We start from the raw sequence: 56,760 nt of genomic DNA, 5'->3' as shown, positions 1-56,760 counted from the left end.
ACTTCCTCGACGGTGCGCCGTCGGTGCTGGAGCTCAGCGCAGACGGCGCCCGCGAAGCCGGGAGTGCCCAGCCGGCGCGTCAGCTGGCCTTCACGGTCCCCGCGAACGTCGCCACCGGTCTCGGCTCCGTCGCCGCCGGCACGTCCGCGAGCGGCTTCCACGGCTGGCTCGGCGCGCTCGCCGGCTTCCTCATGCGCACGGGCTCGGGCACGGACCTCGTGATCGGGGCCCCGTCGGCGGGGCGCCAGGATGCTGACCTGAGCGACCTGATCGGGTTCTTCGTCAACACGCTGCCCCTCAGGATCCAGCTCGGAGACGACGCCACCCTGGCAGGCGCCGTCGAGGCCGCACGAGCGTCAGCGCTCTTCGGCATCGACCACGAGCAGGTGCCGTTCGAGCGCATCGTCGAGGCCGTCGCGCCGGAACGCGTGCTCGGACGCCACCCCCTGTTCCAGACGATGCTGGCCGTGGAAGAGCAGAGCGATCTGCCGCTTGCGCTCCCCGGCGTCGATGTCTCGCCCGTGGCCCCGGAGAGCACGGGAGGCGCGAAGTTCGACCTGTCCTTCACGCTGCGCCCGGCCGAGGCCGGCTCCGACGTGCCAGGAGTGCTCGAGTACAACTCCGCGCTGTTCAGCGAGGCAGCGGCCAACGGCCTCGTCGAGCGACTCCTCGCCTTCCTCACGGTCGCGACCGAGACCCCGGATGCGCCGCTCGCGTCGATCACCATCCCTGGCACCCCGGAACGGCTGCCGGCCTGGCGGCCTGACGGCGACGTGGCTGCGGACGCGGACCTCCGCTCCGTGCTCGAGGCCTTCGATGCCGCGGCGGAGCGCACCCCGGACGCACCGGCCGTCGTCGCCCCGGACGGTGCGGTCGATTTCCGGACCCTCGCCGAGCGAACCGAGCAGGTGTCCCTGGCGCTGCGTCGCAGCGGCGTGACACGGGGCGGCGTCGTCGCCTACCGCCTGCCACGGTCGATCGACACCGTCGCCGCTCTCCTCGGAATCTGGCGGGCCGGTGCCGTCGCGATGCCCATCGACCCCGAGTACCCGAACGAGCGCGTCGACGGGATGCTCGATGCGGCCCGTCCCGCGCTGGTCATCGACGGAGGACTCGACGAGATCCTCGCCGAAGGCGCCGGCGCCGCCGGCGAGGCGGGCAAGGCCGGCGGCTCCGAGGTGCGCACCGCGCAGCTCGACGCCCCCGCCTACCTCATCTTCACCTCGGGAACGACCGGGGTCCCCAAGGGAGTCCAGGTGCCCCACCGCGCTCTCGCGAGCCTCCTGCGCAGCCACCGCTCGACCCTGCTGCCGGACGCCGCCGAGCGCCGCATCCGCGTCGCGCACACCACCGGCGTCGGCTTCGACGCGGCCATGGACCCCATCCTGTGGCTCGCGAGCGGCCACGAGCTGCACGTCATCGCAGACGACGTGCGCCGCGACCCGGAGGCGCTCGTCCAACTGTTCGCCGACCGGCAGATCAGGGCATGGGAGACGACGCCGAGCTACGTCGAGGCGCTCACCGCGCAGACGGGCCTCGAGCACTGGCTCGACTCCCTCTCAGCCGCGGACAGCTTCACGCTCCTCCTCGGCGGCGAAGCGATCAGCGGCGAGCTCTGGACCTGGCTGCGTCGCCGGACCAGCACCCGTGCCTGGAACCTGTACGGCCCGACCGAGGTCGGCGTCGACTCGATGCTCGCCAGCATCGAGGACACGAAGGAGCCCACGCTCGGATCCACGACTCGGGACGTCGTCGGCCACGTGCTCGATGCCCGCCTCCGACCGGCACCAGCTGGCAGCATCGGCGAGCTCTGGCTCTCCGGGCCCCAGCTCGCCGACGGCTACACGGGCCGCTCAGCAGCCACCGCCGAGCGCTTCGTCGCCGACCCCTTCGCCCGCGACGGCAGCCGCATGTACCGCACCGGCGACCTCGTGGTCGTGCGGGACGCGATGCCTGACGAGCCCAGCCGCGTCGTCTCGCTCGGCCGCACCGATGCGCAGCTCAAGATCCGCGGACACCGCGTGGAACCCGAGGAGCTGACCCGCGTCATCTCCGAGCAGCCCGGCGTCGCCAGTGCCGTGGTCCTTCCCGTCGAGTCGGCCGGACAGACCGTGCTCGGCGCCTGGATCGTGCCGAGCGAGCTGCCCGCCGAGTCGGACGACACGGCGCGGGAACAGCTGGCCGATCAGGTGCTCGCGGCCGTTCGCGGACGGGTGCCCGACTACATGCATCCGGTCGGCATCAGGGTCATCGCGCGCATCCCGCTCACCCCGAACGGCAAGCTCGACCGAGACGCCCTCCCGGAACAGCAGGCGAGCGGAGGCACCGGGCGCGCCCCGAGCACACGCGCTGAGCTGGCCGTGGCAGCGGCCTTCGCCGAGACGCTCGGCGTCGACGACGTCCGCGCCGACGACTCGTTCTTCGCGCTCGGAGGCCACTCGTTCGTCGCGCAGCCGACCATCCGGGCCATCAACGACGCGCTCGGCACCGAGCTGCCCGTGCAAGCCATCTTCCAGGCGCCGTCGGTCGAGGGCCTCGCCGCCCTCGCAAGCGACGGTGGCGGCGACATCGCGGAGAGCCTCCGGATGATCCTGCCGCTGCGCCCAGCGCGCGACGCGGACGGCTCCACCGCCGGCCAGGAGCCGCTCTTCGCGGTCCACCCAGCGAGCGGAATCTCCTGGAAGTTCGCGGGGCTCCTCGCGCACCTCGAGGGCAGCCGGCCGCTCTACGGACTGCAGCTGCCCGGCATCGCGCCCGATGTCGATCACGAATTCGAGCACAGCTCGCTCGAGGAGCTGCTCGACGCGTACGTGAAGGCCATGAAGAGCGTGCAGCCCGAGGGTCCGTATCGGATCGTCGGATGGTCCTTCGGCGGACGCCTGGCGCACCACCTCGCCGCCCACCTCCAGCGCGGCGGCGACGAGGTCGAGCTCCTCGCCATCATCGACGCCTACCCGACGGAGCATTCTTCCGTCGCCGGAGTCGACGGCGGCGACCGCATGTGGCGCGCGTTCCTCGACGCCAACGAGGTGGCGGCCCCGGCAGGCGAGCTCGACGCCGAAGCGGTGCGCGCAGTCCTGGCAGAGGCGGGCAACCCCCTCGCGGACATCCCGGCACGGAGCATCGACCGCATGGTGCGCGGCTTCCTCCGCGTCGGGGCGCTCCTCGACACGACCCCGATCCCCACCTTCGAGGGCGGGCTGCACGTGTTCGAGGCGCGCGTCGACGTGCCGGCAGACCGGCCAGCCCCACAGGCCTGGGCGGCGCACGCCACGGGTCGGGTCACCTCGAGCGGAGTCCAGGCTCGCCACTCGGCGCTGCTCGACGACGCCTCCCTCCGCGTGATCGCCCCAGTGCTCGACACGCTCATGTCCGATTCACATGCACAGCTTGCCAACCGATAGCGAGCCTGCTCCGAAGCACCTGGAGAACCATTCGCGCCACCTCACTCACGAACCCCCGCGTGAACAGAGAAGGGAACATCATGACCAATCCGTTCGATGACATCTCCGCAGAGTTCCGAGTCCTCGTCAACGAGCTGCAGCAGCACTCCCTCTGGCCCGACTTCGCCGACGTGCCCGCAGGCTGGGTCGTCGTCTACGGCCCAGCCCCCAAGCAGGCCTGCCTCGACTACGTGACCGAGAACTGGCGAGACATCACGCCCGTCCGCGAGCGCGACCTGGCGGTCTCGTGATCTCGATCCGCGGGCTCAGGAAGCGCTTCGGCGACTTCACCGCACTCGACGGCGTCGACCTCGAGATCCCAGCAGGCTCCGTCCACGCACTCCTCGGCCCGAACGGGGCGGGCAAGACCACCACCGTCCGAGTCGTCACGACCCTCCTCGACCCGGATGCCGGCGACGTGCAGGTCGCCGGCCACTCCGTCCGGCGCGAGGCTCAGGACGTGCGCCGCAGCATCGGCGTCTCCGGCCAGTACGCGGCCGTCGACGAGAAGCTCACCGGAGTCGAGAACCTGACGATGGTCGGCCAGCTCTACGGCATGCGGCGCCGAGACGCGAAGGCACGCGCGAACGAGCTGCTCCGCGACTTCCGCCTCGACGACCTGCACCCCAAGAAGCGCGCGGGCGACTACTCGGGCGGCATGCGCCGCCGCCTCGACCTTGCCGGCGCCATCGTCGCCAGGCCGCCCGTCGTGATCCTCGACGAGCCGACGACGGGACTCGACCCGCGCGGGCGTCGCGATACCTGGGATGCGATCCAGACGCTCGCGACGGCAGGCACGACGGTGCTCCTGACAACCCAGTACCTGGAGGAGGCCGACCAGCTGGCCGATGCCATCTCGGTCATCGACTCGGGCCGGATCGTGGCAGAGGGCACCGCGTCGGCGCTCAAGGCGCGGGCAGGAGGAGCCGCGATCGATCTTGTTCTCGAGCGGGCGGAGGACGGCCACAGGGCTCTCCAGATCGTCGCCGCGGTCGGACGCGAGGCGTCCCTCGACGACCGCGCCGTGCGCATCACCGCCAAGGCACCGAACGGCAGCCGTGATCTCGCTGCCGTGCTCGCCGGCCTCTCGGAGGCCGGGATCGGCACGATCGAGGCGGCGCTGCGGCAGCCGACCCTCGACGAGGTCTTCCTCCAGATCACGGGGCAGCGACCCGACGATGCGTCCGCCGAGCTGCACACCAACGACGAGCGACAGGCGGTCACCGCATGAGCGCAATCACCGCGGCCTTCCGCGACGGCAGCATCGTCGCCCGCAGGAACGTGCTCAACGTGCAGCGCACGCCTGGCGCCCTCGTGACCGGCATCGCGCAGCCCATCATCTTCGTCCTCATCCTCGCCTTCGTCTTCGGCGGCGCGTTGGGCGGCGCCGACTACCGGCAGTTCCTGATCGGCGGCATTCTCGCCCAGACCCTGACCTTCAACTCCTCGTTCACCGCCGTCTACCTCGCGAAGGACCTGCAGTCCGGCCTCATCGATCGGCTCCGCACGCTCCCCATGTCGCGCGTCGGCGTCATCCTCGGACGGACGAGCTCCGATCTCGTCACGAGCATCATCTCCATCGCCGTGATCCTGACGTGCGGACTCGCGATCGGCTGGCGCGTCGAATCCGGCCCGCTCGAAGTGCTCGCCGCTTTCGCGCTGCTGCTGCTCTTCGCCTTCGCGACCTCCTGGATCGGCGCGACCATCGCGCTCACCGCAAAGAGCGTCGAGGTCGCGCAGAGCCTCGGCCTCCTGTGGCTGTTCCCCGTCTGCTTCATCTCCGGTGCCTTCGTCTCAGCGGACATGCTCCCCGGCCCCCTTCGCGCGTTCGCGGAGTGGAACCCGGTCACGGCGGTCGCAAGCGCCGTCAGGGAGCTCTTCGGCAACGCGGCCCCGAGCGGCTTCACGGCTGCCGGAGGATGGCCCGCCGAGAACGCCGTCCTGTACGCGTTCCTGTGCAGCGTCGCGATCATCGCGATCTTCGCGCCGATCGCCGTGTGGCAGTACCGCCGCATCAGCCGCCGATGATCGCCGTGCTCGCCGCTGGCATCGACGAGGTCCTCGACGCCGCGTCGCAGTGCGCGAGCGCCGACGACCTCGCCGCCGCCGGCGCTCGGAGCACCGAGGAGCTGCGTCGCCGCACGCTGGCGGGGCGCGCCGCCCTCCGGCTGCTGGCGGCGTGGGGCCGCGGGGTCCCGCTCGAGCTGGCCGGCGAGCTCGTCATCGACCGCCGCTGCGCAGACTGCGGCGGGCGCCACGGGCAGCCGACGAGCAGCGACCTCTCGCTCAGCTCCTCGACGACGAACGGCCGGGTGCTCGTCGCGATCGCCGACCCGGCGGACGCGATCGGCGTCGACATCGAGACCGTGCCGACACAGCTGTGGTCCGAGTTCGACGCGTACGCCCTGCACCCAGCAGAGCGGCTGCGGATGCCCGCGTCGACGCAGCGGGTGGGCGTCGCCGCTCGCATCGCCCTCTGGACGGCGAAGGAGGCCGCGCTGAAGGTCTCCGGCCGTGGCCTCCGAGACGAGCCGTCCTCGCTGCTCGTCGAGGAGCATCCGCTCGATGGGCACCCCTCCTGGCGCATCGTCCACGGTGCGCCGAGTCCCGCATCTGGTCCGTCTTCCGTGAGTGTGCGCCAACTCGCGATCGGCGGCAGCGCGGCGGCATCGATCGCCACCACCCGCCCCCAGGAGGTACGGCTGTGGAGCATGCCCGAGCTGCTGACCGAGCTCGGCTGCCTCCCGAACACCGGCTACGACGTGGGCGAGCTCTCGCACCTGACCTGACCGCGGAAGCTCCCCGAGCCCGCCAGATGGGCCGAGCCCACCAGATGGGAAAAGGCTGTGCTTCTCACCCCACACGGGCCGGCATCTTCCCGGATTCCAGGCGTGGAAAGCACAATGTGGCTATGCGGAGAGTCAACGTCATCGTGGCCGGGACTGTCCAGGGTGTCGGCTACCGCTTCACCACAGCGCAGGAGGCGCAGCGGCTGGGTGTGAGCGGCTGGGTCCGCAACCTCCACGACGGCCGGGTCGAAGCCGAGCTCGAAGGAGAGGAGCACCAGGTGGATGCGCTCCTCGCGTGGATGAGCAAAGGGCCCCCGTATGCCGAAGTCACCGCATCTCGCGTCTCCGAGCGGACCCCAAAGGGAACCGAGGGCTTCCGCGTCGTGCGCTGAGCGTCCCGACGTTAGCCTCCCCGCGTTGACCTCCCCCTAGGTCGTGAGCCCACCGAAGAGCACGGAGACCATCATGGCGACGATGACCGAGTTGAACGCGAACGCCAGCACCACGTTGGTCCGGGCGATGCGCCAGCCGCGGCGTGACGTGATCTCAGCCGACGCCGTCGCCGCCATGGTCGACATCAGGACCGCGAGCGTCAGGTAGTCGCCGAAGCGAGGCTCCTCCTCGAACGGGAACACGATCTGCGACCGGCGCGCGGCATCCCGCTCGCGCTCGTCCGCTCCCCCATGTCCCGCCTCAGCATCAGGGACCGCGTCGAGGCGGAGGTACTCCAACGCGAACGCGTAGACCATGAGCGCCCACGAGGCCGCGACCGTGGCGAGCCCGAGCACCACGAAGATGGTCTGGTCGCGGAAGGCGGGTTCCTGCGCGATAGCGACCGTGAGGGCGACCGCGACCATGGCGCCCGCCATCGTCCAGTCCGTCGCTCCCCCGTAGCCGACGAGCCGATGCCACCAGCGGCGCTTCGTGATGCGCTCTCGCCTCGAGGCGACCCGCAGCTGCACCGCGTCCGCGTTGCGATAGGCGAGGTGCGTCCAGACCAGGTACACCGTTCCGAACAGCGGCCAGAACACGATGAAGATGCTCACGAGGTAGCGAACCGTGTCGCCGATCTCGACGCCGAGGCGTCTCGCCACGAACAGGTAGAAGGCCGCTGCGAACGGCACCGCGATGAGCGCGCTCCAGTTGGCCCGTGCAGTGTCGCCCATGATGCGTCTCGCCATGCGGACATCCTCCCGCATCGCGCGGGGAACCGAGCGGCAGCTCGGACGAAAAAGCCCCGGTCAGCTTCAGCTGACCGGGGCTTCGTGGTGGATCTGAGGGGATTCGAACCCCTGACCCCCTGCATGCCATGCAGGTGCGCTACCAGCTGCGCCACAGACCCGCACCCGTTTCCGGGAACTCGAAAATAATAGCTCAGAAGCTGGGACGCACCAAATCGAGGCGGCCAGCGCGTGTCGCTACCGAGCGGTGCGACGGGGCCAGGCATCCACACCCATGCGCACCGCGATCACGACGAGGAAGGCCGCGAAGAGCAGATTCGCGAGCGACGGCGAGATGGCGGCGGCGCTCAAGCCCCCGAGGCTCGTCGTGAGGCAGGCGGCGCCACCGACCGCGAGGCCGGCACCCACATCCACGTTCTTGCGTCGCAGGTTGCTGATCGTGCCGGACAGCGCCGTCGGAATCATCATGAGCAGGGAGCTGCCCTTCGCGAGCAGGTCGCTCGAGCCGAAGAGCACGACCAGCATCGGCACGACCACGACTCCCCCGCCGATGCCGAGCAGGCCGGACAGCACGCCCGTGCAGAGGCCCAGGAACACCAGCAGCGCGCCGCCGAGCAGATCGATGTGCACTGCGGCGTCCCTCGACGGCACGACGAGGAAGAGCGAGACGATGACGACGCCGATGAACGCGATGAACGCCCACTGCAGCGTGCGCTTCGAGATCTTCTCCAGCAGCCATGACCCGAGCGGGGCACCCGCGATCGCGCCGACGGCCAGGAGCCCCGCCAGGAGAAGGTCGACGTTGCCGCCGACCGCGTACGTCACCACCCCGACGATCGCCGACGGCAGGATGGCGAGCAGCGAGGTGCCAGCGGCCAAGCGGGTGTCGAGCCGCACCAGATAGACGAGTGCGGGCACGATGAGGATGCCCCCGCCGACCCCGAAGAGCCCCGAGAGGAAGCCCGCCAGCAAGCCGGTGAGGATGAGCCAGGCCCATCCGCCCTTCGACCTGCGGGGCGTCACGCCGCTCAGCTCTGCTCGGCCTGGTTCGGCTGGTCGGCGGCTGCGTCGCCCTCGCCGAGATCGAGCTTCACGACGGGTGCGTCGTTCCACAGTCGCTCGAGCCCGTAGAACGTGCGCTCCTCCTCGTGGAAGACGTGCACGACGATGTCGTTGAAGTCGAGGAGCACCCAGCGACCCTCGCGACGGCCCTCTCGGCGCAGCGTGCGCTGCCCGATGTCGCGCATCGCGTCTTCGATCTCATCGGCGATGGAGAGCACCATGCGCTCGTTGCGACCGGAGACGAGGAGGAAGATGTCCGTGAGCGGCATGTTGTTCGAGACATCCAGGGCGACGATGTCGAAGCCGAGTCTCTTGTCGGCAGCCTTCGCTGCGATGTCTGCCAGTTCGATTGCTCGCGTACTCGCGGTCATTCGGTCCCTTTCATTGAGAGCCCAGATGAGCTCAACGTGGTGTCCGAGAGGCGATGCGCTCGCCAGCTGATCAGAACCAACCCTGAACAATACCCAGGATCACTGCGACAACGCCAGCCACAGCGACGGCAAGGCCACTCACGACCGCCCAGATCGACAGCCGCACGCCGTGCCCACGGCGGGGTGCGAGCGGCATTCCAGGCTCGCGCACCGCGCGGCTGGCCGCGACCGGACTGTGCTCCTCGACGGCCCTCGAGTGCAGCTGCTCGTCGCCCTCGTCAGCGTGGTCGATCTCCGGCGAGTCGAGCCCCGTCGTCAGCGTGCCGAAGTTGGAGAGCTCGCGGGAGACCTGCATCTTGCCCGTGATCATGAGATCACCCGCGCCGCTGAGGGCGCCGGTGATATCGGGCGAGCTCATCTCCGGCATGACGATCATGCCCGTCGGCGTCTCGTCCGTGGAGTGGCTGGCCATGACGAGGCGTCGGAAGTAGTCGCCGCTCGTGCCGTCCTCCTGAGCCTCCTGCTCGACGGCCGCCGGGCTCCGATTGAACGAGTCGCCGGGCAACTCGGGGGCCTCAGCGACCTCCTCGACCTCAGCGACGTCCGGGGCCTCAGATGCCTCAGTGGCCTCGAGCGTCGCCGTCACGTCGATCGGCGTCGGTGAGCGGCCGTCGATCTGGAGCGGAGCCTCGAGCGCGACGCCGGATGCGAGCTGCGCCAGCTGCGCCGATTCAGCAGGAGGGGCCGGAGCAGCTGGAACGATAGGAGCGGCCGGAGCAGCTTCGTCGAATCCCGCCCCGGCCTCCACGGAGACCGTCGGCGCCATCGTCGGGAGCTCTGGCTGCTCGCCCTTCTCGCGGCGACGTTCGAGCTCGCGAAGCTCGCGGCGAGTCAGTGGGGCGTCACTCATATGGCATCAATCTCTTCTGCCGTGTACAGCCTGTGCTTGGCCATGTACTGCACGACACCGTCTGGCACCAGGTACCAGACCGGCTTCTCCTCGTAGGCCCTCGCCCTGATGTCCGTCGAGGAGATCGCCAGGGCTGGGATCTTGAGCGCCGTCACCTTGTCGGCGGGGATGCCGTCGGTGCGCATCTCGTGCCCCGGTCGCGAGACCGCGACGAACTGGGCGAGTTCGAACAGCTCGAGCGAGTTCTTCCACCCGAGGATCTGCGCGATGGCATCCGCACCCGTGATGAAGTACAGGTCTGCATCCGGGCGGAGTCGCTGGACGTCGCGCAGCGTGTCGATCGTGTACGTGGGGCCGTCGCGGTCGACGTCGACACGACTCACCTTGAACCGGGGGTTCGAGGCCGTCGCGATGACCGTCATCAGGTAGCGGTGCTCGACCGGGGTGACGTGCGACTTGTGCGACGGCTTCCCCGTCGGCACGAAGAGCACCTCATCGAGATCGAAGTGCGCCGCCGCCTCGCTCGCCGCCACGAGGTGCCCGTGGTGGATCGGGTCGAAGGTTCCACCCATGACGCCGACTCTGCGGCGCTCGGGAACGGGGGAAGGCTCGACGGTGTGAGGCATAAGGCGGGCGCGTCTCCGCGCTAGTGCTTCGAGTGCTCCGAGCCGGACTCGATGACGCCAGCGTGGTTGAACGGCTCGTAGGGAACGACCTTGGAGTCGACCGGGTTGCTGTGCCACGTGTTGCGGAACGCGTACGTGACGACGATGAGGGCCACGAAGGCGACGAGCGTGACGACACCGAACATGATCGGGGGCATCACCAGCTCGTTGACGATGTGGTGCCCCTCTTCGGCCAGCACGGATTGGGCCAGCACGGCATCAGCAAGCGCAGCGGGAATCAGCTCGATCATGCGTCCCACCCTACCAATGTTCGCGAGGTCACTCGTCGACCTTCCACACGCCGCCCTCGCGCTCGCGCTCGAGTTCGGCACGCGCCGCGGCCTTGCCGTCCATGCGCTCGTAGTAGCCCTCGCGCCGCTCACGCGTGGTGGTGCGGCTGTTCTCCTCGAGGCGACTGTCCGTGCCACGCGGCGAGACCGTGAGCTCTGCCGCGCTCGTGAGCGTCGGCTCCCAGTCGAAGACGATGCCCTGCGCGCCAGGCCCGATGATGACGGCGGAACCGGCGACTGCACCGGCCTTGAAGAGGGCTTCCTCGACACCGATCTTGTTGAGGCGGTCCGCGAGGTAGCCGATGGCCTCGTCGTTCGCGAAGTCCGTCTGCGCGACCCAACGCTGCGGCTTCTCACCGAGGATCCGGTACGTGTTTCCGTGCGTTCCACCCTCGACGCGGATCTCGAACGGCTTCTCGTCGACGGGGCGCGGACGCAGCACGATGCGCGGCTTGATGGCCAGCTCGGCGAGCTTGGCCTCCCTGTCGCGGTCGATGAGCTCGCCGAGCGCGAAGGAGAGCTCCTTGAGACCCTCGTGGCTCACCGTCGAGATCTCGAAGACACGGTAGCCGCGCTCCTCCAGCTCGGGGCGCACGAATTCGGCGAGCTCACGCCCATCGTGCAGGTCGATCTTGTTGAGCGCGACGAACTGCGGGCGCTCCAGGAGCGGCGTCTGCCCCTCCGGCACCGGGTAGTTGCCGAGCTCCTCGAGGATGACATCGAGGTCGCTGATCGGGTCGCGGCCCGGGTCGAGCGTTCCGCAGTCGAGCACGTGCAGCAGCGCGGAGCACCGCTCGACGTGCCGCAGGAAGTCGAGGCCGAGGCCCTTGCCCTCGCTCGCGCCCTCGATGAGGCCGGGAACGTCGGCGACCGTGTAGCGGTACTGGGCCGCCTGCACGACGCCGAGGTTCGGGTGGAGCGTGGTGAAGGGGTAGTCGGCGATCTTCGGCTTGGCCGCGGACATCGCCGCGATGAGGCTCGACTTGCCAGCGGACGGGTAGCCGACGAAGGCCACATCCGCGACGATCTTGAGCTCGAGCTGCACCTGCAGCTCCTCGCCTGGCGTGCCGAGCAGAGCGAAGCCCGGCGCCTTGCGCTTCGTGTTGGCGAGCGACGCGTTGCCGAGACCGCCCTGTCCGCCTTCGGCAGCGACGTAGCGCATGCCGGGCTCGGAGAGGTCAGCGAGTTCGACGCCGTCCGCGTCGCGGACGACCGTTCCGATGGGAACCGGCAGATCGAGCGGCTGCCCGGTGTACCCGTTGCGCCAATCGCCCATCCCGAAGCCGCCCTTGTCGCTCGAGCGATGCGGCTTGTGGTGGTACGACAGCAGCGTCGTCTCCTGCGGGTCGGCGTAGAACGTGATGCTGCCGCCGTTGCCGCCATCACCGCCGTCGGGGCCGGCGAGTGGCTTGAACTTCTCGCGCTTGACAGAGACGCAGCCGTTGCCACCCTCTCCAGCGCGCAGATACAGCGTCACCTGGTCGACGAAGGTGGCCATGAAGAGCTCCTGTAGAACGATAAGTCGTGAAAATACGGATGAGGGGCGGACCGTGGCCCGCCCCTCATCCTGACACCGCCCTGGATTCAGGGACTGTGCTTGCTGCTATTCGCCAGCGACGATGTTGACCACCTTGCGGCGGCCCTTCGCACCGAACTCGACGATGCCTGCCGAGAGGGCGAACAGCGTGTCGTCGCCACCGCGGCCCACGAGGGCGCCGGGGTGGAAGTGCGTGCCGCGCTGACGGACGAGGATCTCGCCCGCGCTGACGGTCTGGCCCGCGAAACGCTTCACGCCGAGGCGCTGAGCGTTCGAGTCACGGCCGTTGCGAGTCGAGCTCGCTCCCTTTTTGTGTGCCATTGAAGTCTGCTCCTCGACTTACTTGATGTCGGTGATCTTGATGCGCGTGAGCTCCTGACGGTGGCCCTGACGCTTCTTGTAACCGGTCTTGTTCTTGTACTTCTGGATGACGATCTTCGGGCCGCGGAGGTCGTTGAGGACCTCTGCAGTCACCGTGACCTTAGCGAGCTTCTCTGCGTCACTCGTGATGGTCTCACCGTCGACGAGCAGCACAGCCGGAAGCGTGACGTTGCCCTTCTTGTCGGCAACAACACGGTTCGTGGTGAGCACAGTGCCCACCTCTACCTTCTCCTGCCGTCCACCGGCGCGCACAACTGCGAATACCACTTCAGTACCTTTTCTCCGAGCCCGACAAGGTCGGACGCTGTGTCTTCAAACTCTGGAAGCCCTGCTCGCTGCGGCGAGCTGACTCTGCCCTGCAACCGGGCGAGGGAATGCCAGCACGAATGCAAACGTGCAACAGCGAACCACTTTACCCGGCAGGGTCGGTGCGCGCAAGCGCACCCACCCACTCGACGCTTTCGCGTCCGGTCGCCCTACTCTGTCATCTTACTCGGCAGAGAGCGGCGGCGTCGTGATGCGGCGGCGGCGCGGACGCCCCGAAGCACCCTTGGGCGGCTCAACCGTCGCCGGTTGCGCTGCCTTCGGCGCAGACGCCGTCGGCGCTTCCTGAACCTTCTCAGGGGCGGCGGCGGGCGTCGTCACCTCGACCGCGGCGGGGGCCTCGGTCGTTTCGCCCGCTGCCGGCTGCTGCTCACCCTCTGGGGTGACCAGCGCATCCAGCAGCGAGTCGAGTTCACGAAGCGCTGCCGGGTCGGCCTCGCGCTTGGTCTGTGCCGGCTCGGCGCTCTGGGCCGAGTCGAAGTCGAAGAGGTTCTCGCTGGCGCGCGCCTTCCGGTCGTCGCCGTCCGACTGCTGCACCGCATTGCGGTCGAGCGTCACCGGCTCACTCGGCGCCTGCTCCGGAGCCTCCGACGTCGCCGGAGCCTGAGCATCCGTCTTGGCGCGCCTGCGGCCGCGACGCGAACGACGCGACTCACCCTGCTGCCCGGACTGCTCGTCGCCGCCACGCTCGTCGGCGACCGGCGCCTGGGCGCTCGCCTGCACGACGGGCTGCTGCTCTTCCGAAGACTCGCCCTGCTTCTGCCCGGTGAGCGTCGACGCCGCGATCTTCGAGAGAGCGCCCCGCGCCTCCTCGGTGATGCCGTGCGTCGACGTCGCGGCCGGAGCTGCGACGGCACGAGGAGCCTGCTGCTCACGCTGCTGACCACCGCGGCCCTTGCGACTGCTCTTCGCGTTCGCGCTGCTGTCAGGCGCTCCCCCACGGTGCTTGAGCACCGGGTCGTGGAAGACGATGACACCGCGGCCAGCGCAGGACTCGCACGGCTCGCTGAACGTCTCGAGCAGGCCGAGACCGAGCTTCTTGCGGGTCATCTGCACGAGCCCGAGGCTCGTCACCTCTGCGACCTGGTGCTTCGTGCGGTCACGGCTCAGGCATTCGATGAGGCGACGCATGACGAGGTCGCGGTTCGATTCGAGCACCATGTCGATGAAGTCGACGACGATGATGCCGCCGATGTCGCGAAGACGCAGCTGGCGGACGACCTCTTCGGCCGCCTCCAGGTTGTTCTTGGTGACCGTCTCCTCGAGGTTGCCGCCGGAGCCGACGAACTTCCCCGTGTTGACGTCGACGACCGTCATGGCCTCCGTGCGGTCGATCACCAGCGAGCCGCCGGACGGCAGCCAGACCTTCCGGTCCAGCGCCTTCTCGATGTGCTCGGTCGCGCGGTACTCGGCGAAGACGTCGCCGCCCTGGAACGCCTCGACGCGGTCGACGAGGTCAGGGGCGACCTGGTGCAGGTAGTTCGTGATGGTCTCGAGCTCTTCGCTGCCCTGGATCACGATCTTGTGGAAGTCCTCGTTGAAGACGTCGCGGATGATCTTGACGAGGAGGTCGGGCTCGGAGTGCAGGAGCGCCGGAGCGGGTCCCGCCTCGATGCGCGAGGAGATGTCGGCCCACTGCGCGGTGAGTCGGTTGACGTCGAGCTCGAGCTGATCCTGGGTCGCGCCCTCGGCAGCCGTGCGCACGATGACGCCGACGCCTGCCGGCAGCGTCTCCTTGAGGATCTTCTTGAGGCGTGCGCGCTCCGTGTCCGGGAGCTTGCGGGAGATGCCGTTCATGGAGTTCCCCGGCACGTAGACCAGGTAGCGACCAGGCAGCGACACCTGGCTCGTGAGGCGGGCGCCCTTGTGGCCGATCGGGTCCTTCGTGACCTGGACGAGCACGCGGTCGCCCGGCTTGAGGGCGTTCTCGATGCGACGCGACTTGCCGCCGACCTCCGCAGCGGCCCAGTCGACCTCACCGGAGTAGAGCACGGCGTTGCGGCCGCGCCCGATGTCGATGAAGGCGGCCTCCATGCTCGGGAGCACGTTCTGCACGCGACCGAGGTACACGTTGCCGATGAGCGACGACTCCTGCGAACGCGCGACGTAGTGCTCGACGAGCACCTTGTCCTCGAGCACGCCGATCTGGACGCGGTCGTCCTTGGCGCGGACGAGCATCACGCGGTCGACCGCCTCGCGACGAGCGAGGAACTCGGATTCGGTGATGACCTGGCGGCGACGCCCGCTCTCGCGGCCCTCGCGGCGGCGCTGACGCTTCGCCTCGAGACGCGTGGACCCCTTGATCTTCTGCGGCTCCGTGATGAGCACGGGCTCTTCGACCGGCTGCTCCTCGCGGGACTGACGACGACGCGTCGTCGACTGCTGGCGCTCTGCCGGGGCCTGTCGGCGGTCGTCGCGCGACGACTCCCTCGAACGGTCGCCGCGGTCAGCGCGGTCGTTGCGGTCAGCGCGGTCACGCTCGCCACGGTCCGAACGCTCGCCACGCTCGGGGCGGTCGTTGCGATCCTGCCTGTCGTAGCGATCGTTCCGGTCGCCGCGCTCCTGGCGCTCGTACGGCTCGTCGTCCTGACGGCGACCGCGGCCGCGGTCTTCGCGTGGGCTGCGTTCCAGCACCGGGGGCAGATCCGGCTGCAGGAAGAAGAGCGTCGTGGAGGAGATAACGGACGGGACCGACGACGCGGACTCCTCGGTCGACTCGTGCTCCACTGCGCCTACCTCTGCCGCAGTCGCGGACTCCTGGCCCGCCTCTGCGTCGAACTGCTCATCGGTGGTGTTCTGGTCTGATTCGTTTGTGGTCACCATTTCTGGTGTGCTCCTACTCCGGCGTGGCGCAAAGCGTGCGCCCACCCCTCCGGGCGATGAAGATGCCATGCATCCTCATCGAAAATGGTCTCCGCCCGTTCGGCGGAAAGGTTGTACGTGGTGTGCCGCGGTTGCGGCGATCCTGCCTGCGGCCCGTGCGACGGAGCGTTGCTCTGCTCGTGGCTCGTGCCTGAAAAACTTCGGGTGCCGTGGGACTCTGCCCGGTCGACCTTTCCAGTATCGCACGGCCACCGCATCCAGACCCGATTTCGGCTGTGCGCCCACCGTCAGGGCAGGACCCGCCTGTGGTGTGCGATGCCGAGGATGCGCTCGGCGGCCGCGCAGTACCCGGCGAGGAACGCGCTCGCCACGAGCCCGACCGCATCCTCCGTCGGAAGGAAGCGCGGGTGGTGGAGCGTCGGGGCGTAGGCGCCGCCGGGCCCAGGCAGACCTGCCGTCTCGACGCCGGCGAAGCACATGATCGAGGGAACCTCGTCGCAGTAGTACGAGAAGTCGTCGCCGCCGAGCGAGCGCATGGGCTCCGCCCCGTCGACGCCGAGGCGCGCGAGCCAGTCGTCGGCATCGGACGCGAGGTGGGTGTCGTTGATGAGGACGGGCATGTTCTGGTGCATGTGCACGATCGCCTCCGTGCCGTACGCCTCAGCAGTGCGCACCGCGAGGTGCTGCACGGCCGCGAACAGGAGCTCGCGGTCTTTCGGCGCCGTCGTGCGCATCGACGCGAGCAGCCGGGCGCTCGAGGGCAGCACGTTCGCAGCACCCTCGCCTGCGGTGAGCGTCCCGACGCTGATCACGGCGGGATTCATGGGCGAGATCGTGCGACGGACGACCTCGGGGAGTCCGAGCGCGATCTGGGCGACGGCAGCGACAGGGTCGGCCGCCTGGTGCGGGTACGCGCCGTGGCCGCCTCGTCCCTGCAGCGAGATCTCGATCTCGTCGGCAGCCGCGTTGATGTAGCCGCCGCCGATCGCGATCGCCCCTCGAGGGACGCCCGGGTGGACGTGCGCGCCGATGACGTGCTCGACCTGGAAGCGCTCGAGGCCGCCCTCCTGCACGATCTGATGCGCGCCCGAAGGGTAGGTCTCCTCCCGTGGCTGCAGGATCGGCACGAGTCCGACGGGGAGGTCGAGGTGGTCCGCGGCCCGGATGAAGGCGACGAGCGCCGCTTGGTGGACGTCGTGCCCGCAGGCGTGCATCGCGCCGTTCGACGAGGCGAACGGCACCCCGGTGAGCTCGGTCAGCGGCAGCGCATCCAGCTCGGCGCGCACCCCGACGGCACCCCCGGTTGCGGGGCCGAGGCGCCCGATGCGTCCGGAGTCGGCGATGCGGTGCATCGTGACCCGGTCGCCGAGCTCGGCCTCGAGGCGGGCAGCGGTGTCGTTCTCCTCACCGGAGAGCCGGGGGTCGGCGTGGAGCTCCTGACGCAGCCGGACGGCCGCTGGCAGCTCCTCGCGCAGCGCAGCCCGCCACGCCGAGGCCAGCTCGTCGAGCCGCTCGCTGTGCTCCGTCGACGACGATCTCCCAGCCTTCATCTCGCAACTCGCCCCCGAATCAATGTTCTCGCACCTGACGGCCCGCCTACCGCGAAGCCTACGACTCGGCCGAAGCCCGACCGAGTCGTCCACCTCTCGAGTCGGTCAGGCCGCGAACCAGATGCCGAGCTCGCGCTCGGCGGACTCGACGGAGTCGGAGCCGTGCACGATGTTGAGGAGCACGCCGGCATCCCAGTCACGACCGAGGTCGCCTCGGATCGTGCCGGGCGCGGCAGTCGTGGGGTCGGTCGTGCCGGCGAGCGATCGGAAGCCCTCGATGACGCGGTGGCCCGCGACGCGGATCGCGACGGTCGGCCCCGACTGCATGAACTCGAGGAGGCCCTCGTAGAACGGCTTGCCCTCGTGCTCCGCGTAGTGCTCCGAGAGGAGCGCACGGTCTGCGTGGACGAGGCGGAGGTCGACGAGCGAGTAGCCCTTCGTCTCGATGCGGCGAAGCACTTCGCCCGTGAGGCCGCGCTGAACGCCGTCCGGCTTGACGAGGACGAGCGTCTCTTCGATGGTTGCCATGGTTCCTCCATTGGTCGTGGTGGTCGGCCCTGCGAGGGGCCAGGTCGTTCGGTGAATGCGTGCAGGTCAGCTGGTCAGCTGCTCGGTGGGTTGTTCTGCTCCGTGATGGGCATCCCGTCGACGCCGATCTCGCCCGCCGCGAGGCGACGGTTGTACTCGGCGATGATCGGAGCGCGTTGCCGGTCGATCTGGCCGCCCTTCCACATGAAGTACGTCCAGGATGCGAGGAACAGCGCCCCGACCACGAACATACCGGGGTGGAGGAAACCGGCGGCGACGAGCAGGATCTGCACGGCCCACCCGAGCCAGATCCCCCACTCGTACCTGAGCAGCCCGATCGTCACGACGATGAGCACGGCGAAGGTGAGGCCGAGCGCAAACGCCGGAACGGGCTCGAGCACGCGCATCCCGAACACGAGCAGCGTGCCGAGGAAGACGACGAAGAGCTCGAAGCCCAGGAAGATGGAGCCGATGACCTCGCGGATGCTGCGCTGACGGGGCAGCCGCCCGCTGTTGCGCGGACTCACGACTCCTGCGCCCAGCCTTCGTCGCGCGAGAGGGTGAGCGCGGTGCCGATGAGCGTGACGGAGCCCGTGATGAGCACGGCGGCGTTCCTGCCATCATCTGCGCCCTCGGCGAGGAGATCGAGGGCGATCTCGCGGGCGCGCTCGATGGCATCCTCCGCTCGCTCGAGCACCTCGGGCTCGCCGCCGGTGACCTCGCGCACGATGTCGCCGAGCTCCTCGGCGTCGATGGCGCGCACCGAGTCGGACTGGGTGACGACGAAGCGCTCCGCGATGGGCTGCAGGGCGCGGACGATGCCGGCCGCGTCCTTGTCCGCCAGGACTCCGAGCACCACGACGACGCGCGAGAAGTCGAACGACTCGGTCACGGCCCTCGCGAGCGCCTCGGCGCCGTGCGGGTTGTGGGCGGCGTCGATGAGCATGGGCGGGGTGATGCCGATGCGCTCGAGGCGACCCGGCGACTTCACCTCGCCGAACGCCGCCTCGACGAGCTCATCGCGCAGGCTCCGGTTCGCGCCGAAGAACGCCTCGACGGCAGCGAGCGCGACGGCGGCGTTGTGCGCCTGGTACTCGCCGTCCAGCGGCAGGAGGAGGTCCTCGTACGTGCCAGCGACGCCGCGAACCGTCACGAGGCGTCCGCCGACGGCCAGCTGGTTGCTGACGACGGAGAAGTCCTTCGGCTCGGCGTACATGTGCGCCTCGGACATCTCTGCGGCACGTGTGATCTCCGCGAGGACCTCGGGCTGCTGCTCTGCGGTGACGACGCGCGCGGCGGGCTTGATGATGCCGGCCTTGGTGCGCGCGATCTCCGAGAGCGTCCTGCCGAGTCGCTGCGTGTGGTCGAGCGCGATGGGCGTGAAGACGGCGACCTCGCCATCGGCGACGTTCGTGGAGTCCCACTCGCCTCCCATGCCCACCTCGACCACAGCGACATCCACGGGAGCGTCGGCGAAGCACGCGTAGGCGAGCACCGTGAGGGCCTCGAAGAACGTGAGGCGCGGCTCTCCCGCCGCCTCGAGCTCCGCATCGACGATCGAGAGGAAGGGCGTGATGTCCTCCCAGTTCGCGACGAGTCGCTCGTCGCTGATGGGACTTCCGTCGACGGCGATGCGCTCGTTGATGCGCTCGAGGTGCGGACTCGTGAGGAGGCCCGTGCGCAGGCCGTGGGCGCGCAGCACGGTCTCGATGATGCGCGCGGTCGAGCTCTTGCCGTTGGTGCCCGTGATGTGGATGACCGGGTACGCCGTGTGCACGTCTCCGAGGAGCTCGACGGCGCGCCGCGTCGCGTGGAGTCGCGGCTCGGGGGCCGCCTCCCCCACGCGCTCCATGAGCTCGTCGAAGACACGCTCGCCTTCGCTGACCCAGTCGGTGCCCTCGAGGAGCGTTCGCTCGTCTTCCTCGCGCTCCGTCAGGACCTCGTCCTCATCGTCGGAGAGCGCCGGTGTGAACGTCTCGGCGATGTCCCTCGGCTCGAGCTCGAAGTCGCCGGATGCGTCCGAGGCCTCCGATTCGGAGGACTGCTCTTCCCAGTCGCCGGAATCCTGCTGGTCGCGTTCGCTCACGCCACTACCTCCACGTCGATCTCAAGGGCACCATACGTGTCCGCGCTCACCTCGTCGTCAGCCGGCGAAGCGAGTCCGCCGGTGACGTGGAACTCGACCGCGAGGGTCTCCCCCGAGATGAGCTCCCGATGCGCCTCGATGGCGGCGACCGACGCGTCGTCGGCGCGCAGGGCGAGGCGGATGCGGTCGGAGACCTCGAGTCCTGCCTCCTTGCGCGCGTCCTGGACCGCACGCACGACATCGCGAGCGAGGCCCTCCGCGGCGAGCTCCGGACTCACGTTCGTGTCGAGCACGAGGATGCCGCCGCTCGGCAGCAGGGTGATGGCTCGGTCGTCGCTCTCGCCTGCGGTGACGAGCTTGACCTCGTACTCACCCGCCTCGAGCTGCAGTCCGCCAGCCGTGACGACGCCGTCGACCTCGCTCCAGTCTCCGGACTTCGAGGCCTTGATCGCCAGCTGCACCTGCTTGCCGAGGCGCGGGCCGGCGGCGCGCGCGTTGACCTGCAGGACGCGGTCGATGCCGTACTTGGCCTCGGACTCGGCGACGAAGCGCTCGAACTCCACGGACTTCACGTTGAGCTCGTCACGCAGGATGCTCGCGAAGGGCTCGAGCGCGTCCGTGTTCGGCGCGACGACGGTGAGGCTCGCGAGCGGGAGGCGCACGCGGCGCCCGGCCTGCTTGCGCAGGGACAGCGCCGAGCTCGTGACGCGGCGGACCGCATCCATCGAGTCGACGAGCGCCTGATCGCTGGGGAACGCCGACGCGTCCGGCCAGTCGGTGAGGTGCACGCTGCGGCCGCCCGTGAGCCCGCGCCACACCGTCTCGGAGATGAGCGGCGTGAGTGGCGCGGCGACGCGCGTGAGCGTCTCGAGCACGGTGTAGAGCGTGTCGAACGCCTCGGTGCTCGTGGCGTCGTCGGTCACTCCTCGCCAGAAGCGGTCGCGCGAGCGACGCACGTACCAGTTGGTGAGCACGTCCCCGAAGTCGCGGAGGCGCGATGCGGCGGTCGTCGAGTCGAGTGCCTCGAGGTCTGCCTGCACCTCGGAGACGAGCACGCCCAGCTTGGCGAGGATGTACTGATCGAGCACGTCGCTCGAGTCGGTGCGGAACGTCGCCTCGTACGCCTGGGTCGAGCCGACCGCGGTGTTCGCGTAGGTCGTGAAGAAGTAATACGTCGACCACAGCGGCAGGAGGAACTGGCGGACGCCCTCGCGGATCGTCTCCTCGGTCACGATGAGGTTCCCGCCGCGCAGCACGGGGCTCGCCATGAGGAACCAGCGCATGGCATCCGACCCGTCTCGGTCGAACACCTCCTGCACGTCCGGGTAGTTGCGGAGGCTCTTCGACATCTTGCGACCGTCGTTGCCGAGCACGATGCCGTGGCTCACGACCCGCTTGAACGCGGGGCGGTGGAAGAGCGCCGTCGAGAGCACGTGCATGACGTAGAACCAGCCGCGCGTCTGCCCGATGTACTCGACGATGAAGTCGGCGGGCGAGTGCGAGTCGAACCACTCGCGGTTCTCGAACGGGTAGTGCACCTGCGCGTACGGCATGGAGCCGGAATCGAACCACACGTCGAGGACATCGGGGATGCGCCGCATCGTGGATGCACCGCTCGGGTCGTCCGGGTTCGGGCGCGTGAGCTCGTCGATGAACGGGCGGTGGAGGTCGGTCGGGCGCACCCCGAAGTCGCGCTCGATGTCGTCGAGCGAGCCGTATACGTCGATGCGCGGGTAGTCGGGGTTGTCGCTCTTCCACACGGGGATGGGGCTGCCCCAGTACCGGTTGCGGCTGATCGACCAGTCGCGGGCCCCTTCGAGCCACTTGCCGAACTGGCCGTCCTTGACGTTGTCCGGCACCCAGTCGATCTGCTGGTTGAGTTCGACGAGCTCGTCGCGGAACTGCGTGACGCGCACGAACCAGCTTGAGACGGCCTTGTAGATGAGGGGCTTGCGGCAGCGCCAGCAGTGCGGGTAGGAGTGCTCGTAGCTGGCCTGCTTGAACAGGCGGCCGTCGGCCCGCAGGAGCTGGGTGAGCGGCTTGTTGGCGTCGAAGACCTGCAGGCCGGCGACGGGCTCGACGGCGGAGAGGAACTTGCCGCCCTCGTCGACGGAGAGGATCGTTGGGATGCCGGCGGCATCGCTGAGCACCTTGTCGTCCTCACCGTAGGCGGGCGCCTGGTGCACGATGCCGGTGCCGTCGCTCGTGGTGACGTAGTCGCCGAGCAGGAACTGCCACGCATTCTGCGTACCGTAGGTCTCGGTGTCGGCGTAGAAGTCCCACAGGCGCTGGTAGCGGACGCCGGCCAGCTCGGCGCCCGTGAGGCTGCGGCTGGTCGCGTCAACCGCGTCCTCCGCGCTCTCGTAGCCGAGCTCCTTGGCATGGGCCGCGACGCGTGCACTGGCGAGCAGGAAGGAGCCAGCGCCCGTCGCCGTGCCATCTGCCGCGCCGAGCGGGCCAGCTGGCACGACGGCGTAGTCGATGTCCGGGCCGACCGCGAGCGCCAGGTTGGTCGGGAGCGTCCACGGGGTCGTCGTCCAGGCGAGCGCCTTCACGCCGGCGAGGCCGAGCGCATCCGCTCGCTCCCCCTCGAGCGGGAAGGTGACGGTGACGGTCTGGTCCTGACGCATCTGGTAGACGTCGTCGTCCATGCGCAGTTCGTGGTTGGAGAGGGGCGTCTCGTCGTTCCAGCAGTACGGGAGCACGCGGAAGCCCTCGTAGGCGAGCCCGTCGTCGTAGAGCTTCTTGAAGGCCCAGAGCACCGACTCCATGTACGAGATGTCGAGCGTCTTGTAGTCGTTCTCGAAGTCGACCCAGCGGGCCTGGCGGGTGACGTACTCCTGCCACTCGCGCGTGTACTTGAGCACCGACTCGCGGGCGGCGTCGTTGAACGTGTCGATGCCCATGGCCTCGATCTCGGCCTTCGACTGGATGCCGAGCTGGCGCATGGCCTCGAGCTCGGCGGGCAGGCCGTGCGTGTCCCAGCCGAAGCGGCGGTGCACCTGGCGGCCGCGCATCGTGAAGTAGCGGGGGAAGACGTCCTTCGCGTACCCGGTGAGGAGGTGCCCGTAGTGCGGGAGCCCGTTCGCGAAGGGAGGGCCGTCGTAGAAGACCCACTCCTCGGCGCCCTCGCGCTGGTCGATGGAAGCCTGGAAGGTGCCGTCTTCGCGCCAGAAGTCGAGCACGCGCTCTTCGAGGCGCGGGAACGACGGCGAGGCGGCGACGCTGTCTCTTGTCGAGCTGGCGGGATCGGCGGCTGGTCCGAACGAGGCCTTCGGGTAGCTCATGCGGTGGAACTCCTGGCAGTAAGTGGATGTGCTTGGTCTGCTTCAGGGACGCCTTCCGGCGCGGTACCACCCCGATTGCGCGCTCCCCCGGATCTGCCTTCCGTTGAAGGAAGGACGTCCGGCGGCGCTCGCCACTCGTTCCGGGCTGTGACGGGCCCTCCCGACCGGTTCTACTTGGCCTGCGTTCCTCGAGAGGCTCGCTCACCGTTCTTCCGGGGACTCCCCGCTGATGGGCGGATCACAGTCATGCTGCCAACATCGTACGCGCCCGGGCAAGCTGCGCGAAACGGACAGGCCAGGCTCAGGGGAAGGCTGTGTACGCTCGCTTCTTCTGGATTCATCGACGGACGGCACTCAGCGCATGCTCACCTCTCACCTCTCGAAGCTCGCAGCGACCGGCATCTTCGCGACCATCGCGCTCACCGGATGCTCAGCGCTCGGCGGAGGGGAGACTGCGGCTCCGTCTCCCTCGGCTGCGACGACGACCGAGGCCACGACGGCCGAGGGCGGCGGAACCTGCGCGGACGTCCAGGCCGAGATCGATTCGATCAACACGAGCGTCCAGGGCATCCCCGACCAGGTGCCCGGTGACATCCCCGGAGCTGTCGCGACGCTCGAGACCGTAGGCGCCAGCCTCACGACGCTGCAGCAGAGCGTCACGGACCCCGACCTCAAGACGCACGTCGACACGCTCGTCACCGAGGTGACGGAGCTGCAGACCACAGCTGGGGAGCTCACGAACGGCGAGGGTGGCTTCGCGGCCGCCGCGAGCATCCTGACGCAGCTCGGCGAGGTCGAGTCGGCCCTCTCGTCGCTGACGGCTTACTGCGAGCTGCAGACGAGCTAGAGGAACCGGAAGGCCCTCGAGCAGCACTGTCCGGAACCTTGCGAGAACTGCGGCCCCGCGCGACGGTCTCACCTGCAGTCAGCTTCCGTGAAGCGGCTCCCGCAGTGCTGAGCCGCGCAGAGTTCTGCGCCGGAAGAGTCGATACTCCCAGCCCGGTCGGAGGGCTCGCCACCTGCCCGTCCGGTCGCGCACGATTTCGAGCTGGTTCTTGTGGGCCAGGTGATGATGGAAGCTGCAGAGGAGCACTCCCTCGTCGACGTTCGTGACGCCGCCTTCAACCCACGGCGTGGTGTGGTGCGCTTCGCACATGCCAGGCGGCTTCCAGCAGCCCGGCGTGATGCAGCCCCCGTCGCGGGAGGCGAGCGCTCGGCGTTGCGCGCGACTGTACAACCGCTGACGGCGGCCGAGTCTCAACGGTTCTCCGTTGGAACCCAGGAGCGCCACCTGCACGAACCCGTCGCAGAGGGTCTTCGCGACCAGGCTCGGCGGCACTGGCGTTCCGGTGCGCTCGAGGTGCGGCACGTCGAGCGGGCGCTTGGCCTCTCCCTTCAGGCCAGCGTCCGTCGTGGTGATGACCACGGTGGGCGCCTCTCCGCCCGCGCGGGGAGCGTCCGGGGCTTCCGCGAATCGCGCGAAGACCGACTCCACGGCGTCCATGCGCTGCTGGGCTGGCGTGCGTCGGTCGGGGATTTGCTCATCCGGATGCGAGACGTCCACGTCCGCCGCGTCGATTCCCTCGGCACCGCGTCCGTCAGCGCCAGCGCTCCCGATGGGCGGGGCATCTTCGAAGGCAACCTTGCGGCGGGGCGAGGTGACCGTCTCGCACACCTTCCGGAGCAGCTCCCCCTGCTCCGGAGTCGCAACGAATCGCCCCGTGACCGTGCCATCCGAACGCTCCCGCATCCAGAATCCCCGCTTGCGCGCAACGCGCTCCGCGAGCGGTTCCGTGCCGTCGGGGTCGAGGAACGCCACCCACTGCGCGGCCTGGACCCGAAGCAGTTCCGGAGTTGCCGGGGCAAGATCTTCTGGGTTCACGCCCCGCGCCGAGTCGACAAGCTCTGCCTCAGCCGCGTCGAGATGCGCTCGCTCGGCACGGCCGTTCACGGGCTTCAATCCCTGCACGATCGCGGACGCCTGCGCGAGCGAGATCTGCGCGGCTGCAAGCGCGGTCGCAACGGCCGGATGTGCCGGCCCGAGATGCTCGCCCGTCAGACTCATCGGGGCACGGGTGGTCTCCGCGACGCGAACCAGCGACCCGGCCTCGGCGCAGGGGACCCCCAGAAGCTGCTGGAGCATCTCCGCGAGGTTGGCGAAGCCCATGCTCCGGACGAGCTCGTCGCGCGCCGAGCCCTCCTCGTCACGTCGAAGCACCTCCCCCGCAACCTCGACCAACGCCGCGTCCAGCTCGCGCCGACGGCTCGCGAGCTCCGCGATCACCACGGGAATCTCCATCGCCAGCAAAACCAGGGCGTTGCCGGGGGCCACGATGAGCGCGTCGACCGTCGCGGTCTCGGGCGAGGACCGCCTGGAGGCCGCCTCGTTGCGCCCCGTGCCAGCCTGCCCAAGAACCATGATGACCTCCCCCCGGGATCACCTCGAGCCTACCACTTGGAGCGTCACTTGGGTCCTGTTGACCAGGAATTTATCGATGTTCTTCGAAGACAGAATCGAACCTCCAAGCTCCAGATCAGAGGACACCAGGCTGCAGCGGGCGTCTCGAGGCCGAACGCCTTCAGCACCGCAGGCTTACGCGGCCGAGTACGCCAGGAAGATCGGGGCGCTCGCCTCGTCCACGACGCTCGAGAAGCTGCCTCGGGTCGGCCCCTCCTCGATCCAGAACACGGTCGCGGCGATGGTCGCCGAGATGATCGAGCCTGCGCAGACGGTTCGCCGCAACCGGCCCAGCCCAGGCTCTGCTCGGGCGAGGAAGTCCGTGAGCGCCGACTGCTGGGCGAGCGCGCGCTTCGTGCCCGTCGCGGCGAGGTCTGCACTCGTGCCTGCCACACTGCGCAGCGAGCCCGCCCAGCGGACGGTCTCGGGCTGCACCGTGTCGGCGATCTCGAGGAGCACCTTCCGGAGCGTCTCGAGACCGTCTCCCCTCTTCGGAACGCCGCGCGCGACGAGCTCGGTCGCCGCGGCCTCGAGCCGGAGAGGAACCTCGGCGAGGAGCGGGTCGAGACCGACCCACAGCACGTCGGCTTTGGCAGCGAAGTAGTTGAAGAACGAGCTTCTCGCGACGCCGGCACGGCGGGCGATGTCGCTCGCGCTCGTCTGCTCGTAGCCCTGCTCGAGGAACAGCTCGAGGGCGGCCTCTTCGAGCGTCTCGCGACTCGACGCGGAGGGTCGGCCTCGACGCGCGACCCGTTCCTCGTGCTCCGTCATCATCTTCTCATTTCTGCATGGTGTTCAAATAAGCAGTTACACTCTCCGAGTGCCAGCATCAGCCACCCGCCGCGCGGCGAAGCCCATCGCGCTCCTCGCCCTCGCCGCAGCCCTCATCGTGCCACTTGCCGCATGCTCCAGCGAGGCGACCTCGTCGGACCAGCCGCAAACCCTCAGGTACGCCTCAGGAGACGCTGAGCCCACGTGCCTCGACCCGCACGTCGGCGGCAACTGGCCCCAGGCGATCCTCGCGAACCAGTTCCTGGAGTCGCTCTTCTCGAAGAACGACGCAGGGGAGATCATCCCATGGCTGGCAACAGGAGCCGAAGCGTCTGACGACCAGCTGAGCTGGACGATCACCCTCAAAGAAGGCGTGAGCTTCACCGACGGCACCCCGTTCGACGCGGACGCCGTCGTGGCGAACGTCGAACACATCAAGAACCCCGAGACCGCCTCCTCGACGGCCATCCTCGCCCTCGGGAAGGTCTCCGAAGCGGTCGCAGTCGACGCGCGCACCGTGCGCTTCGACCTCAGCGAGCCGGACAGCGCGCTCCTGGAGTCGCTCGCACAGACCTGGCTGGCCATCGAGTCCCCAGCCGGGCTCGAGCGCGGGACCGAGGAGAACTGCCTCGCCCCGATCGGCACCGGCGCCTTCCAGGTCGCGTCGTGGGAGAAGCAGTCCCAGGTCGTGCTGACTCGCAACGAGAACCACACGTCAGCGCCGGAGGACGGCGTGACGAGCGAGGGCCAGCCCGGAGCGACGGTCGGCACCATCGAGTGGAAGTTCATCCCGGACGCCGCCACCCGCCTCGCCGCACTCCAGTCCGACCAGGTCGACATCATCGACTCCGTGCAACCGGATGCGCTCTCGCAGTTCCAGGCGAACGGCACGGAGGAGACGCTCATCGGCGCCCGCCCCGGTGTGACGGCCCGCATCGAGCTCAACACCACGCGTGCACCCTTCGACGACCCCAAGGTGCGCGAGGCGTTCGCCGCCTCCGCCGACATCGACGCTGCGGTCGAGTCGCTCTACTTCGGAACCCTCGACCGGTCGACCTCCGTGCTCTCGAGCGCAACACCCTTCGCGACCTCGCACCCCGACTCCTTCGGGTTCGACGCGGCACGCGCATCCACGCTGCTCGACGAGGCCGGCTGGACCGAGCGCGACGCCGACGGCGTCCGCACGAAGAACGGCGAGCGCCTCGAGGTCGCATTCCCGGTCTCCACGAACCAGTCGATCCCGGCCGAGATCTCCGTACTCGAGCAGATCGGAGCGACGAGCTCCGAGGTGGGCTTCGATGTGCAGCTCGAACTGCTCGACCTCTCGACCTGGTACGAGCGCAGCGGCACGTGGGAGTTCGATGCCATCGTCGCGCCGTACTCGAAGAACTCCGCCGACGTGCTCCGCATCGTCTACTCGACCGACAGCATCACCCCCGCCCCGAGCGGCTACCACGCCAACAACACCGGCCTCTCGCTGCCCGCTCTCGACGAGGCGCTCGACGCGGCCGTGAAGACCAGTGACGACGCCGAGCGCGAGCGGCTCTACGGCGAGGCCCAGCAGCTCATCATCGACAGCGGCACCGTCATCCCGCTCTACGACCAGACGGTGCAGTTCGCCTACGGCGCCAACGTGCACGGCTTCCGCCTCCAGCCGAACGTCAACGTGCCCTCGCTCGTGAACGTCACCATCGAGTAGCTGGGCCACGACTGAGTACGGCGCACGAGACAATCGAGCGATGACGAAGGATGCGCGATCTCGCGCGGCACACCTGCTGCCGCTGATTCCGCGCATCCTCCTGCGTCTCGGCGGCGCGGTGTTCGTGCTGTGGGCCGTCGTCACCGTCACCTTCTTCGCGGTGCGCGCCGTGCCTGGCGACCCCGTGCTCGCGATCCTCGGCGGGCCGGGCTCCAACGCGAGCGCCGAGGCCGTCGCGCAGGCCCGCGCCGAGAACGGGCTCGACCAGCCGCTCTTCCTCCAGTACCTCGCGCAGCTGTGGCGCACGGCGACCGGAGACCTCGGCTTCAGCTACGCCCAGCGCGAGAGCGTCGCATCGCTCATCGGCGAGCAGCTGCCCGGCACGCTCGCCCTCGCCGGCCTCTCCCTCCTCCTCGCCTGGGCGATCGCGCTCACCGTGGCCTGGTGGTCGACCGGGAGGAGCCGAATCGCGTGGGGCATCGCATCGACGCTCGAGGTCGTCGCGGCGGCGGTGCCGCACTTCTGGCTGGCCTCCGTGCTCGTGCTGATCTTCGCCGGAATGCTCGGGCTCCCCGTCGCCGTCTCGGGTCCGGGACTCTCCGGGCTCATCCTGCCGAGCGTCACCCTCGCGCTCCCCCTCGCCGGGTACCTGGGGCAGGTCATGCGCGAGCAGATGCTCGACGCCCTCGAGTCGCCGTTCGTGCTGGCCGCGCGAGCGCGCGGCGAAGGGCCGAGCGGCATCTTCTGGCGGCACGTGCTGCGCCACGCGGCGATCCCCGCAGTCGGCCTCAGCGGCTGGGCTCTCGGCTCCCTCGTGTCCGGCGCAGTGGTCGTCGAGACGATCTTCGCGAGGCCAGGACTCGGCCGCTCTCTGCTCGCCGCGGTCGGTGCGAGGGACGTGCCCTACGTGATCGGCGTCCTCGTCGTCGTCGCGGCCGCCTACATGCTCGTGACCGTCCTCACCGACCTGATCGAGCCGGTCATCGATCCGCGCTCCCGCGACCGAGCGGGCGTGACCGCATGAGTCTCGACGCGGCCGCGGTTCGGGATGCTCGTGCGGGCACGACGGGACAGCGCGACGGCCGCACCCGCACCGGCTCCCGCTCGCGGCGCGGGCTCTGGCTCGGCGTCTGGCTCGCCGTGGCGGCGATCTACCTGCTCGCCGCGGTCTTCCCGCAGCTCCTCGCCCCCGGCGACCCGCTCGCCGTGAACCCCGCCGATGCGTTCTCGCCTCCCGTCCCCGCGCATCCGCTCGGCACGGACGAGTCCGGCAGGGGTGTCTACACCCGCATCGTGCACGGCGCCTCGTCGTCGCTCACGATCGGCGCCCTCGCAACCGTGATCGGGCTCCTCCTCGGCGCCGTGCTCGGCCTCGCCGCGGGCCTCGGACCCCGATGGCTCGACTTCGGCACGACGAGGATCGTCGAGGTCTTCTTCGCCTTCCCAGGCATCCTCCTCGCGCTCCTGCTCATCACGCTCGCGGGCCCTGGCGTCGTCACGACGACCATCGCGGTCGGCCTCTCCACTGCCCCTGGCTACGCGCGCCTCATCCGCTCTCAGGTGCTGCGCGTGCGGGCGAGCGCCTACATGGAGGCGGACCTCGTGCTCGGCAGGTCGCGCTGGCACAGCTTCACGAGGACGCTGCTGCCGAACGTCGCCTGGCCCCTCTTCTCGCTCGCCACGCTCGGCCTCGGCCAGGCCATCGTGTGGGCGGCTGCGCTCAGCTACCTGGGCCTCGGCGAACCGCCACCCAGCCCGGAATGGGGATCGATGCTCTCCGCAGGCCGCCTCTACCTGCCGACCGGCAGCTGGTGGCTCACCATCTTCCCTGGCACCGCGATCGTGGGCGCGGCCGTCACGGCGACGATGCTCGGTCGCATCATGCAGCAGCGCACGAGGCAGGCAGGATGAGCGACGCGTCGCGCCCGGTACCCCAGCGGGAAGCGCTGACCGTGCGGGCAGAAGAGCTGCGTATCTCCTTCGGCGACTTCGAGGCGGTGCGCGGAGTCTCCTTCGACGTGCGGCGCGGCGAGTGCCTCGCGCTCGTCGGCGAGTCGGGCTCCGGCAAGTCGGTGACCGCCCGGGCGCTGCTCGGGCTGAGCGGTGACGGCGCCCGAGTGGACGCCAGCACGCTCAGCCTCGGCGGCGTCGACCTGCCATTGGCGAGTGGCGACGGCGGCTGGAGGTCGATCCGCGGCGGTCGCATCGGGCTCGTGCACCAGGATGCGCTGGTCGCGCTCGACCCGCTCCGCCCCGTCTGGCGCGAGGTCGACGACGCGCTGCGGCTGCACACCGATCTCGGGCGCGAGGCTCGCCGCAGCCGCGTCCTCGAACTGCTCGGGCGGGCCGGTCTCGAGGATCCCGAGTCGATCGCGCGCCGCCGCAGCGGTCAGCTCTCCGGCGGCCAGCGACAGCGTGTGCTCATCGCCGCCGCCCTGGCGGGGGAACCCGAGCTGCTCATCGCCGACGAGCCGACGAGCTCCGTCGACCAGGCCGTGCAGGCGCAGCTGATCGAGCTGTTCGACGCGCTCAAGGCCGACGGTATGACGATGCTCTTCATCACCCACGACCTGGGCGTCGTCCAGCGCCTCGCCGACCGGGTCGCCGTCATGAGCGAAGGACTCATCGTCGAGACGGCGCCGACGGCGCGGCTCTTCACCGCTCCCGAGCACAGGGTCACTCGCCAGCTGCTCGCCGCGCAGCCGAAGGCGGCTCTCGACTCGCTCAGGGCCGCGCCCGAGGTGGATGCGCCTGGGCCGCTCCTGGAGGTGCGCGGCGTCTCGAAGACCTTCCGGGGAGCGGGGAGCGCGCCCATCCAGGCCGTGCGGGAGGCGTCTTTCACACTCTCGCGCGGCGAGACGCTCGGGATCGTCGGCAGCTCGGGCTCCGGCAAGTCGACGCTGGCCCGCATCGCACTCGGTCTGGAGCGGCCGGACGCGGGCACCGTGTCGTTCCTCGGCGATGCCTGGAGCCCCGCCCCCGAGCGCCTGCGCCGCTCCCGCCGAGCCAAGCTCGGCTCCGTACCCCAGGATGCGCTCTCGAGCTTCGACCCCAGGCGCACGGTCGGCGAGATCCTCGCCGACGCGCTCACCGCTGGGCGCTCGACGTCCGTCCGGACGCGGCGAGCCGCCATCGACGCGGCGCTCGAGCGAGTCGGGCTCGACGGCTCGATCGCCGGTCTCCGCCCGCTCCACCTGAGCGGTGGCCAGCGCCAGCGCCTCGCCATCGCCCGCGCACTCGCCCCCGAACCCGAGGTGCTGCTGTGCGACGAGCCCGTCTCATCCCTCGACGTGACCGTGCAGGCGCAGGTGCTCGCGCTCCTCGAACGACTCGTCGACGAGCTGGGCCTGGCCTGCGTGTTCATCTCGCACGACCTCGCCGTCGTCGCGCAGCTCGCCGACCGGGTCGCCGTCATGAGCGACGGCGAGATCGTCGAGACGGCATCCGTGTCCGAGCTGTTCTCCACACCGAAGCACCCGGCCAGCCGCGCGCTCCTCGACGCCCACAAGAGCCTCGAGGTGCGCTGAGCCGACCGGGCGCATCGCCGCCGGTACCGCCTACTCGACCGTCAGGAACCCCGAGCCGACGGACACCGAGAGCGTGTTCTTGGCGGAGTCCGACTGCCGGACATTGACGTTCGCCATCCCCGACTCGTTCAAGCCCGTCTCGAGCTTGTAGGTGCCGTCCGGCAGCGAGACGCTTCCGAAGCCCGACTCGATGGAGATGTCGGTGCTCTTCGGGGCCGCTCCCCCGAAGATGGCATTGAGGGCCCCCGAGCTGGCGGCGAGCGTCACATCCCCCGGCACCTCGGCGTCGATGTTGGAAGCGCCAGACCCCGTCGTGAGGCTCAGGTTGGCAGCCGACCCCTCGAAGTCGCTCGCACCCGAGTTCGTCTCGATGACCAGGTCCCCGAAGTCGCCGTCGATGGTCGCGGCCCCCGAGGTGACGTTGACCTGCGCGTCCAGCTTCCCGTCCTCCAGGCTCTCCGGGAGGGTCAGCGAGAGCTCCTCCTCACCGAACCCGTCGCCGTTCCTGCTGCCGCCCACCCGCTCGACGACGAGCTCGCCGCCCTCGGTCACGAGCTGCCACGCGTCGGCCTTCGTGAACCCCTTCGACTGCACACGCAGCTCGGCCTGCGAGACATCGCCGAACTCGATCTCCAAGCCGACCGAGTCGATGTCGACGCGCAGCGAGGTGACGCCGGCGATCGACTGGCTGATCGTGGTCTCCTCGCGCAGGACGTCGCGGAGGTTGGCGAAAAATCCGCTGGTCACGGTTCCGGCGACGACCATGCCGCCGATGATCGCGACCGTGATGGTGATCCACCCGAATCGCTTCGGGCTGATGCCGTCAGCATCTGGGCGGGTGTCGGGCTCGAGAGTTGGCGTGGTCATCGGAGTTCTCCGTTCGTGGCGCGGGCGGTGAGGCCCTGTCCATCGAGGTGTGTCTGTGGCTGCGGGCGGGGCGCATGCCCCTGCCCGTCGAGGTGGGCGAGCACGGCGAGCACCCTGCGGTTGCCGCCGTCGCCCTGGTCGAGCTCGAGCTTCTGGAAGACTGCCGAGATGTGCTTCTCGACGCTCCCCGAGCTGACGTGGAGCGCCTCGGCGATCGCGTGGTTGGAGCGGCCTTCGGCCATGAGCCCGAGCACCTCGGACTCGCGGGGCGTGAGGCGCTCGAAACGCGCATCCCTGGTCTTCCTGGCGAGCAGCTGGGCGACGACCTCTGGGTCGAGCACCGTGCCGCCGGCCGCGACGCTGTCGACGCCGGCGAGGAACTGCTCGACGTCGGCGACCCGGTCCTTGAGGAGGTAGCCGAGCCCGCCCCTCGAACTCGAGATGAGCTCCGACGCGTACCGCTCCTCCACGTACTGCGAGAGGACCAGCACGGCGAGGCTCGGGTCGGTGGCCCGGAGCCGGAGCGCGGCCCGGATGCCCTCGTCGGTGAACCCTGGCGGCAGGCGGACGTCGAGGATGACGAGCTCCGGGTCGGTCTCGGCGACGAGCCGGTCGAGCCTGCCGTCGTCGGCGAGGATGCCCACCATGGTGTGGCCGGCGTCCTCGAGCAGGCGGGCGATGCCCTCCCGCAGGAGCGCGGAGTCTTCGCAGATCAGGATGCGCATGGCACGCTCACCTCGATCGTCGTCGGGCCTTCCGGCGGGCTCGAGATCATGATCGCGCCGCCTGCCGCTTCGATGCGGTCGGTCACCCCGTCGAGTCCGCCGCCAGGGACGAGACGTGCCCCTCCATGTCCGTCGTCCTGGATGCGAGCCCAGAGCATCGAGCCGCGCATGCGGACCTGCACCGAGATCTCCGACGCACCGGAGTACTTCGCCGCGTTGCCGAGCGACTCGGCGACCGCGAAGTAGACGGCGGCCTCCGCATCCTTCGAGCAGCGTCCGGGGAGCTGCGCGTCGAGCACGACGGGGATGTGCGAGCGGGCAGCGAGCCCCGAGAGCGCGGCGTCGAGGCCACGGTCGGTGAGCACGGCGGGCTGGAACCCACGGGCCAGCTGCCGCAGCTCGGTGACGGCGTCCTTCGTCGAGGCGTGCGCCTCGTCGATGAGCTCGGCAGCCCTGGCGGGATCCGAGTTCAGCTTCTGCTTGGCCATGCCGAGCGTCATGCCGATCGAGACGAGCCTCGGCTGCACGCTGTCGTGCAGGTCACGCTCGATGCGGTCGCGCTCCGTGGCGGCGCCTCGAACAGCGACGGTGCGGCGACGCCCCGCGTCGCGCACCTCCTCCTCGAGCTGCTGCTCCCGGTCACGGGAGAGGAGGCTGATGGACGCCGCACGCTGCACGTAGGCGAACGCGACGATGAGGGCGACGGCGACCAGCAGCATGCCGATGCCGATGAGCAGGCCGATGAACGGGGTGACGGCGAAGTCCATGCCCCAGACGGTCAGGGTCTCCCGGTTCTGCAGCGGCAAGAAGAGCGCGAAGACGCCGGAGACGCCGAGCTGCAGGGCGCCGAGGGAGAGCGTTCCGAGCACCGCGACGATCACGAGGTGCAGCATCGCCTTCCAGTTCGCCCCGTCGGCGAACTGCACGAGCGGCGTGAGCACGAACCGCCAGCCGTCGCGGCGACGCGAGCGGCGCATCCCGGCGTCGTCGAGTGGCCGGTCGTAGAGGGCCGCCACCCGGCGCCGCTCGAAGGCGGAGACGCCGCGGAACGAGAACGCGAGGCCAGCGAGGACGACGACGCCGAAGCCCAGCACGAAGAGCAGTCCGACGCCGAGTCCGAGGAGGCCGAACATGAGCGAGAGGAGGAGCGGCGCGATGACGCCGCCGGCGGCGAGGTGCAGCGAGGTCAGACTCAGCTGCTTGACGTTGTTCTTCATGTCCACAACGCTATGGTCGCGCGCCTCGCCGCGACACGGAGCATCCCTCACACCTCAGCGGGGGTTTTCCCCCAGATGTCCCTCCGCCCGCACAGGGAGGAATCCGGGCGCAGCTGCGAGCATGGACGCATGACTCTGGACGTCGTGATCATCGCCGACACCCACCTCCCGAAGCGCGCTCAGGCACTCCCGGAGGTGCTCTGGCGGGCGATCGAACGCGCGGACGTGGTCTTCCATGCCGGTGACTGGGTCGACAGCGACACGCTCGATGCGCTGCAGGCTCGGGCGCGCAGGATGGTCGGCGTGTGGGGCAACAACGATGGCCCGGAACTGCGAGAGCGCCTGCCGGAGGTCGCCCGCGTCGAACTCGATGGCGTCCGCTTCGCGATGACCCACGAGACCGGGCAGAAGGCGGGGCGGGAGCGCCGCATGGACACGCTCTTCCCCGACACCGACGTGCTGGTCTTCGGGCACAGCCACATCCCGTGGGACACGACCACCCCCACCGGGCTGCGCCTCCTCAATCCCGGCTCCCCCACCGACCGTCGCCGACAGCCGCGGGTCACCTACCTGACCGTGCGGGTGGATGCCGGGCAGCTCACGCGGGTGGAGCTTCGGGACGCGCGCACGGGTGATCTGGTTCCAGGCGCCGACGGCGCTGACTGAGCACCGGGTCCCGACTCCCAGCCCGGCTCCCGGCTACGCGTCGGCGGTCGCCGTGTCCGCGTCGATGTCGTGGCGCTCGAGGAACTCGAACACCTCGCGCTGGTCGACGCCGGGGAAGTCGCCCGTCGGGAGGGGCGAGAACACGTGCGCGTGCACTCGGGCACTCGGCCAGGCCTTCGCCGACCAGCGCTCGCTGAGCTCAGCCCCCGGCGTGCGGCAGCACGCACCGTCGGGGCAGGTCGACGATGCGCGCTGCTTCGTGTCGCGCCCGCGGAACCAGCGGGCCTCGTCGAACGGCACGCCGATCGTGATGGAGAACTCGCCGGCGTCGGCGTGCCCCGTCTGGGTGGAGCACCAGAACGTGCCGGCAGGGGTGTCGGTGTACTGGTAGGTCTCCGTGGTCCGGTTCGTCCGGGCGAGGGCGCTCACGGCCGAGAACTTCCGGCACACGAACTGGCCCTCGACGGAGCCGGTGACGTCCTGCGGGAGCGGGAGGGAGTCGTTCTCGTAGGCCTTCGAGATGGAACCCTTGTCGTCGACGCGCAGGAAGTGCAGCTTGATGTCGAGGTGCGAGGTGAGCAGGTTCGTCATGCGCAGGGCGGCGGCTTCGTGGGTCACGCCGAACGCGTCCCGGAAGTCCTCGACGGCCATGTCGCGGCGCTCCTTCGCGTCGCGGAGGAACGCGACCGAGCGCGCCTCCGGCATGAGGCAGGCCGCCGCGAAGTAATTGATCTCGAGGCGCTGGCGCAGGAAGTCGGCGTAGTCCTCGGGGCGGCGGTGGCCGAGCACCCGGTGCGCCATCGCCTGCAGCGCCATCGCGCGCAGCCCGTGCCCGCCGGGGATGGAGGCTGGCGGCAGGTAGATGCGACCGTTCTCCAGGTCGGTGATGGAGCGCGTGGACCTGGGCAGGTCGTTGACGTAGATGAGCTGGAACCCGAGGTGGTCGGCCATCTTGCCGACCGAGTGGTGCATGAGGGCGCCGCGCGTGTGGTCCACTCTGCTGAGCAGCTCGTCGGCGAGCTTGTCGAGGTCGGGCATGTAGTTGTCGTGGGCGCGCATCGCGAGCCGCAGCTCGGTGTTGGCGCGGCGCGCCTCCTCGGGCGTCGCGCTCGCCTCGGTCCGGCGGCGCACGATCTCGCTGTGCATGCCGGTGAGGGCGCGCAGCACCTCGTCGGAGAGCGACTTCGTCGAGGGGATGCGCGGGAGCCCGAGCTCCTGGTAGACGGTCGAGGTCTGCGCGCGCTCGAGCTCGATCTCGAGGCGGGAGCGATCATCCGGCGGCGTGTTGGCGAGCATCTCGCTCAGGTCGACGTCGAACACCTCGGCGAGCTGCTGCAGCACGGAGAGCTTCGGCTCGCGCTTGCCGTTCTCGATGAGCGAGAGCTGGCTGGCGAGCAGCCCGGTCTTCTCGCCGAGCGCTTCGAGCGTGAGCGAGCGCTCCTTGCGGTAGTAGCGGATGCGCCGCCCGAGCAGGAGGGAATCCACTGCGCCGCCTTTCCCTGTGGTTGCTGTCGATTTTTGCGCAGCGGGGAAAGGACCGAGTCCGCTCATGGGTGCCTCCGGGCATCTGAATTGCTGATGTGTGAAATTTTGCCATTTTTCTCGGCCAATCTCCATCCCGGGGCGTCCGGCGCAGGTCAACACTGGGTGTACGACGCCATGCACGTATGCGAGACGGAGACAGCTCGCATGCAGAACCGTGAAAGCAGCATCGAAATGACTGAACAGGCACATGACCACCTCGACGTCCCGCAGCGGGCAGCGAACCCGGAAGTCAACGACTGGGTCCGCGAGATCGCCGCACTGACGAAGCCGAGCCGCATCGTCTGGTGCGACGGCTCACAGTCCGAGATCGACGCCCTCACCGCCGAGATGGTCGAAGCAGGCACGCTCATCAAGCTCAACGAAGAGCTCCGCCCTGGCTCCTACCTCGCCCGCTCCGACGCCGGCGATGTCGCCCGCGTCGAGAGCCGCACCTACATCTGCTCGGAGAACGAGGAAGACGCGGGCCCCACGAACAACTGGCGTGCGCCCGCCGAGATGAAGGCCGAGCTGAGCGGCCTCTTCGACGGCTCCATGCGCGGCCGCCCCATGTACGTCGTTCCCTTCGCGATGGGCCCGCTCGGCGGGGCGATCACGCAGTACGGCGTCGAGATCACGGACTCCCCGTACGTCGTGCTGTCGATGGCTCTCATGACCCGCTCCGGCGACGGCGCCCTCGAGCACCTCACGCCGGGACGCGACTGGGTGAAGGCCCTGCACACGGTCGGCTTCCCGCTCGAGTTCGAGGACGGCTCGAGCCGCCCCGACGTCGCCTGGCCGCACAACGAGTCGAAGTACATCACCCACTTCCCCGAGACGCGGGAGATCATCTCCTACGGCTCCGGGTACGGCGGCAACGCGCTCCTCGGCAAGAAGTGCTTCGCGCTGCGCATCGCGTCGGCCATGGGGCACGACGAGGGCTGGATGGCCGAGCACATGCTCCTCATCCAGGTCACGAGCCCTGAGGGCAAGACCTACACGCTCACGGGTGCATTCCCCTCCGCGACAGGCAAGACGAACTTCGCGATGATGAAGCCCAAGCTCGATGGCTGGAAGGTCGAGACGCTCGGCGACGACATCGTGTGGATGCGCAAGGCGGCCGACGGTCGACTCAACGCCATCAACCCAGAGTTCGGGTTCTTCGGCGTCGCACCGGGCACGGGCTACGACACCAACCCCGTCGCGATGGAGACCATCACGACGAACACGATCTTCACGAACGTCGCGCTGACCGACGACGGCGACGTCTGGTGGGAGGGCATGACCGACGAGGCGCCCGCGCACCTCATCGACTGGCAGGGCAACGACTGGACTCCCGAGTCCGGAACGAAGGCCGCGCATCCGAACGCCCGCTTCACGGTGCGCGCCTCGCAGTGCCCGACCCTCTCCCCCGCCTGGGAGGCTCCCGACGGCGTGCCCGTCGACGCGATCCTCTTCGGCGGCCGCCGTGCGAGCAACGTCCCGCTGGTCTTCGAGTCGAAGGACTGGCAGCACGGCTGCTTCCTCGGCGCGACGCTCGCCAGCGAGCAGACCGCGGCCGCAGAGGGCCCAGTCGGCATCCTGCGCCGCGACCCCTTCGCCATGCAGCCCTTCGCCGGCTACCACATGGCCGACTACTGGGGACACTGGCTGAACATCGGCGCCGACCTCGGCGACAAGGCACCCCGCATCTTCCAGGTCAACTGGTTCCGCAAGGACCAGGACGGCAAGTTCCTGTGGCCCGGCTTCGGCGAGAACGTGCGCGCCGTGAAGTGGATCGTCGACCGACTCGAGAACCGTGCCGACTCGCTGGAGAGCCCTATCGGCCAGCTGCCCGTGACGAGCGACATCGACATCTCGGGCCTCGAGGGCTTCGAGCCCGCCGCACTCGAGGAGATCTTCACGGTCGACCCCGAGTCGTGGCTCGTGGAGGTCGGCGTGACCCGCGAGTACTTCGACAGCATCGGCGAGAAGGTCCCCGCGGCGCTCTACACCGAGCTCGACGCCGTGCACGGTGCGCTGGACGCGGCTGCCGCATCCACCCAGACCAAGGCCCCCATCGGAGCCTGAAAGACGGCGGCGAGCGGGACTCCGACCACTCGCCGCAAGCTGTGCCCCTCCGCGCGCGCGTGGCGCGGAGGGGCGCACAACTCCTGGCAGCTCGAACCCCTGTGTTCGCAGCTGAGCCCCTCAAGGATGCGCCCCTGAGGGGCTTTTCCTTGCCCTCGCACGCGACCCGCCCGGCAACCCGCGACACCCCTGGAGCCGCTACCCTGGATGGGTTCACAACAGGCACCCCAGACTCGGTGCCGCCAACATCGACACGGAGTGTGCATGTCCAGCTCGCCCTCAGTTCCTTCTTCTTCCTCAACTCAGGGCATTCCTGACAAGCCCGTCCTCGAGGGCCTCGAAGTCAAGTGGGGTGAGCGCTGGGAGGACTCCGGCACCTACCACTTCAACCGCGAAGGCGCGACTCGAGGCGACATCTACTCGATCGACACGCCTCCCCCCACGGCGTCTGGCTCGCTCCACGTCGGCCACGTCTTCTCGTACACGCACACCGACGTCGTCGCGCGCTTCCAGCGCATGAGCGGCAAGCGCGTCTTCTACCCGATGGGCTGGGACGACAACGGCCTCCCCACCGAGCGACGCGTGCAGAACTACTACGGCGTGCGCTGCGACCCGTCGCTCCCCTACGAGGCCGACTTCACGCCGCCGCACGAGGGTGGCGACGGCAAGAGCATCAAGGCCGCCGACCAGCAGCCCATCTCGCGCCGCAACTTCATCGAACTGTGCGAGCAGCTCACCATCGAGGACGAGAAGGCCTTCGAGGAGCTCTGGCGCCAGCTCGGCCTCTCGGTCGACTGGACGCAGAGCTACCGCACGATCGACGACTCCTCGCGCCGCAAGAGCCAGCTCGGGTTCCTCCGCAACCTCGAGCGCGGCGAGGCCTACCAGGACCAGGCGCCGACGCTGTGGGACATCACCTTCCGCACGGCCGTCGCGCAGGCCGAACTCGAAGACCGCGAGCAGCCGGGCGCCTACCACCGCATCGGCTTCGCCCGCGAGGGCGGCGAGCCGATCTTCATCGAGACGACGCGCCCCGAACTCCTCCCGGCGTGTGTGGCCCTGGTCGCGCACCCCGACGACGAGCGCTACCAGCCGCTCTTCGGCACGACCGTCACTACGCCCCTGTTCGGTGTCGAGGTGCCCGTGCTCGCGCATCCGCTCGCCCAGAAGGACAAGGGCAGCGGAATCGCCATGATCTGCACGTTCGGCGACGTCACCGACGTCGTGTGGTGGCGTGAGCTGAAGCTCCCGAACCGCACCGTGCTCGGCAAGGACGGCCGCCTCATCGCGGATGCCCCCGAGGCCATCACGAGCGAGGCGGGCAAGGCCGCGTACGCCGAGCTCGCCGGCAAGACCGTGTTCAGCGCCAAGAAGGCCGTCGTCGAGCTCCTCCAGGCGTCCGGCGACCTGGTCGGCGACCCCAAGCCCATCCAGCACCCCGTGAAGTTCTTCGAGAAGGGCGACCGCCCGCTCGAGATCGTCTCCACCCGCCAGTGGTACGTGAAGAACGGCGCGACCGACGTCGACCTCAAGGCCCGCCTCATCGAGCTCGGCCGCGAGATCTCCTTCTGGCCCGACTTCATGCGCGTGCGCTACGAGAACTGGGTCGAGGGCCTCTCCGGCGACTGGCTGATCTCGCGCCAGCGCTTCTTCGGCGTGCCCATCCCCGTCTGGTACCCCATCGACGCCGACGGCGAGGTGCAGTACGAGTCGCCCATCACCCCGGATGCGTCACAGCTGCCCGTCGACCCGTCCTCCGACGTCCCGAACGGCTACACCGAGGCGCAGCGGGGCGAAGCTGGCGGCTTCCTCGGCGAGGTCGACGTCATGGACACCTGGATGACCTCCTCCCTCACCCCGCAGCTCGCTGGCGGATGGGAGTCCGACGAGGAGCTCTTCGGTCTCGTCTTCCCCTACGACCTGCGCCCGCAGGGCCAGGACATCATCCGCACGTGGCTCTTCTCGACCGTGCTGCGCGCGCAGCTCGAGCACGGCGTCGCCCCCTGGTCGAACGCCACGATCTCCGGCTTCATCGTCGACCCCGACCGCAAGAAGATGTCGAAGTCGAAGGGCAACGTCGTCACGCCCGCCGACATGCTCCAGGCGCACGGCTCCGACGCCGTCCGCTACTGGGCGGCCTCCAGCCGCCTCGGCACCGACGCGGCGTTCGACCCGAAGAACCCGACGCAGATCAAGATCGGCCGCCGCCTCGCGATCAAGGTGCTCAACGCGTCGAAGCTCGTGCTGGGCTACGGCGACCACGTCGGCGAGGTCACGGAGCCGCTCGACCGCTCGATGCTCGCCGAGCTGAACCGCGTCGTCGGCGAGGCGACGAAGGCGTTCTCCGACTACAACCACGCTCGCGCGCTCGAGGTCACCGAGACGTTCTTCTGGACGTTCTGCGACGACTACCTCGAGCTCGTGAAGGAGCGCGCGTACGGCGCCGGCGAGGACGCCGCGGCTCAGGCCTCGGCCGTCACCGCCATGCGCTCGGCAATCGACGTGCTCCAGCGCCTCTTCGCCCCGTTCATCCCCTTCGCGACCGCCGAGTCGTGGTCGTGGTGGCACGACTCCGAGCTGCACACGGCGGCCTGGCCGACGTCGGCGGACCTCGCGGCGGCCGGCGACCAGGACGGCGCGCTCCTCGCACTGACAAGCACGGCCCTCACGAGCATCCGCGGCGCGAAGACCGCGGCGAAGGCTTCCCAGAAGACGCCAGTGGCGAGTGCGGTCATCGCGGCACCCGAGGAGTCGGTGGCGCTGCTTCGCCTCGCTTCCGCGGATCTCCGCCACGTCGGTCGCATCGAGCAGCTCGACTTCGAGGTCGCCGAGGCGCTCGAGGTCCGGGATATCGAGCTGCTCGTCGTCCCGCAGACCGAAGCGTCGTCGTAGGCTGGGGGTTCCCCCCAAGTCTGAGTGCAGCAGCGACGTCAGTGACAGAAGAGGAGTCAGGGCCGGCATGACAGTTCCTGAAAAGGCCAAGCCCCGCAAGCGAACGCGGGACCGCGCCGCGGCGCGTCCCAGCATCGAGGTCAGGGCCATGGGCCCGACCGACTACTTCGTCTGGCAGCCGCTCTTCGCGCAGCACGTGGATGCGCTGGGCGAGAGCTCGAACGACGGGCGCGCGCTCGGCGTGTGGCGCCACGTCGCCAGCAAGACGGGCAACCTCGAGGGCATGATCGCGTTCGTCGAGGGCGAGCCCCGCGGCTACGTGCTGTTCCGTGAGCGCCTCGACATCCGCGGTGCGCGCACCGTGCTGAACATCGAGGCGAAGTACTCGGGCGCCGACTCGAACCGGGCGGCCGTCAACGAGGAGCTCCTCGGCGCGGTGTTCGCCGCGGCCGCGAAGCGCGGATTCGACGCCATCTCGTGGCTGGTCGACGCCGAGGACGAGGTCGGCCTGCAGCAGTCCGCGCGCATGGGCAGCCGCAGCGACGAGGTCCGCTTCGAGATCTCCGTCGACTCCCGCCAGCAGAACGAGGGCTAGACGTGCTCATCGGCGAACGGTGGCGGGCGGGCAGCCGCCCGCCCCGCTCGCTCGAGAAGTACCCGGAGTTCGTCGAGGCCTGCTCCGCGCAGGAGCACGTCCTCTCCCCGACCGTCGACGATGTCTCGAAGCTGTGGTGGACGCTCACCTGGCTCGAGGGGCGGCCCGTCGCCGAGCTCGAACAGGGGCCGCGGGTCGCGCTCCGCGCTGACGGCTCGGTGCATGTGAGCGGCGCCGAGGAACCGGTCGGAGCTGGCGTCGGCGTCGCCGACGGGGACTCCCCCGAGCACGACGTGTTCGACGAAGACGAAGATGACGACGACCTCTTCCCGGAGCCAGCGCCCCGAGCCTGAACGACGTCTCCCCAGCTGCCCGGCCCGGCCCTGCTGCCCGCTCGACCTCTCCGCCCCGCCGGGCCCTGCCTGCTCCGATCCCCTCTCGTCCCCGGTCCGCTCCCTGTCCCGGTCCCCGGCCCCGAAGCTGAGTTGTGGTCGTCTCGATCGCGTGAGAACGACCACAACTGCGCTCTGCGTTTCGCGGACGGGGTCACGACCGGATGCGTCCGCTGAGCGCGGACAGCGGATGCGCGTGCCGTGTCGGTGGTCGCGCCTAGGGTTGGAAGCATGACCCAGACCGTGCAGCTCGACGCCGAGAACCCGTTCGCCAACCCCAGCTCGCTTCCCTTCCAGTTGCCGCCTTTCGGAGAGGTGCGCGAAGAGCACTTCCTCCCGGCGTTCGAAGCTGGCATGGCGCAGCAGCTCGCGGAGGTCCAGGCGATCACGGCGAACCCCGAGCCTGCGACGTTCGCGAACACGGTCGAGGCCCTCGAGCGATCCGGCCAGCTCCTCGAGCGCACGGCCGCCGTCTTCTTCACGCTCAGCTCCGGCGACGCGACCCCGGGCATCGACAAGATCGAGGCGGAGATCGGGCCTCGGTTGACGGCGCACGAAGACTCCATCACGCTGAACCGGGCACTGTTCGCGCGCATCCAGTCGGTGTACGACACCCGCGAGCAGGCAGGGCTCACCGACGAGCAGACGTTCCTGGTCGAGAAGCTGCACCGCAACTCGAGCCTCGCGGGTGCCGGCCTCGACGATGCGTCTTCGGCTCGTCTGCGTGAGCTCAACGGCCGCCTGTCGGAGCTCGAGGTGCAGTTCGACCAGAAGCTGCAGGCCGACAGCAACGCGCTCGCCCTGGTCGTCGACTCCGCGGAAGAGCTCGCGGGGCTCGACGAGAGTGCCATCTCGGCCGCATCCGCTGCCGCGGAGGCTCGCGGGCTCACCGGCAAGTACTTGATCTCGCTGGTGCTCTTCACGGGCCACCCGCTGCTCTCGACGCTGACGAACCGCGAGACGCGACGCAAGCTGTTCGAGGCGTCGTCCGCGCGCGGCAGCCGCGGTGGCGACCACGACACAAGGGCCACGGCGCTCGAGATGGTGCGCGTGCGCGCCGAGCGGGCCCGTCTGCTCGGCTTCGAGAACCACGCTGAGGCCGCCGCGGCGAAGTCGACCGCAGGGAGCGCATACGCGATCCGAGCGCGCCTCGAGCAGCTCTCGACTCCCGCCGCCGCCAACGCGCGCCGTGAGCAGGACGTGCTGCAGGCCACGATCGACGCCGAACAGGCCGCGGCCGGTGAGCCGAGCTTCGCGCTCGAGCCGTGGGACTGGGCGTTCTACACCGAGAAGGTGCGCGCCCGCGACTACGCCGTCGACACGTCGCAGATGCGCCCGTTCTTCGAGGCGAAGGCGGTGCTCGAGAACGGCGTCTTCTACGCCGCGAACCGCCTCTTCGGAGTCACGTTCACCGAGCGGCCCGAGCTGCGCGGTCACCACGCGGACGCGGTCGTGTACGAGGTGGGCAACGAGGACGGCACCGAGGTCGGGCTGTTCTCGCTCGACCTCTACACGCGCGATTCGAAGCGGGGTGGCGCGTGGATGAACTCGGTCATTCAGCAGAACCGCCTGCTCGGCGAGCCGACGGTCGTGCTCAACACGTTGAACGTGCCGAAGCCCGCTGAGGGGTCGCCGACGCTGCTCACGTTCGACGAGGTGGAGACGCTCTTCCACGAGTTCGGGCACGCTCTGCACGGCCTGTTCGCGCTGGTCGGCTACCCGAGCCTCGGTGGCACGAATGTGCCCCGCGACTTCGTCGAGTTCCCGAGCCAGGTGAACGAGATGTGGATGCTGTGGCCCGAGGTGCTGCGCAACTACGCGAAGCATCACGAGACGGGTGAGCAGCTGTCGGAGGAGCTCGTCGAGCGCCTGCTCGACTCGGCGTCATTCAACGAGGGCTTCGGCACCAGCGAGTACCTGGCTGCGTCGGTCATCGACCTCGAATGGCACTCGCTGTCGCCCGAGGAGGCGGCCGGGGTGACCGACGTCGAGGCATTCGAGCAAGCCGTCCTGCGCCGCTACGGGCTCGATCTTCCCGCCGTGCCGCCGCGGTACACGCTCCCCTACTTCCAGCACATCTTCGCCGGCGGCTACAGCGCCGGCTACTACGGCTACATCTGGAGCGAGGTGCTCGACGCGGCGACGGTCGACTGGTTCGCGGAGCAGGCGGAGCTCGACGGCGGCCTGCGAGCTGCGGGCGAGCGCTTCCGTCGCAGCATCCTCGAGCCTGGTGGCTCCCGCGAGGCGATGTCGCTGGTCAGCGACCTCCTCGGCGGCCCGGCCCCCATCGAGCCGCTGCTCAAGCGCCGCGGACTGCAGTAGCGGGGTGGAGGGGCTTCGGCCCCTCCACCCCGCGGCCGCTTCGGCCCGCTTTGAAGGCCTTGGGACGCAGCCGTCCGGAATGACGAGGTGTTCCTCGGCACGACTGATGTCCGGGTACTGTGTCCCGCTCGAACCGGGCTGAGCCGACGTCCAGAAGGGCATGTTCGGCTGGACGGCATGGAGCTCTTCTGGGGAATCGCGTTGATCGTGGTCGGCGGCACGGCAGCGGTCGTCGACAACTGGCGCCACGCGGTCGTGAACCCTGAGCACCGGATCCCGTGGATCGGCCGCCCGCCGGTGCTCCCCCGGGCTTGGTACGTGGCGGTCATGGGGTTCGCCACCGTCTACGGCGTCCTGACAGTCATGAGGGCCACCGAGCTGCCGATGTTCATGGCTGCGGTGCTCGCAGCCGTCGCTGTCCTGCCCGGGTTCTCCGTGGCGGTGGCCCACAACCGGCGGGTCAATCGTCAGCAACTCGAAACTGCCCCGCAGTAGGAATAGACCTGTGCGAGCCCGAGTCGCACTCCCGAAGAGACACAATCAGGATTACTGCATCAGCAACGCTATAACCGGTGCGGCTTCATTCCTCGACCGATACGGTGGATGCATGAGCTCGTCGGTCGTTGTCGTTCCGCGAAGCCACTGGATCAGTGCCTGGTTCCTCCTTCTCTTCGCGGTTCCCGTCGTCCGCGTCGACGACGTCGACCACCCGGCCCGTTGGGGACAGCCGACCGAGGTCACCGTTGAGCCTGGCTCGCACAGAGTCGGCGTCGGTGCGAGGTACCACGGAACCAGAAGCGCGGTCGGCATCGGGGGCGCGGAATCCAGCTTCGTGGTCGCTGAGCAACAGCGACTCCTCTTGGACGCCAGGAACGGCTTCTTCAACCACGACCCCTTCCGAGTGACCGAGCGATCGATCGGAGCACTTCGGTGACCGGTCCGGATGTCCCGGCCATGGGATGCTCGGGAGCCGCGCGCGATGTCGCCGCCCGTCTGCTCCTCGGCCCCCGCGGGCGCAGGCTGTGCCTCGAGTACGCCGTGCACTCCAGCCCAGCGGTCGGCTCAGCCCTGTTCCCACTCGCGCGCCACGTTGACGTCAACCCGGGGGTTCGCTACAGCCTGACCGGACATGCGCCCATGCCCACGGACGATCCGATCCCCACTGCTGAGGAGTTGGCCGCGTGCCTCAGCGGCGTCGACCTGGCAACGGTCGATCCCGAGGGCGTGACGGAAGCCCTGCGCGCGTCACTCAACTCGGCCCGCTACTGGCAGGAACCAGACGGCAACGACGAGGTTGCGGCGTTGCCCGAAGTCCGGGCCGTACTCCACCCGATCGCTGAACTCGTCGCCGCAGCGCTCCCGGGCCTCGCCTCCCCGCGGGGAAAGAAGCAGTGGGCTGTGGACTGGAACCCGGCGGAGAACGCCGCACCGCTCCCCACCGACCCGGCAGCCGCCCTCCGGACGTGGACGCGGGAGCTGGCCGACGAGGAGCAACGGGCAGCGCGAGACCGCCCATTGGATCCGCACGCGCGCTGGTCGGGAACCTGGTGGTCGGTGCCACAGACAATCCTCGAAACCCGAGGAACCGTGGAGGCGGCGCTCGAGCTCATGGAGGACTGCTTCGGCTGGACGGCGGCGACCTTCATTCCGGTCAGCGGCGTTGGGTCCGTGCTGGAGATCGAGTCGGCTGACGACTGGGCGAGGCTCTGCCGCGACTACCCGGCCGAGGTGACGGCGTCGCGGCGCCACGACTGGTTCCGGACGACTGGGCGGAACGGTCGCTGGGTCATTCCGCACTGGGAGCGCGTCGCGCAGGACTGGGACGCCGTGCACCTCACGGCCCTTGGCTACTACTCCTCGGCAACGCAGCTCGTGCGCGTCGATACGGAGTTCGCATCCGTGATCGCAGGGTGGGCGCCCGACTCGACGCTGTGGCTGCGCGACGTCGCTCGCGAAGCTACCGCGGCACGCGAGGAGTGGTCCCGGCCGACTGAACAGGATGAATGGGCACGCAACACCGCCGCGTAGTCACAACGCCTGACCTTCAACCTGTGGGCCGAGCCGGAGTGATGCTCGCTCGTGCGGGACAAGCCGAGCATCTTTCCAGGGCTCTCACGAACAGCGCCGTACGTTGGTGAATCATGATCGAAGACCACGTTCGCGTCGAAGCGGCGTCCGAGCTTGACGTCGCCGCGGTAGCGAATCTCATCGCCCAAGCGCGTGCCTGGTTGGCGTCTCGTGGCATCGACCAGTGGCAGGACGAGGTGCCGATGTCGCTCCTGGAATCCGATGCGGCGGACGGGCGCCTGTTCGTCGTGAGGGACGGGGACCGCACCGTGGCGACGGTCACCCTCTCCGACTCCGACACCGCGATCTGGGGCACCACCGCGCGCACGGCTCTCTACGTGCACCGCTTGGCGGTCGCGCAGACGCACCGGGGCCTCGGTCTCGGCGAGAGCGTCCTCGATTGGGCGCGGTCGCAGGCGACGGCTGGCAGCATTCCGCTCCTTCGCCTCGACTGCGCGACCGAGAACCGCGCGCTGCGGTCGTACTACGCACAGCGAGGGTTTCGGCACGTTCGGGATGCCACCGTCATCTCATCCGACGGTGCACGCGAGCTGGCGTCCAGCCTCTATGAGGCAGAGCTCCCTCGCCTCTGAGAGGTGCTCGTGCCAATCTTCGCCACGAGCGCCAGGACGATGACGCCTGCGGCGACGAAGAGCATCGCTGTGAGGAAGATCATGACCGACACAACAAGACCCTAGACGCATCGCCTCCATGGGCGACCAGGTCCTCGAGTCCCACCGCCGCGGTGAGGCGTCACCCAGAACAACGTGTTCGTGTGGGCCATATGGAACTCTTCTGGGGCATCGTGCTGCTGGCCATCGGATCGGCGGCGTGCGCCGTCGACGTCGTCCGACTGTCCAGGAGCAACCCGGGGCGGAGGATCCCGCTGTTCGGCCGGCTGCCGAAGCTGCCGCGCCTGTGGTTCCTCCCCCGCCTGGTCATGGTCTTCGCCGTCATTGGTGGACTGCAGCTGCTCGGGCGAGCCGCAGACCTGACATTCCTCCTGACCGCCGTCTTGCTGGGAGTGGTCCTGCTCGTGCCGGCTCTCGGGGTCGCAGCGCTGCACAACCGCCGGATCGGCATGCGCGACGCGAGGCGATCCGCTCGGCAGGGCCGCGAATCGCTGCCCTGAGCCACAGCGTCCCGGGCAGACGAGATCTAAGCTCGTGCCATGTCAATGGTGGAATCCGAGCCGGAAAGCGCAGCGGTAAGCGCACGCGCGCCGCGCGGGGAAGCCAGGATCATTGCCCTCGCCGTATCGGGGGTGTTCGTTCTCGGGTTCTTGGCGCTCGCACTCGGCCAAGGGATCACGGAGATGCTCGTCTACGGTGCCGCGATGGAGACTGATCGGGATCCGCGCTCGTCCGCCGCGCTGAACTACGGCGAGGCGAAGTCCATGACCGACCTCACGATCCTCGCCCTCGGCGTCGCCTGGATCGCATACCTCGGGGCCGCCGTCAGTTTCGCCAGCATCGGTCCGCGCGCCTTCGGCCGCACGTTCGGGATGCTCGTCCTGCTCTCGGTCATCGTCATCGTGGTTCCCGTCGGCTGGCCTCTACTCGACCTCGCGGTGCGATGAGCGACGACGTGCCCACCTGGCACACGGCCGAGCATCGCCCAGTTCGCCCCTCGGCCTGGCGCCCGATCCTCGGGTGGAGCATCGCAACCGTCATCATCCTGTTCGCGGCGGCGGCGACGCTCGTCATCGGCGTCTTCCTCGCGCTCAGCGTCGGCGAGGTCCTCCACTACGGCCCCGAAGCCAACGCGAGCGACACCTGGACCACACCCAAGGGACACTACGAGGAGGCCATCCTCACGACGTGGATAGCCGGTGTCGCTCACTTCCTGGTCTGGTTCTTCAGCCTTTCGGCGGCCGCCATCACCGCCGCCTGCACCCACAAGTCAGTGTGGTGGTCGCTCGGCATCATCACGGTCCTCGTCGCGCTCGAGATCAGCGCCGCTGTCGTCATCCAGCACGTCAGGTACGAGGCGGGCGAATACCTGGGGTGAGCGAGCCCCGCGGTGCGCGCCGCTAGATCTGCGCGGCCGCTGCGAGGTCAACGACGCGCATGACCTCGCGCTTGGGCGAGAGCTGCACCACCGTGATCGCGGCCGCGAAGGCTCCGCTGTTCTTCTCGCGAGCAACCTGGATGCGGCGCCGGAACGTCCCCAATTGCACGTCGAGCTTCTCGGCAGCGTCGGCGACCGACATGCCAGGCAGCTCCCCGCGAGGTGTGGCGCCGATCGCCTCGGATGCGATCTTGTTTCGCTGCGCCGCACGCTCGCGCGACTGCCGCGCCCTGGCCTCGCGTTCCTCCGGGGTGCCGCCGAATCTCGTGGTCGCGGTCGCCCCCGTGACGCCGAGCGCCGCTCCGATCTGCGCCCACGTCGAACCGGCGGCGCGAGCGCGCTCGACAGCATCCACGAGGCCGACTTCCTCGAGCCATCTGGCCGCGTCGCGCGTCGCCGTGACGCGCGCAAGCGGATCGCCGTTGCCCGGCGCCAGTCGTTCGAGGGCAGCTTCAAGTGGTTCACGCATGGCATCCATCTGATCGAGCGTACGTCGAGCAACGTCACCCCGTCCGCCGGCCACCTCGAACCGCTCCGACGGCACTCCCTGGCCGCCTCGCGCCTCGGCCCGGTATCCTCGGCGGCATGCTCAGCGACGGCAACCAAGTGCCTGCAGAGTCGGTCCCGGACTGGGAGTTCCGGTTCAGCACAGGCGAGCGTGCGCAGGCGTCGCTGACCGGGGATCAGCGCATCCGCCTGACTCACCTGCAGTCATTTCTCCCGGCGACGGGTCACGCCCCGCCCGCGCAGCGCCGCGAGGAGCTGACGGTGGGGTTGCGAGCGCTCGTCGAGGAAGGGGTCAGCGTCGACCTGCTGGCAGTCGAGCTCCGCCTTCCCCGTGCCTTCGTGGCCAGCATCAACGAGGCCTGAGCCAGGCTCTCGGCTCTCGGTTGATTCGCGATCCGCCCCGCCAGGCGTAGGGTGTTCTCCATCGTGATCCGAAGCCAGGAGGTGACACCCATGAACGCAGGACCAACAGTGGGTGCTCCCCGCAGCTCACGAACTCGCGACTAAGCAGGTCGCGCTGGGAGCGCCCGTCACGCACCGTGTGAAAGGCAACCTCCATGGACCTTCCTTCCTCCTCCGCTCCCCTGCTCGTGCCGTCTGACGCACACAGCCCCCGCCGTGCACTTGTGCTCGGCGGAGGCGGCTCAACCGGCAACGCCTGGCTCATCGGGGTGCTCGCGGGCCTCGACGCGGCGGGCCTCGACGTCGCGTCCGCCGACCTCGTCGTGGGCACCTCGGCGGGGGGCAACCGCCGGTGCTCAGCTCGCCGGGGCGACACCGTCCGACCTGTTCGAGGCGATTCTCGCCGCGCCCGCGCGACCCCTCCCGTCCGGGCCCCGGCACCCGCCCACACCGGGGGCAGTATCCGAACAGGTCGCAGCCCAGCTCGAACAGATGCAACGGCTCATCGCCGGATCCGCGGACGCGACCGACATGCGCCGACGACTCGGCGCATCCGCGCTCGAGCGGCTGGCGGCTGCCGACGGATCGCGGCAGGACCGCTGGCGCAGCATCGTCGCCTCCCGCCTCCCAGTGCTGGACTGGCCTGCGAGGCAGCTGCTGCTCACCGCCGTCGACGCCGCGACCGGCGATCCGGTGACGTTCGACCAGCACAGCGGTGCGGACCTCGTCGACGCCGTCGCAGCGAGCACGTCGAGCGGCCTCCCCTACAGCGTCGGCGATCGGTGGCTCATCGACGGCGGCTTCCGCCGAAACGAGAACGCCGACCTCGCAATGGGCTTCGAACGTGTCCTGGTGCTTGCCCCGTTCTCGGGGAAGAGCCTCACACCGCGCGAGTGGGGCCTGCAGCTGGATGCGCAGCTCGAGGAGCTGCGCACGACCGGCAGCACCGTCGAGACCATCTTCCCGGGTGCTGAGCTCGACCACCTGTTCGGGGCCAACGCCATGGACCTCTCGCTGCGACCATCCGCCGCTCGCGCCGGATTCGCGCGTGGGCAGCGCTGTGCGGAGGAGGTGTCTGCGAGCTGGGTGTAACGATGGGGTGAAATCTTCGCCCAGAGGATTCCCAGAAGAAGTAAGGGTCACCTAAGCTGAGGGAATTCAGTCTTCGGTGCGATCCCCTCGCACCGATCCCGCCCGAAGGGATCCCTCATGACCATCGTCACCGACACCGCGACGACCATCAGCGCGCGCCTGCGCGAGCGCACCTCGCAGGCCCACGAAAGCGCCGAACGCTCGCGCTTCCTCGAGCGCCTCCTGGGCGGCCAGCTCGGCATCGACGCCTGGGCTGCGCTGCTGCAGCAGTACGGCTTCATGTACGAAGCACTCGAGAGCGCGGCGGTCCCCGTGCGCGAGAGCAACAAGCTCGGCGCTATCCCGGCCGTTGAGCTGAACCGTGCCGCTTCGATCGCAGCCGACCTGGAAGCGCTCGCTCCGCGGCTCACGCAGCCGCTCCCCGGTGAGCTCCCGGCCACCCGCGAGTACGCGGAACGCATCACCGCATCCGCCGACGACCCGGCCCGCTACCTCGCACACCACTACACGCGCTACCTCGGCGACCTCTCCGGTGGCCAGGCAATGCGCGTCATGCTCGACCGCACCTACGGGCTCCCCGCGGATGAGGCGACGTTCTTTGAATTCACCGAGATCCCCGCGATCGTGCCGTTCAAACGCGCCTACCGCACCCAGCTCGACGACCTCGCCTTCGACGAAGCGGCCATCGTGCACCTCCTCGACGAAGCCAACGCGAGCTTCACCTGCAACGAGCGCATCTTCGAAGCGCTCGACGCGCGCTTCTAGCGGCAAGCGCGCGCAGACGCAGACGTAGACGCGCAGACGCGCAGACGCGCAGACGCGCAGACGCGCAGACGCGCAGACGCGCAGGTGCGCAGGTGCGCAGGTGCGAACGGCCCGCGTCCACTCGGATGCGGGCCGTTCTCGCGTGCCCGCAGGCCTCCGCACCGACTCGCGCACCTCGCGGGAGCGGCTCCTAACCCGGCCAGTGCGCGCAGAGTTGTGGCGAAACGCGGTCGGGACGAGCGGCACCAGCACCGGGCCACAACCCTGCGCCGCCGCCTGAGCCTGGACCTGCACCCTTCACCCGCACCCGCCACGCGCGCCCGCAGCGGTCCCTGCATCTGCGCCCGCATCCGCACTTGCGCCCGCACCTGCCCCCGTGCTTGCACCCGCACCCGGACCTGGACCCGTGTTTGCACCTCTCCCCGCATCTTTACCCGCGGCGCGCCTGCAACCGGACCTGCGCGCCTGCACCTGCACTCGACGGCGCCGCCCACGAGCGACACGAGCGCAAAGTTGTGGCCAGGTGAGGTCGGGAAGCGGAGCAACAGCATCCCGCCACAACTATGTCGAGGTACCAAGGCAGCGAGTAGAGCAGCGCGCAGAGCAACAAACGACACGGGCGAACCCCGCAAACGTGGCGCGCGTCCCAGCACAAGGCCGAGAGCTGAGTTGAGGTCGCTAAGAGCGCGTCTTGACGACCACAACTCCACTTTGGGCGAGCGGACGACGGCTCCGACGGGTCGGAAGCCACGACTCCCCGCAACCGTGGCGCGCGTCCCAGCACAAGGTCGAGAGCTGAGTTGCGGTCGCTACGAGCGCACTTTGACGACCACAACTCCACTTTGGGCGAGCGGACGACGGCTCCGAAGGGTCGGAAGCCGCACCTACCCGAAGAGGTTCGGGTCGAGGCCGAGCCTTCGTCGGACGAGGAGCGAGATCGACCAGTTCAGACCGGCGATGGCGAGCATGCCTGCTCCCCCGCCGAGCACCATAGGCGCAGTGATCTCCCCGATCTGCAGGCCCGAGGCCTCACTCGCGGTAGCGACCGGGCCAGCCTCCGACTGCGCGGCTCCCCCGCCGGCGGTCGCGACACCGGCCGCAGGCGCCGTCGTGGTGGGGGCGGGTGCGGCCGCGTTCGGAGCCCGCGTCCCGCTCGAGGCGTTGTTCTGCGTGAGCGTCGGCGCGGCCGGCGCGCTGTACGCGCCCACGGTGGGCGTGTGGTTGCCGGCGAGGCTCACCGTGAGCGGGATCGTCGGCTTGTAGGCGTCGCGAGCGCCGTTCGAGGTGAACCAGTACGAGAACTGGCCGGTCTCCTTCTGGAAGTCGACGAAGTCCGATGGGAACGCGCCCCAGTAGCTGGAGTTCAGCGCCGTGCGTGCCGCCTGTGCTGTCGCGGTCGAGTCGCCCCCGCCGACCACTCCCTGCGACTGGCCCGTGCCGCTGTACGAGACGCCCACGTAGTCGGGGGTGGTCGTGATGACATCGCCACTGGTGTCGACGCCGGTCAGGTTGGCGAGGGTGATGGTGCGCTCGGCCAGCTGCATCCACTTCGAGGCATCCGTCATCGACGCCCCGTAGCCGGACGCGGTCGCGGTGATGGTGCCCTTGCCGCTCCCGTCCACCTTGAGCACGGGGTCGGTTGCCGTCCAGTAGGTGAGGCCGCCGTAGAAGGCGACGGTGAAGCTGCCGCGCCACTGCACGGTCAGCTCTGAGCCGGAGCGGGTCGCCGCACCGCCCGTGATGCGCACCTGGGATTCCGTGTGCGAGCCGAGCCGTGCCGTCGAGACGGCGGTGCCGGTGCGGTCGATGCACTTCGTCGCCCAGCTCGCCTGCTCGAAGCCGTTGCCGTTGGGCTTGATGATGGTGACGTTGCCGTCGGCGGAGCGGTACTCACTCGCGTTCCAGGCCCGCGATGATCCCGTGTCTCCGGTCTTGCCAGCCGCGAGGAAGTTGCATCCTCCGGCATAGGCGCCGCTCGTGGCTTCCTTGTTGAGCCCCCAGTAGAACGTCGCGCCGTCGGCGGATGCGCCGCCGCCGTCAGTGGGTGTGGTCGGCTCGGTGCTCGGGGGCGCCGTGGGCGCGGTTGTGGGCTCGGGCGGCACGGTGGGTTCGGGGCGCGATCCGGTGCTGAGCTGCTGCGTCGCGGATGCACCAGCCTGGGTCGCGAGGTACGGGGTCACGGTGATCGCGTACTCAGTGTCGACGGTGAGCCCGGGGACGATCGTCGTTCCCCGGCCTGTCCCATCCGCTGGAACCTGCAGGATCGCGCCGACGGCGGTGCCGCCCTGCGTGAGCTGCACCTGGTACTCCGTCGGGGGGCCTCCGCCGTCGGCAGGCCAGGTGATGGTGGTCGTGAACGAGCTGGCCTGGATGTCGCTGACCGTCACTCCTGGCTGCGTCGTCGTCCCGAGTGGCGGTACGACGGTGATGCGGAGCTGGTGGCCGGCACCGAGGTCGATCGGGGTCTCTGCTGCGCCGTTGCGCACGGCGAGGGTGAACACGTGCGCACCCTCGGGCAGGTCCGCGACGTCCCACGTGCCGAGACCGGCACCGGCCGTGATCTGCGCGGTCGTGCCCGGCAGCAGCTGCAGCTCGCTCCCGTCCGCGGCGCGGAGCACGGGCTCCCCGGAGATGTCCTCGCCGAGGTTGGCGAATCGCACCTCGGTGCCCTCGGCGTAGCCGAGCGGCACCCGCTCGTGGGCGGGAGTGGCCGTCGGGGATGTGTCGAAGCGCAGCTCGAGCGGCGCGGCGACCTTCTTCGGGTCGGCGATGCCGCCCGAGGAGTACCAGTAGCTCGACTGCCCGCTCGCTTCGTGGAACGCCACGAAGTCCTTCGGCCAGGAGCCCCAGTCGTCGCCCGTGCGGGCCTGCGGTGTGCTGACGGCGCCCGCATCCACGCCCCGGTAGTCGGGGGTGATGGTGGTACCGGATGCCGTGAGCTCCGCGGGCGTGGCATCGATCGTGGCGAGCGTGACGCGCTGCGGGTCGAGTCTCTGCCACTTCGTCGGGTCGTCCATGTCGGCGCCGTAGCCGCCAGCGGTGCCCGTGAGCGTGCCCCTGCCGTCGGTGAGGTCGAGCCTGAGGTCGTCGACCGACCAGTACGTCATGCCTCCGTAGAAGACCACGGTGAAGGCACCGTCCCAGGAGATGCTGGCCGTGCCGGCTTCGAGGTCGACGGTGCCGGTGCCGTCGGCGAGGTTGACCTGGTTGGCGCTTGTCGATCCGGCTCCCGTGCCGACTCTGCTCCCGCCTGCGTCGAGGCACCTGGAGTCCCACGTGGCGGGCACCTGGTTGCCGGCGGCGTCGGGCTTCGTGATCGTGACGCTGCCGTCGCTCGCCGAGTAGAGGCGATCGTCGGCCCAGACCGCGGAGCTGCCGTTGTCGCCGGATGCTCCGGCGGAGAGGAAGTTGCACCCGCCGAAGTAGGCGCCACCGCCGGCCTCGTCGTTCATGGCCCAGGAGAGGCCGACCCCCGTGACCGGTGTCGATGCCGCCTCGGCGGAGTCCGCGGCCAGGAGCCCGACTCCCGCGAGGAGCCCCATGATGCCGATGCCGGCGAGGATGCGCGTGCCGATCCCCGGGGCCGGCAGCCGGCGTCCGCGCGGGGTCAGGTGCTGCGTCGCCGAGGTCACCGCGCGTCCTCCCGGCGTCCGGCCGCGCTCGAGAGGATGAGGGTGGGCGCATCCCGCTCCTCGCCACCCGCGTCGACGCTCGCGTCGGCGCGGGTGTCGTCGAGCGGACTCGGGTGGCGCGGTGAAGGAGCGTCCATGGCGAAGAAGTCGACGAGCTTGTCGTTCTCGAGCGGCGCGGGGCCGGCGGGGACCTGCGAGAGCGCTTGCTGGGCACCGACGGCGCCCAGCCTGCGCCTGGCGCGAGCCTCGCGCTGCTCCTGGGAGAGCCTGACTGCCGCCGTCTTCCTGCGCTGCTTCTCTCGCTCCTGCAGCGCCTTGCGCTCCCGCTGCCCGCGCACCTTCTCGAGTGCGGCCGGGTTGACGCCGAGGAGGAGGCTCTTCGCGGCGAGGTACGCGCCGATCCCGACGGCGAGTGCGACGACCGTAAGGCCGACGAGGAGCAGGACGGGCGCGAGCACCACGAGCCAGGCGAGCGCGTCGCCGACGGAGCCGAGGCCCTGCGACGCGGCTGTGCTCTGCGTTGTCGTCCCGACGGGGGCGGAGGTCGCGACAGGCGCCGCGTCGCCAGGCTGCTCGGCGGGAGCCGCGGGGGCCGCCGCCTGCGGCTGCTGGGCGCTGGCCTCGGCCTGAGGGGCGACGGCTGCCGCACCGCCGGCGAAGGTGAGCGGCGTGAACGACTCGTTGTTCGTGTTCTTCACGCCGTGCGCCCCGATCGTGATGATGCCGCATTGCACGGTAGTGCAGTCGACCGAGGTCGCGTTCTGGTCGCGGTCGTACGTCTGGAAGACGGCGCCGGGAATGCGCAGCGTTCCCGACCACGTGCCGTCGGCCGCGACCTCGCCGCCGTTCGCGGCGTAGGAGGTCGACCCGCCAGGGAAGGCGGCGAACAGCTGGTAGCCGACGGGGTTCGTCTCGTCGTCGTACACGTACCGGTAGTCCTCCCCCGTGACGCCCCCGGCGCTCGGCTTCCACGAGCCGCCGTTCGGATCGTCGACCCAGCCGAACAGCACGTAGATGCCGCCGAACCCGCCCTGCACCGACTGGAAGCCGGAACCCGACACCTGGATCTCGCTCTGCGCATCCGCCGCGGGCTGTCCGGAGATGGTCACCTGGCCCGCGGCGTGTGCGGGCGACGCGGTGACGCCGGCGAGCAGGGCACCGAGGGCGAGGGCGAGGGCCGCGACGATCGAGGCGGCCAAGCGCGCCCGGGAGAAGCGGCTGGCCGTTGGGGTGGTGGCGGTCATGCGTTCTGCCCTTCTGCGGCGGGGGTCGAGGG

Annotated in this window: 51 protein-coding genes and 1 tRNA gene (1 of these 52 only partly in view); 27 read left to right on the top strand and 25 right to left on the bottom strand. The window is 69.5% G+C overall.

The window, feature by feature from the left end; all coding sequences use genetic code 11:
- From C5E05_RS16100 to C5E05_RS16075, 6 genes are all read left to right on the top strand, one after another.
- Nucleotides 1–3,404, top strand: partial view of a non-ribosomal peptide synthetase gene (locus C5E05_RS16100; RefSeq protein WP_104342504.1) — the 3' portion only. The gene continues 7,030 nt to the left of window position 1, outside the view; the window shows 3,404 of its 10,434 coding nt (coding positions 7,031–10,434); its start codon lies beyond the left edge, outside the window; it ends in the stop codon at nt 3,402–3,404.
- Nucleotides 3,405–3,484: 80 nt separating this feature from the next.
- Entirely contained in the window at nt 3,485–3,694 is a 210-nt protein-coding gene (locus tag C5E05_RS16095) for an MbtH family protein (RefSeq protein WP_104298996.1), read from the top strand.
- Nucleotides 3,691–4,674 carry an ATP-binding cassette domain-containing protein gene (locus C5E05_RS16090; RefSeq protein WP_104306345.1) on the top strand — a complete coding sequence of 328 codons (984 nt, stop codon included), beginning with the start codon at nt 3,691–3,693 and terminating at the stop codon, nt 4,672–4,674. Before C5E05_RS16095 ends, C5E05_RS16090 begins: the two co-directional genes overlap by 4 nt.
- The gene (locus C5E05_RS16085; protein ID WP_104240835.1) at nt 4,671–5,471 is read left to right on the top strand and encodes an ABC transporter permease; all 801 of its coding nucleotides are present in this window, start codon (nt 4,671–4,673) and stop codon (nt 5,469–5,471) included. The genes C5E05_RS16090 and C5E05_RS16085 overlap by 4 nt, the downstream gene beginning before the upstream one ends.
- On the top strand, nt 5,468–6,232 hold the full coding sequence (locus C5E05_RS16080; protein WP_181059688.1) for a 4'-phosphopantetheinyl transferase superfamily protein: 765 nt from the start codon (nt 5,468–5,470) through the stop codon (nt 6,230–6,232). The genes C5E05_RS16085 and C5E05_RS16080 overlap by 4 nt, the downstream gene beginning before the upstream one ends.
- A 122-nt stretch (nt 6,233–6,354) precedes the next feature.
- Nucleotides 6,355–6,624 carry an acylphosphatase gene (locus tag C5E05_RS16075; protein ID WP_160070539.1) on the top strand — a complete coding sequence of 90 codons (270 nt, stop codon included), beginning with the start codon at nt 6,355–6,357 and terminating at the stop codon, nt 6,622–6,624.
- A 36-nt stretch (nt 6,625–6,660) separates the two neighbouring features.
- Here C5E05_RS16075 and C5E05_RS16070 read toward each other — a convergent pair whose 3' ends face one another.
- The 16 genes from C5E05_RS16070 to ileS all read right to left on the bottom strand — a co-directional run bounded on the left by C5E05_RS16070 (nt 6,661) and on the right by ileS (nt 23,227).
- Complete coding sequence (locus tag C5E05_RS16070) at nt 6,661–7,413, bottom strand: DUF1345 domain-containing protein (protein WP_181059687.1); 753 nt, start codon at nt 7,411–7,413, stop codon at nt 6,661–6,663.
- Nucleotides 7,414–7,498: 85 nt separating this feature from the next.
- Nucleotides 7,499–7,574, bottom strand: a tRNA-Ala gene (locus tag C5E05_RS16065).
- 76 nt (nt 7,575–7,650) lie between these two features.
- On the bottom strand, nt 7,651–8,436 hold the full coding sequence (locus tag C5E05_RS16060; protein WP_258063086.1) for a sulfite exporter TauE/SafE family protein: 786 nt from the start codon (nt 8,434–8,436) through the stop codon (nt 7,651–7,653).
- A gap of 5 nt (nt 8,437–8,441) precedes the next feature.
- Nucleotides 8,442–8,846: a ribosome silencing factor gene (rsfS, locus tag C5E05_RS16055; RefSeq protein ID WP_104342531.1), complete on the bottom strand. Its 405-nt coding sequence runs from the start codon at nt 8,844–8,846 to the stop codon at nt 8,442–8,444.
- 70 nt (nt 8,847–8,916) lie between these two features.
- Nucleotides 8,917–9,756 carry a hypothetical protein gene (locus C5E05_RS16050; protein ID WP_104342502.1) on the bottom strand — a complete coding sequence of 280 codons (840 nt, stop codon included), beginning with the start codon at nt 9,754–9,756 and terminating at the stop codon, nt 8,917–8,919.
- Entirely contained in the window at nt 9,753–10,382 is a 630-nt protein-coding gene (nadD, locus tag C5E05_RS16045) for a nicotinate-nucleotide adenylyltransferase (RefSeq protein WP_104240830.1), read from the bottom strand. Before nadD ends, C5E05_RS16050 begins: the two co-directional genes overlap by 4 nt.
- Nucleotides 10,383–10,402: 20 nt before the next feature.
- Nucleotides 10,403–10,672: a hypothetical protein gene (locus C5E05_RS16040; RefSeq protein WP_104342501.1), complete on the bottom strand. Its 270-nt coding sequence runs from the start codon at nt 10,670–10,672 to the stop codon at nt 10,403–10,405.
- Nucleotides 10,673–10,700: 28 nt separating this feature from the next.
- Nucleotides 10,701–12,209, bottom strand: coding sequence for a GTPase ObgE (gene obgE / locus C5E05_RS16035; protein ID WP_104240828.1), 1,509 nt, complete (start codon nt 12,207–12,209; stop codon nt 10,701–10,703).
- Between the two features lie 105 nt (nt 12,210–12,314).
- A complete protein-coding gene (gene rpmA / locus C5E05_RS16030; RefSeq protein WP_068481308.1) occupies nt 12,315–12,569 on the bottom strand; it encodes a 50S ribosomal protein L27 in 255 nt (84 codons plus the stop codon).
- Between the two features lie 18 nt (nt 12,570–12,587).
- A complete protein-coding gene (gene rplU, locus C5E05_RS16025; protein ID WP_068481311.1) occupies nt 12,588–12,896 on the bottom strand; it encodes a 50S ribosomal protein L21 in 309 nt (102 codons plus the stop codon).
- Nucleotides 12,897–13,118: 222 nt separating this feature from the next.
- Nucleotides 13,119–15,776 (bottom strand): Rne/Rng family ribonuclease, encoded by a 2,658-nt coding sequence (locus tag C5E05_RS20595; RefSeq protein WP_258064899.1) that lies wholly within the window; start codon nt 15,774–15,776, stop codon nt 13,119–13,121.
- A 287-nt stretch (nt 15,777–16,063) separates the two neighbouring features.
- Entirely contained in the window at nt 16,064–17,326 is a 1,263-nt protein-coding gene (locus C5E05_RS16015; RefSeq protein WP_104240827.1) for a M20 family metallopeptidase, read from the bottom strand.
- Between the two features lie 105 nt (nt 17,327–17,431).
- Nucleotides 17,432–17,854, bottom strand: coding sequence for a nucleoside-diphosphate kinase (gene ndk / locus C5E05_RS16010; protein ID WP_104240826.1), 423 nt, complete (start codon nt 17,852–17,854; stop codon nt 17,432–17,434).
- 74 nt (nt 17,855–17,928) lie between these two features.
- Nucleotides 17,929–18,381 (bottom strand): DUF4233 domain-containing protein, encoded by a 453-nt coding sequence (locus tag C5E05_RS16005; RefSeq protein ID WP_258063797.1) that lies wholly within the window; start codon nt 18,379–18,381, stop codon nt 17,929–17,931.
- On the bottom strand, nt 18,378–19,940 hold the full coding sequence (locus C5E05_RS16000; protein WP_308471906.1) for a folylpolyglutamate synthase/dihydrofolate synthase family protein: 1,563 nt from the start codon (nt 19,938–19,940) through the stop codon (nt 18,378–18,380). The genes C5E05_RS16005 and C5E05_RS16000 overlap by 4 nt, the downstream gene beginning before the upstream one ends.
- Entirely contained in the window at nt 19,937–23,227 is a 3,291-nt protein-coding gene (gene ileS, locus C5E05_RS15995) for an isoleucine--tRNA ligase (protein WP_104342500.1), read from the bottom strand. The genes C5E05_RS16000 and ileS overlap by 4 nt, the downstream gene beginning before the upstream one ends.
- Nucleotides 23,228–23,588: 361 nt before the next feature.
- Here ileS and C5E05_RS15990 point away from each other — a divergent pair, with 361 nt between their 5' ends.
- Nucleotides 23,589–24,074 carry a hypothetical protein gene (locus tag C5E05_RS15990; protein ID WP_104240823.1) on the top strand — a complete coding sequence of 162 codons (486 nt, stop codon included), beginning with the start codon at nt 23,589–23,591 and terminating at the stop codon, nt 24,072–24,074.
- Nucleotides 24,075–24,152: 78 nt separating this feature from the next.
- Here C5E05_RS15990 and C5E05_RS15985 read toward each other — a convergent pair whose 3' ends face one another.
- Complete coding sequence (locus tag C5E05_RS15985; RefSeq protein WP_104342499.1) at nt 24,153–25,646, bottom strand: HNH endonuclease signature motif containing protein; 1,494 nt, start codon at nt 25,644–25,646, stop codon at nt 24,153–24,155.
- Between the two features lie 174 nt (nt 25,647–25,820).
- Nucleotides 25,821–26,456 (bottom strand): TetR/AcrR family transcriptional regulator, encoded by a 636-nt coding sequence (locus C5E05_RS15980; RefSeq protein WP_104342498.1) that lies wholly within the window; start codon nt 26,454–26,456, stop codon nt 25,821–25,823.
- A 49-nt stretch (nt 26,457–26,505) separates the two neighbouring features.
- On the opposite strand from C5E05_RS15980, the gene C5E05_RS15975 reads away from it, so the two are divergent.
- From C5E05_RS15975 to nikE, 4 genes are read left to right on the top strand one after another with little or no spacing between them, the layout of a single operon-like run.
- The gene (locus C5E05_RS15975) at nt 26,506–28,155 is read left to right on the top strand and encodes an ABC transporter substrate-binding protein (protein ID WP_104342497.1); all 1,650 of its coding nucleotides are present in this window, start codon (nt 26,506–26,508) and stop codon (nt 28,153–28,155) included.
- A 40-nt stretch (nt 28,156–28,195) separates the two neighbouring features.
- Nucleotides 28,196–29,179: an ABC transporter permease gene (locus C5E05_RS15970; RefSeq protein ID WP_104342496.1), complete on the top strand. Its 984-nt coding sequence runs from the start codon at nt 28,196–28,198 to the stop codon at nt 29,177–29,179.
- Nucleotides 29,176–30,066, top strand: a complete 891-nt coding sequence (locus C5E05_RS15965) for an ABC transporter permease (protein WP_104342495.1) — start codon at nt 29,176–29,178, stop codon at nt 30,064–30,066. The genes C5E05_RS15970 and C5E05_RS15965 overlap by 4 nt, the downstream gene beginning before the upstream one ends.
- Nucleotides 30,063–31,682, top strand: coding sequence for an ABC transporter ATP-binding protein (gene nikE, locus C5E05_RS15960; RefSeq protein WP_104342494.1), 1,620 nt, complete (start codon nt 30,063–30,065; stop codon nt 31,680–31,682). The genes C5E05_RS15965 and nikE overlap by 4 nt, the downstream gene beginning before the upstream one ends.
- 30 nt (nt 31,683–31,712) lie before the next feature.
- Here nikE and C5E05_RS15955 read toward each other — a convergent pair whose 3' ends face one another.
- From C5E05_RS15955 to C5E05_RS15945, 3 genes are read right to left on the bottom strand one after another with little or no spacing between them, the layout of a single operon-like run.
- Entirely contained in the window at nt 31,713–32,549 is an 837-nt protein-coding gene (locus C5E05_RS15955) for a hypothetical protein (protein WP_104342493.1), read from the bottom strand.
- Entirely contained in the window at nt 32,546–33,274 is a 729-nt protein-coding gene (locus tag C5E05_RS15950) for a response regulator transcription factor (RefSeq protein ID WP_104342492.1), read from the bottom strand. Before C5E05_RS15950 ends, C5E05_RS15955 begins: the two co-directional genes overlap by 4 nt.
- Nucleotides 33,262–34,491: a sensor histidine kinase gene (locus C5E05_RS15945; RefSeq protein ID WP_104342529.1), complete on the bottom strand. Its 1,230-nt coding sequence runs from the start codon at nt 34,489–34,491 to the stop codon at nt 33,262–33,264. Before C5E05_RS15945 ends, C5E05_RS15950 begins: the two co-directional genes overlap by 13 nt.
- Before the next feature lie 129 nt (nt 34,492–34,620).
- On the opposite strand from C5E05_RS15945, the gene C5E05_RS15940 reads away from it, so the two are divergent.
- Entirely contained in the window at nt 34,621–35,157 is a 537-nt protein-coding gene (locus C5E05_RS15940; protein WP_104342491.1) for a metallophosphoesterase, read from the top strand.
- A 33-nt stretch (nt 35,158–35,190) separates the two neighbouring features.
- Here the strand turns inward: C5E05_RS15940 and C5E05_RS15935 are convergent, their stop codons facing one another.
- On the bottom strand, nt 35,191–36,642 hold the full coding sequence (locus C5E05_RS15935) for a helix-turn-helix transcriptional regulator (RefSeq protein ID WP_258063083.1): 1,452 nt from the start codon (nt 36,640–36,642) through the stop codon (nt 35,191–35,193).
- 231 nt (nt 36,643–36,873) lie between these two features.
- Between C5E05_RS15935 and C5E05_RS15930 the strand changes: the two genes are divergently transcribed.
- The 12 genes from C5E05_RS15930 (at nt 36,874) to C5E05_RS15875 (ending at nt 49,026) form a co-directional block, all read left to right on the top strand.
- The gene (locus tag C5E05_RS15930; RefSeq protein ID WP_104240910.1) at nt 36,874–38,748 is read left to right on the top strand and encodes a phosphoenolpyruvate carboxykinase (GTP); all 1,875 of its coding nucleotides are present in this window, start codon (nt 36,874–36,876) and stop codon (nt 38,746–38,748) included.
- A gap of 264 nt (nt 38,749–39,012) precedes the next feature.
- A complete protein-coding gene (gene valS / locus C5E05_RS15925) occupies nt 39,013–41,640 on the top strand; it encodes a valine--tRNA ligase (RefSeq protein ID WP_104342490.1) in 2,628 nt (875 codons plus the stop codon).
- 67 nt (nt 41,641–41,707) lie between these two features.
- A complete protein-coding gene (locus C5E05_RS15920; protein WP_146080224.1) occupies nt 41,708–42,235 on the top strand; it encodes a hypothetical protein in 528 nt (175 codons plus the stop codon).
- A 2-nt stretch (nt 42,236–42,237) separates the two neighbouring features.
- Complete coding sequence (locus C5E05_RS15915) at nt 42,238–42,588, top strand: hypothetical protein (protein ID WP_104342489.1); 351 nt, start codon at nt 42,238–42,240, stop codon at nt 42,586–42,588.
- Nucleotides 42,589–42,858: 270 nt separating this feature from the next.
- The gene (locus tag C5E05_RS15910) at nt 42,859–44,949 is read left to right on the top strand and encodes a M3 family metallopeptidase (protein WP_104342488.1); all 2,091 of its coding nucleotides are present in this window, start codon (nt 42,859–42,861) and stop codon (nt 44,947–44,949) included.
- A 177-nt stretch (nt 44,950–45,126) separates the two neighbouring features.
- Nucleotides 45,127–45,444, top strand: coding sequence for a hypothetical protein (locus tag C5E05_RS15905; RefSeq protein WP_104342487.1), 318 nt, complete (start codon nt 45,127–45,129; stop codon nt 45,442–45,444).
- A gap of 112 nt (nt 45,445–45,556) precedes the next feature.
- Nucleotides 45,557–45,883, top strand: coding sequence for a hypothetical protein (locus tag C5E05_RS15900; protein ID WP_104342486.1), 327 nt, complete (start codon nt 45,557–45,559; stop codon nt 45,881–45,883).
- Nucleotides 45,880–46,977: a hypothetical protein gene (locus C5E05_RS15895; RefSeq protein WP_104342485.1), complete on the top strand. Its 1,098-nt coding sequence runs from the start codon at nt 45,880–45,882 to the stop codon at nt 46,975–46,977. The genes C5E05_RS15900 and C5E05_RS15895 overlap by 4 nt, the downstream gene beginning before the upstream one ends.
- A 113-nt stretch (nt 46,978–47,090) precedes the next feature.
- Nucleotides 47,091–47,609: a GNAT family N-acetyltransferase gene (locus C5E05_RS15890; RefSeq protein WP_104342484.1), complete on the top strand. Its 519-nt coding sequence runs from the start codon at nt 47,091–47,093 to the stop codon at nt 47,607–47,609.
- Nucleotides 47,610–47,800: 191 nt separating this feature from the next.
- The gene (locus tag C5E05_RS15885) at nt 47,801–48,148 is read left to right on the top strand and encodes a hypothetical protein (RefSeq protein WP_104342483.1); all 348 of its coding nucleotides are present in this window, start codon (nt 47,801–47,803) and stop codon (nt 48,146–48,148) included.
- 39 nt (nt 48,149–48,187) lie between these two features.
- Nucleotides 48,188–48,595 carry a hypothetical protein gene (locus tag C5E05_RS15880; protein ID WP_146081153.1) on the top strand — a complete coding sequence of 136 codons (408 nt, stop codon included), beginning with the start codon at nt 48,188–48,190 and terminating at the stop codon, nt 48,593–48,595.
- On the top strand, nt 48,592–49,026 hold the full coding sequence (locus C5E05_RS15875; protein WP_104240801.1) for a hypothetical protein: 435 nt from the start codon (nt 48,592–48,594) through the stop codon (nt 49,024–49,026). The genes C5E05_RS15880 and C5E05_RS15875 overlap by 4 nt, the downstream gene beginning before the upstream one ends.
- Before the next feature lie 22 nt (nt 49,027–49,048).
- Here C5E05_RS15875 and C5E05_RS15870 read toward each other — a convergent pair whose 3' ends face one another.
- Entirely contained in the window at nt 49,049–49,555 is a 507-nt protein-coding gene (locus C5E05_RS15870) for a hypothetical protein (protein WP_146081152.1), read from the bottom strand.
- A 116-nt stretch (nt 49,556–49,671) separates the two neighbouring features.
- On the opposite strand from C5E05_RS15870, the gene C5E05_RS15865 reads away from it, so the two are divergent.
- From C5E05_RS15865 to C5E05_RS15855, 3 genes are all read left to right on the top strand, one after another.
- Nucleotides 49,672–49,956, top strand: coding sequence for a hypothetical protein (locus C5E05_RS15865; protein ID WP_104342480.1), 285 nt, complete (start codon nt 49,672–49,674; stop codon nt 49,954–49,956).
- Between the two features lie 531 nt (nt 49,957–50,487).
- A complete protein-coding gene (locus C5E05_RS20650; RefSeq protein WP_308471905.1) occupies nt 50,488–51,087 on the top strand; it encodes a hypothetical protein in 600 nt (199 codons plus the stop codon).
- Between the two features lie 117 nt (nt 51,088–51,204).
- Nucleotides 51,205–51,852, top strand: coding sequence for a heme oxygenase (biliverdin-producing) (locus C5E05_RS15855; RefSeq protein WP_104342479.1), 648 nt, complete (start codon nt 51,205–51,207; stop codon nt 51,850–51,852).
- A gap of 884 nt (nt 51,853–52,736) precedes the next feature.
- Here the strand turns inward: C5E05_RS15855 and C5E05_RS19890 are convergent.
- Together C5E05_RS19890 and C5E05_RS15840 are read right to left on the bottom strand one after the other, a co-directional pair.
- The gene (locus C5E05_RS19890; RefSeq protein WP_146081151.1) at nt 52,737–55,484 is read right to left on the bottom strand and encodes a fibronectin type III domain-containing protein; all 2,748 of its coding nucleotides are present in this window, start codon (nt 55,482–55,484) and stop codon (nt 52,737–52,739) included.
- Nucleotides 55,481–56,760 (bottom strand): hypothetical protein (locus tag C5E05_RS15840; protein ID WP_219819560.1); only part of this gene is annotated, 1,280 nt, incomplete at its 5' end. The genes C5E05_RS19890 and C5E05_RS15840, both read right to left, overlap by 4 nt.

Source organism: Pseudoclavibacter sp. AY1H1 (assembly GCF_002931055.1).
Classification (GTDB): domain Bacteria; phylum Actinomycetota; class Actinomycetes; order Actinomycetales; family Microbacteriaceae; genus Pseudoclavibacter.
The sequence above is the reverse complement of the archived record's forward strand: the minus strand, read 5'-3'. Positions and strand labels throughout refer to the sequence as shown.

What these genes read in the sequence shown, in the direction of transcription:
- rsfS (WP_104342531.1), bottom strand. Translation starts at nt 8,846, where the DNA reads ATGACCGCGAGTACGCGAGCAATCGAACTGGCAGACATCGCAGCGAAG.
- valS (WP_104342490.1), top strand. Translation starts at nt 39,013, where the DNA reads ATGTCCAGCTCGCCCTCAGTTCCTTCTTCTTCCTCAACTCAGGGCATT.
- C5E05_RS15865 (WP_104342480.1), top strand. Translation starts at nt 49,672, where the DNA reads ATGCTCAGCGACGGCAACCAAGTGCCTGCAGAGTCGGTCCCGGACTGG.
- C5E05_RS15910 (WP_104342488.1), top strand. Translation starts at nt 42,859, where the DNA reads ATGACCCAGACCGTGCAGCTCGACGCCGAGAACCCGTTCGCCAACCCC.
- C5E05_RS15965 (WP_104342495.1), top strand. Translation starts at nt 29,176, where the DNA reads ATGAGTCTCGACGCGGCCGCGGTTCGGGATGCTCGTGCGGGCACGACG.
- C5E05_RS15890 (WP_104342484.1), top strand. Translation starts at nt 47,091, where the DNA reads ATGATCGAAGACCACGTTCGCGTCGAAGCGGCGTCCGAGCTTGACGTC.
- C5E05_RS15950 (WP_104342492.1), bottom strand. Translation starts at nt 33,274, where the DNA reads ATGCGCATCCTGATCTGCGAAGACTCCGCGCTCCTGCGGGAGGGCATC.
- C5E05_RS15985 (WP_104342499.1), bottom strand. Translation starts at nt 25,646, where the DNA reads ATGGTTCTTGGGCAGGCTGGCACGGGGCGCAACGAGGCGGCCTCCAGG.
- ileS (WP_104342500.1), bottom strand. Translation starts at nt 23,227, where the DNA reads ATGAGCTACCCGAAGGCCTCGTTCGGACCAGCCGCCGATCCCGCCAGC.
- nadD (WP_104240830.1), bottom strand. Translation starts at nt 10,382, where the DNA reads ATGCCTCACACCGTCGAGCCTTCCCCCGTTCCCGAGCGCCGCAGAGTC.
- C5E05_RS15945 (WP_104342529.1), bottom strand. Translation starts at nt 34,491, where the DNA reads ATGAAGAACAACGTCAAGCAGCTGAGTCTGACCTCGCTGCACCTCGCC.
- C5E05_RS15930 (WP_104240910.1), top strand. Translation starts at nt 36,874, where the DNA reads ATGACTGAACAGGCACATGACCACCTCGACGTCCCGCAGCGGGCAGCG.
- C5E05_RS15870 (WP_146081152.1), bottom strand. Translation starts at nt 49,555, where the DNA reads ATGCGTGAACCACTTGAAGCTGCCCTCGAACGACTGGCGCCGGGCAAC.
- C5E05_RS15980 (WP_104342498.1), bottom strand. Translation starts at nt 26,456, where the DNA reads ATGACGGAGCACGAGGAACGGGTCGCGCGTCGAGGCCGACCCTCCGCG.
- C5E05_RS16015 (WP_104240827.1), bottom strand. Translation starts at nt 17,326, where the DNA reads ATGAAGGCTGGGAGATCGTCGTCGACGGAGCACAGCGAGCGGCTCGAC.
- ndk (WP_104240826.1), bottom strand. Translation starts at nt 17,854, where the DNA reads ATGGCAACCATCGAAGAGACGCTCGTCCTCGTCAAGCCGGACGGCGTT.
- C5E05_RS15880 (WP_146081153.1), top strand. Translation starts at nt 48,188, where the DNA reads ATGTCAATGGTGGAATCCGAGCCGGAAAGCGCAGCGGTAAGCGCACGC.
- C5E05_RS20595 (WP_258064899.1), bottom strand. Translation starts at nt 15,776, where the DNA reads ATGGTGACCACAAACGAATCAGACCAGAACACCACCGATGAGCAGTTC.
- C5E05_RS15940 (WP_104342491.1), top strand. Translation starts at nt 34,621, where the DNA reads ATGACTCTGGACGTCGTGATCATCGCCGACACCCACCTCCCGAAGCGC.
- C5E05_RS16080 (WP_181059688.1), top strand. Translation starts at nt 5,468, where the DNA reads ATGATCGCCGTGCTCGCCGCTGGCATCGACGAGGTCCTCGACGCCGCG.
- rpmA (WP_068481308.1), bottom strand. Translation starts at nt 12,569, where the DNA reads ATGGCACACAAAAAGGGAGCGAGCTCGACTCGCAACGGCCGTGACTCG.
- C5E05_RS15920 (WP_146080224.1), top strand. Translation starts at nt 41,708, where the DNA reads ATGACAGTTCCTGAAAAGGCCAAGCCCCGCAAGCGAACGCGGGACCGC.
- C5E05_RS15905 (WP_104342487.1), top strand. Translation starts at nt 45,127, where the DNA reads ATGGAGCTCTTCTGGGGAATCGCGTTGATCGTGGTCGGCGGCACGGCA.
- C5E05_RS16070 (WP_181059687.1), bottom strand. Translation starts at nt 7,413, where the DNA reads ATGGCGAGACGCATCATGGGCGACACTGCACGGGCCAACTGGAGCGCG.
- C5E05_RS20650 (WP_308471905.1), top strand. Translation starts at nt 50,488, where the DNA reads ATGCAACGGCTCATCGCCGGATCCGCGGACGCGACCGACATGCGCCGA.
- C5E05_RS16040 (WP_104342501.1), bottom strand. Translation starts at nt 10,672, where the DNA reads ATGATCGAGCTGATTCCCGCTGCGCTTGCTGATGCCGTGCTGGCCCAA.
- C5E05_RS16085 (WP_104240835.1), top strand. Translation starts at nt 4,671, where the DNA reads ATGAGCGCAATCACCGCGGCCTTCCGCGACGGCAGCATCGTCGCCCGC.
- nikE (WP_104342494.1), top strand. Translation starts at nt 30,063, where the DNA reads ATGAGCGACGCGTCGCGCCCGGTACCCCAGCGGGAAGCGCTGACCGTG.
- C5E05_RS16095 (WP_104298996.1), top strand. Translation starts at nt 3,485, where the DNA reads ATGACCAATCCGTTCGATGACATCTCCGCAGAGTTCCGAGTCCTCGTC.
- C5E05_RS15885 (WP_104342483.1), top strand. Translation starts at nt 47,801, where the DNA reads ATGGAACTCTTCTGGGGCATCGTGCTGCTGGCCATCGGATCGGCGGCG.
- C5E05_RS16075 (WP_160070539.1), top strand. Translation starts at nt 6,355, where the DNA reads ATGCGGAGAGTCAACGTCATCGTGGCCGGGACTGTCCAGGGTGTCGGC.
- C5E05_RS15970 (WP_104342496.1), top strand. Translation starts at nt 28,196, where the DNA reads ATGACGAAGGATGCGCGATCTCGCGCGGCACACCTGCTGCCGCTGATT.
- C5E05_RS15955 (WP_104342493.1), bottom strand. Translation starts at nt 32,549, where the DNA reads ATGACCACGCCAACTCTCGAGCCCGACACCCGCCCAGATGCTGACGGC.
- obgE (WP_104240828.1), bottom strand. Translation starts at nt 12,209, where the DNA reads ATGGCCACCTTCGTCGACCAGGTGACGCTGTATCTGCGCGCTGGAGAG.
- C5E05_RS15990 (WP_104240823.1), top strand. Translation starts at nt 23,589, where the DNA reads ATGCTCACCTCTCACCTCTCGAAGCTCGCAGCGACCGGCATCTTCGCG.
- C5E05_RS15875 (WP_104240801.1), top strand. Translation starts at nt 48,592, where the DNA reads ATGAGCGACGACGTGCCCACCTGGCACACGGCCGAGCATCGCCCAGTT.
- C5E05_RS15900 (WP_104342486.1), top strand. Translation starts at nt 45,557, where the DNA reads ATGAGCTCGTCGGTCGTTGTCGTTCCGCGAAGCCACTGGATCAGTGCC.
- C5E05_RS16050 (WP_104342502.1), bottom strand. Translation starts at nt 9,756, where the DNA reads ATGAGTGACGCCCCACTGACTCGCCGCGAGCTTCGCGAGCTCGAACGT.
- C5E05_RS15855 (WP_104342479.1), top strand. Translation starts at nt 51,205, where the DNA reads ATGACCATCGTCACCGACACCGCGACGACCATCAGCGCGCGCCTGCGC.